Here is a 54,729-nt window from a genome sequence, read left to right as displayed (position 1 = left end):
CCCGGACGGCGGGGCTCCGGTGATCAGGGAGAATGGGGCGCATGAATGCCCCTTCCTCCTCGTACCGCTCCGGGTTCGCGTGCTTCGTCGGCCGTCCCAACGCGGGCAAGTCGACCCTGACCAACGCCCTGGTGGGGACGAAGGTCGCGATCACCTCCGACCGCCCGCAGACCACCCGCCACACCGTGCGCGGCATCGTGCACCGCCCGGACGCCCAGCTCGTGCTGGTCGACACCCCCGGCCTGCACAAGCCCCGCACCCTGCTCGGCGAGCGCCTCAACGACCTGGTCCGCACCACCTGGGCCGAGGTCGACGTGATCGGCTTCTGCCTGCCCGCCGACCAGAAGCTCGGCCCCGGCGACAAGTTCATCGCCAAGGAGATCGCCGGGATCAAGAAGACCCCCAAGGTCGCCATCGTCACCAAGACCGACCTGGTCGACTCCAAGCGCCTGGCCGAGCAGCTGATCGCCATCCACCAGCTCGGCATCGAGCTGGGCTTCGAGTGGGCCGAGATCATCCCGGTCTCGGCGGTCGGCGACCAGCAGGTCGACCTGGTCGCCGACCTCCTCACCAAGCTGCTGCCCGAGGGCGACCAGCTCTACCCGGAGGGCGACCTCACCGACGAGCCCGAGCAGATCATGGTCGCCGAGCTGATCCGCGAGGCCGCCCTGGAGGGCGTGCGGGACGAACTGCCGCACTCGCTCGCCGTCGTGGTCGAGGAGATGCTGCCGCGCGAGGGCCGCCCGGCGGACCGCCCGCTGCTGGACATCCACGCCAACGTCTACATCGAGCGGCAGAGCCAGAAGGCGATCGTGATCGGCGCCAAGGGCTCCCGGCTCAAGCACGTCGGCACCACCGCCCGCAAGCACATCGAGGCGCTGCTCGGCACGCCGGTCTACCTGGACCTGCACGTCAAGGTGGCCAAGGACTGGCAGCGCGACCCCAAGCAGCTGCGCAAGCTCGGCTTCTGACCGGGGAGTTCGGCGAAGGGCGGCGAGCCGCCCCGGGCCCGTCCGGACGCCGCGCGCGTCCGGGCGGGCCCGTGCCGCACCGGGCCCGGGAGGGGCCTACGCCCCCTCGCGGAGCACCAGCGAGACCAGCTCCCGCTGGGAGTCGGTGAGTTTGGGGTCGGCGCAGTACACCGTCCGCCCGTCGACGGTGATCTCGTAGTGGAAGCCGTCCGGCACCCCGTACGAGGGCGCGCGCAGCCCGCCCGCGACGGCCTCGCGGGCGAGCGCGTGGACGTGCGGGGCGTCCGTGCGGTCGACGGTTTCGAGCTCCGCGTGGCGGAGGATTCCGGCGAGTCCGCCGGTCCGGGTCACCTGGATACGCATGGTGTCCATGGTGCTACGCAGGGAAGGCTTTTTGCGGCTCTTTTCCCCGACCGTGACCTTAAGGCGGTCTCAAACCGCTCCGGACCGGTGGTGAACCGGTCGTCCGCGGTCACCCCGGGCTGACGCCGACCTGGGCCCAGGAGGCCGTCACGGTGTCGGCGATCGGGGGCCTGTCGGGGTAACGGGCCTTGGCGGCGGCCACGGTGGCCCGGGCGAAGGCGGTGAAGTCGGCGGTGGCGGGCAGCCCGCCGCCGGTCAGGGCGTCGTACCAGATCCGCCCGGCCTGCTCCCAGGACGATCCCCCGAGGGCGGTGGCCAGCAGGTAGAACGCGTGGTTGGGGATGCCGGAGTTGATGTGCACCCCGCCGTTGTCGTCGGTGGTGTCCACGTAGTCCCGCATGTGGGCGGGTTGCGGGTCCTTGCCGAGCCGGGGGTCGTCGTAGGCGGTGCCGGGCGCCTTCATCGAGCGCAGCGCCACGCCCTGGATGCCGGGGGCGAGCAGTCCGGCGCCGATCAACCAGTCGGCGGAGGCGGCGTCCTGGTGCAGGGCGTACTGCTTGACCAGCGAGCCGAAGACGTCGGAGACCGACTCGTTGAGCGCGCCGGGCTGGTCCTGGTAGTCCAGTCCGGCGGTGAACTGGGTGACGCCGTGGGTGAGTTCGTGGCCGATGACGTCGATGCAGGCGGTGAAGTCGCCGAAGACCTGGCCGTCGCCGTCGCCGAAGACCATCTGCGAGCCGTTCCAGAAGGCGTTGTCGTAGTTGCGGCCGTAGTGGACGCTGGCGTCCATCCGCAGGCCGCGGCCGTCGATCGAGTCGCGGCCGAAGACGTCGGAGTAGAGCGCGAAGGTGGCGCCCAGGCCGTCGTAGGCGTGGTTGACGGAGGCGTCGGCGACCGGGGCGTGGCCCTCGGTGCGGACGGTGCGCCCGGGCAGCCGCTGGCCGTGCCCGGCGTCGTAGACCAGCCGGCTGAGGCCGGGGGCGCCGGTGGTCGGCGGGGGAGCGGCGAGGCGGGCCGCGCGGTGCGCGGCGTCCAGGGCGAGGGAGTGGACGGCGGGCTGGTGACCGGCCTCGGCGAGGCGGTCCAGGACGTACGGCGGGACGATCGCGCAGCGCGGGACTCCTGCAGTCATGCGGCCCAGGGTGAGGCCTCGATGACCGGATGTCACCACCTGCGGCAGGACCGGTCCACGTCTCAAGGGGTGGAACGGAAGCCCGGATCACTTCGGGGGCGCGCGGGCCTGGGTTACGCTGGGCCACATCATGCGCAACGGGCTGCTTCTTCTTAGCTGCCGCGTCGAGGGCCTGTAGTCCACCGGGCCGGCTCCCTCGCCGCGGGGAACGAGCTGTGCGCGGAAACGGCGATGCGACGGCGTATCGCGGGGCGCAGCAGCGGCCGGCCAGTCGGTGTCGATCCCTCCCGACCGCCCGCACCACGCATCCACAGGAAGCCGAGAGTCCCCTCCATGACCGAGCAGACCTCCGCCGCGTCCGTCCCCGCCGCTCGCGCCTTCGTCGACCGGCCGACCCCGATCACCGCCGCCTCCGTGCGCCAGCGGCCCTCGGGCATGCGCCACGGGCGCTACCTGCCGTTCGGCACCGTCGACCTGCCGGACCGCACCTGGCCGCACCAGGTGATCACCAAGGCGCCGCGCTGGCTCTCCACCGACCTGCGGGACGGCAACCAGGCGCTGATCGACCCGATGTCCCCGGCCCGCAAGCGGAAGATGTTCGACCTGCTGGTGGCCATGGGCTACAAGGAGATCGAGGTCGGCTTCCCGTCCTCCGGCGCCACCGACCACGCCTTCGTGCGGTCGCTGATCGAGGAGGGGGCGATCCCGGAGGACGTCACCATCTCGGTGCTGACCCAGGCCCGCGAGGAGCTGATCGAGAAGACCGTCGAGGCGCTGGTCGGCGCCCCGCGGGCGACCGTCCACCTGTACAACGCGACCGCGCCGCTGTTCCGCCGGGTGGTGTTCCGCAACGACGAGGCGGCCACCAAGGCGATCGCGGTGGACGGCACCCGGCTGGTGATGGAGTACGCGGAGAAGCTGCTGGGCGACGACACCGTCTTCGGCTACCAGTACTCGCCGGAGATCTTCGTGGACACCGAGCTGGACTTCGCGCTGGAGGTCTGCGAGGCGGTGATGGACGTCTGGCAGCCCGGTGCGGGCCGCGAGATCATCCTGAACCTGCCGGCCACCGTCGAGCGGGCCACCCCGAACGTCCAGGCCGACCAGTTCGAGTGGATGTCGCGCAACCTGTCGCGCCGCGAGTTCGTCTGCCTGTCGGTGCACCCCCACAACGACCGCGGCACCGCCGTGGCCTCCGCCGAGCTGGCCTACATGGCGGGCGCGGACCGGATCGAGGGCTGCCTGTTCGGGCAGGGCGAGCGGACCGGCAACGTCGACCTGGTGACGCTGGGGATGAACCTGTTCTCGCAGGGCATCGACCCGCAGATCGACTTCTCCGACATCGACGAGGTGCGCCGCACCGCCGAGTACTGCAACCAGATGGAGGTGCACCCGCGCCACCCGTACGCCGGGGACCTGGTGTACACCTCCTTCTCCGGTTCGCACCAGGACGCCATCAAGAAGGGCTTCGACGTCCTGGAGGCGGACGCGAAGGCGGCCGGGGTGCCGGTGGCGGAGCACACCTGGGGCGTGCCGTACCTGCCGATCGACCCGAAGGACGTCGGCCGCACCTACGAGGCGGTCATCCGGGTCAACAGCCAGTCCGGCAAGGGCGGGGTGGCGTACGTCCTCAAGAACGACCACAAGCTGGACCTGCCGCGCCGGATGCAGATCGAGTTCTCCCGGATCATCCAGGCCAAGACCGACGCCGAGGGCGGCGAGGTCAGCCCGGCGGAGATCTGGCGGGTCTTCGAGGACGAGTACCTGCCGACCACCGGCAACCCGTGGGGCCGGCTGTCGCTGGCGGGTTCGCGCACCCTGACCACCGAGGACGGCCGGGACGCGCTGACCGCCGAGGCCGTGGTGGACGGTGCGCCGGTGACCCTGACCGGTACCGGCAACGGCCCGGTCTCGGCCTTCGCGGACGCGCTGGCCCGGATCGGCGTGGACGTACGGGTGCTGGACTACGCCGAGCACGCGCTGAGCGAGGGCGGCGACGCCCAGGCGGCCGCGTACGTGGAGTGCGCGGTGGACGGCAAGGTGCTGTGGGGCGTGGGCATCGACGGCAACACCGTGCTGGCCTCGCTGAAGGCGATGATCAGTGCCGTCAACCGCTCGCAGCGCGGCTAACTCCCGCGGGTGGTACGCGAAGGGCCGTCCCGCGGGACGGCCCTTCGCCGTGTCCGTCGGGCGTCCCGGGCGGGCTGTGGCCTGCGCCACATTTTTTCGGATCGGAAGCCGTTCGAGGTACTGACACGTGCCGGTAACCGTGGCAACATCGATCCACCGGCAAGCCGGGTCGGTGGGACGGCCTCGGCGTCCGGTCGCGTGACCTGTCCATAGTTGTGCAGGCCGCCTGCCATGTCTGGGGAGTGGCGCCGTGACCAGGTTGTGGGGTGTTCGCCCGAGGTGGCGGACCGATGTTCTCGGTGATTTCTTCTGTCCGGGCTGCGGCGGGGACCGCAACTACCGCCGGCAGCACGGCCGGCGGTGGCTGCGGTTGCTGGGGACGCCGGTCGCGCCGCTCGGGCCGGTGATCGGCAGCGTGCAGTGCACCAGCTGCCACGGGCGCTACGGCGTCGAGTCCCTGGAGCAGCCCACCAGCGTGCGCCTCGGCGCGATGCTGCGGGACGCCCAGTACACCATCGCCCTGGCCCTGCTCGCGGCCGGCGGCACCGCCCACCGGGCGGCCCGTGAGGCGGCCTGCACGGCGGTGCGCGAGGCCGGGTTCGAGGACTGCGGCGAGGCCCAGGTGCTGGCCGCGCTCGCCGCGCTGTCCGGGCTCGGCGGCGAACTCCACGACGCCCACGGGATGGCCGGCGGCCTGACCGTGGAACTGCACGCGGTGCTCGAACCGCTCGCCCCGCACCTGGCCCAGCAGGGCCGGGAGCGGCTGCTGCTGCTGGGCGCGGCGATCGCCCTGGCGGACGGGCGCTACCTGCCGCAGGAGCGCGAGGCGCTGGCCGCGGTCGGCAGCTGCCTGGACCTGCCGCAGAGCCAGGTGCCGGCGCTGCTGGAGGCGGCGACCCGGGCACCGTACGAGAACCTGTAGGGCCTCGGCCCCGCCCCTCCGGACCTTCCGTATCCCCCACAAACGGGCCCGCCCCCCCTCCGGGCCCGCCGTGACCCGCACCGCAGTGGTCCTCCCCCACGGCCCCCGGTGCGGGCAACACGGCTGTCCACGGCTGTCAGAGCCCTGGGGGACAATGGGGGGCATGAGTCTTTTCCGGGACGACGGCGTCGTGTTGCGGGCGCAGAAGCTCGGCGAGGCCGATCGGATCATCACCCTGCTGACCCGCCACCACGGCAAGGTGCGGGCGGTGGCGCGCGGGGTGCGCAAGACCAAGTCCAAGTTCGGCGCCCGGCTGGAGCCGTTCTCGCACGTGGACGTGCAGTTCTTCAGCCGGGGGAGCGAGCTGATCGGGCGCGGGCTGCCGCTGTGCACCCAGGTGGAGACCATCGCCCCGTACGGCGGATCGATCGTCACCGACTACGGCCGCTACACCGCCGGCACGGCGATGCTGGAGACGGCCGAGCGCTTCGCCGAGAACGAGGGCGAGCCGGCCGTCCAGCAGTATCTGCTGCTGGTGGGCGGGCTGCGCGTGCTGGCGGCCGGGACGCACGAGTCGCACCTGGTGCTGGACGCCTTCCTGCTGCGCTCGCTCGCGGTGAACGGGTACGGCGCGAGCTTCACGGACTGCGCCAAATGCGGCCTGGACGGGCCGAACCGTTTCTTCTCCCTCCCCGCAGGGGGGGTGCTCTGCGCGGACTGCCGAGTGCCCGGATGTGCCGTACCCTCCCCTGAGACACTGGTACTGCTCGGGGCGCTGCTGTCAGGGGACTGGCGGACGGCCGACGCCTGCGAGCCGCGGTACTGGCGGGAGGGCAGCGGCCTGGTCGCGGCCTATCTGCAGTGGCACCTGGAGCGGGGCATCCGCTCGATGAGATACGTGGAGAAGTGAGCACATGGCAGCGCGACGGCTCTTCGGCGGCGGCAAGCAGCGGGTCTACGAACCCCCGACCCCGCACCCCAGCGGCGCCAAGCCCCCGAAGCTCCCCGGCGAGCTGGTCCCGGACCACGTCGCCATCGTGATGGACGGCAACGGCCGCTGGGCCAAGGAGCGCGGGCTGCCCCGCACCGAGGGCCACAAGATCGGCGAGTCCGTGGTGCTGGACGTGCTCAAGGGCGCGATCGAGCTCGGCGTCAAGAACATCTCGCTGTACGCGTTCTCCACCGAGAACTGGAAGCGCTCGCCCGACGAGGTGAAGTTCCTGATGAACTTCAACCGGGACGTCATCCGCCGCCGCCGTGACGAGATGGACGCGATGGGCGTGCGGATCCGCTGGGCCGGCCGGATGCCCAAGCTGTGGAAGAGCGTCGTCCAGGAGCTCCAGGTCGCCGAGGAGCAGACCAAGGGCAACGACGCGGTGACGCTCTACATGTGCGTCAACTACGGCGGCCGGGCCGAACTCGCCGACGCCGCGCAGGCGATCGCGCTGGACGTGGCGGCCGGCCGGCTGGACCCGAAGAAGGTCAACGAGAAGACCATCGCCAAGTACATGTACCACCCGGACATGCCGGACGTGGATCTCTTCCTGCGCCCCAGCGGCGAGCAGCGCACCTCCAACTTCCTGCTCTGGCAGTCCGCGTACGCCGAGTTCGTGTTCCAGGACGTGCTCTGGCCGGACTTCGACCGCCGCGACCTGTGGCGCGCCTGCGAGCAGTTCGCGATGCGCGACCGCCGCTTCGGCGGGGCGATCCCGAACGAGGTCGCCGCGCCGCTGGAGCTGCCCACCCAGCGCTGACGCCGACCGGTGCGCGCGTGCCGAAGGGCCCGCGGGAACGGTTCGTTCCCGCGGGCCCTTCGGCCGTCGTCCGCGCGGGCTGCCCCCGTACGGACGGCCGTTCAGCCCTTCTTCGCGCAGTCCGCGCAGGTGCCGAAGATCTCCAGGGTGTGCGCGATGTCGCTGAACCCGTGCTCGGCGGCGACCGAGTTGGCCCAGCGCTCGACCGCGGGGCCCTCGACCTCGACGGTGGCGCCGCAGTGCCGGCAGACCAGGTGGTGGTGGTGCCCGCTGCTGCACCGGCGGTAGACGGCCTCGCCGTCGGCGGTGCGCAGCACGTCCACCTCACCGGCGTCGGCGAGCGACTGGAGGGTGCGGTAGACCGTGGTCAGACCGACGGAGTCCCCGCGGTGCTTGAGCAGGTCGTGGAGCTCCTGGGCGCTGCGGAAGTCCGCGATCTCGTCCAGGGCCGCCGAGACGGCGGCTCGCTGCCGGGTCGAGCGGGCGCGCGGCGACGGGCCTGCGGTGGTCACCGTGGGTCCTCCTGGGGTCGTGGGCGTCACGCACCTCATTGTGCCAGCCCGGCCCGCCGCTCCGGAGTGGTCGCGTCGGAGGAAGTCGTTCCCGGGTCCTGGCCGGGGATCCGGCCGGGGCCGCGGCCGGGGATCGGGTCGGGGAACGCGTCGGCGATTCCGTCGGGGAACGCGTCGGGGATTCCGTCCGGGAGCCGGACGTCGCAGACCTGGGGGGCCGGGTCGGCGTCGCCGCGGCGCCGGTGGCGGCGGCGGGCGAGCGGGGCGGCGATCGCGCTGAACACCGCGAACACCGCGATGGCGAGCAGCACGATGGCCGGGCCGGAGGGCACGTCGAGCTGGTAGGAACCGGTGACGCCGGCCAGCGCGACCACCACGCCGAGCGCGATCGAGGCGGCCTGGGTGGCGGCGAAGGAGCGGGTCAACTGCTGGGCGGCGACCACCGGGACCACCATCAGCGCGCTGACCAGCAGCAGGCCGACCACCCGCATGGCGACCGTGACGGTCACCGCGGCCATCACCGCGAGCAGCAGGTTGAGGGTGCGCACCGGAACGCCGGTGACCCGGGCGAAGTCCTCGTCCTGGCAGATCGCGAAGAGCTGGCGGCGCAGGCCGACGGTGACCGCGATCACCACGGCCCCGAGCACCGCGATGGTGGCCAGGTCGGCGGGGGCGACGGTGAGGATCGAGCCCCACAGGTAGCTCTCCAGCGAGCCGGCCCCGGCCTGGGCGGACATCGAGACGAGCAGCTTGCCGCAGGCCATGCCGCCGTAGAAGAGCATCGCCAGGGCGATGTCGCCGCGCTGGTTGCCGCGCGAGCGGACCAGCTCCATGGTGACGGCGCCGAGCACGCAGACCAGCACGGCCATCCAGACCGGGCTGGTCTGGAAGATGAAGCCGAGGCCGACGCCGGTCATCGCGACGTGGCCCATGCCGTCGCCCATCAGGGCCTGGCGGCGTTGCACCAGGTAGATCCCGACGGCGGGGGCGGTGATCCCGACCAGTACGGCGGCCAGCAGGGCGCGCTGCATGAAGTCGTAGGAGAGCATCTCGGTCATGCGAGCAGCCTCGGCGGGGTGAGGTCGGCGTGCGGGTGGACGTGGTCGTGGCCGGGCAGCGCGTGCAGGCCGGTGTTGGGAACCGGCGGGCCGTCGTGCGCGACGCAGCCGTCCCGCAGCACCACGGCGCGGTCGATCAGCGGCTCCAGCGGCCCGAGTTCGTGCAGCACCAGGAGCACCGAGGCGCCGCGGCCGACCTCGGCACGCAGGGTGTCGGCGAGCACCTGCTGGCTGGCGGCGTCGACGCCGGCCATCGGCTCGTCCATGATCAGCAGGTCGGGGGTGCCGACCAGGGCGCGGGCGATCAGCACCCGCTGCTGCTGGCCGCCGGAGAGGTCGGCGACGCCGTCCCCGGCCCGGTCCAGCATGCCGACAGCGGCCAGCGCGCCGTCCACCGCGGCGCGGTCCCGGCGACGGAACGGCAGCAGCCGGTGCTGCGCCAGCCGCCCGGTGGAGACCACCTCGCGCACGGTGGCGGGGACGCCGGAGGCGGCGGTGGTGCGCTGCGGGACGTACCCGATCCGGTGCCAGGCGCGGAAGGAGCCGTACGGGGTGCCGAACAGCTCCAGGGTGCCCTGCTCCAGCGGCACGGAGCCGATCACGGCCTTGACGGTGGTCGACTTGCCGGAGCCGTTGGCGCCGAGCAGGGCGACGACCTCGCCGGGTCGGACGGTGAGGTCGACGCCGCGCAGCACCGGCCGGCCGCCGCGCGAGGCGACGGCGTCGAGGAGGCGGACGGCCGGGGGTATCGGGTGGGTCATGGTGGTGCGTCCCGTCAGCTCGCGGGGGTGGGGGCGGCGGTCGCCGTGGGCGCGCCGAGGGCGGCCCGGAGGTTGGCCAGGTTCTGCTTCATGACGGTCAGGTAGTCGTCCTTGGCGGGGTCCTTGACGCCCTCCAGCGGGTCCAGCACGGCGGTCTTGAGGCCGAGGTCCTTGGCGACGGTGTCGGCGAGCTTGGGGCTGACCAGGGTCTCGAAGAAGATCGTGGTGACGCCGTTGTCCTTGGCGGCCTTCTGTACCTCGGCGAGGCGGGCCGGGGTGGGCTCGGACTCCGGGTCGACGCCGTTGATGGCGACCTGGGTGAGGCCGTAGTGGTCGGCGAGGTAGCCGAAGGCGGCGTGGCTGGTGACGAAGGTCTTGGTCTTGACGTCCTGCAGCCCGGTCCGGAACTCCTGGTCCAGGGCGGTGAGCCGGGTGACCAGGTCGTCGGTGTTCTTCCGGTAGTCGGCGGCGTGGGCGGGGTCGGCCTTGGCGAACTCGGCGCCGACGCTCTTGGCGATCGCGGCGTAGCGGCTCGGGTCGAGCCAGACGTGCGGGTCGCCGGCCGGGCCCTCGTGCTTGTGGCCGTCGCCCTCGGCGGTGCCCTCGTCGAGGTGGTGGTCGACCAGCGGGCTGGCGGCGGTGGCGTCGATCTTGTGCTTGCTGCCCGACTGGTCGACGGCCTGGTCGACGGTGGGCTGGAGGCCCTTGAGGTAGAGGATCGCGTCGGCCTTCTGGACGCCGGCGACCTGCTTGGCGGTGAGTTCCAGGTCGTGCGGCTCGACGCCGGGCGCGGTGAGGTCGGTGACCGAGACGTGCTCCTTGCCGATCTGCTGGGCCAGGAACTCCATCGGGTAGAAGGAGGCGACGACGTTCAGCTTGCCGTCCGTGCCCTGGGCGCTGCTGCTGCCGCCGCAGGCCGTGAGGGCCAGTGAGGAGGCGAGGGCGGCGACGGCGAGGGCGGCGGTCTTGCGGGTCCGGCGGCTGAGCAGTCCGATCATCATGACAATCATTCTCATCTCAAGTGGAAATGATTGTCAACTCACTCGGACGGGTGAACGACAGGTGGCGGTGGACGGGGGGAGCCGGACCCTATCGATTTGAACCCCGTACCCGTCCGGCCGGTAACCTTGGGTATTCGGGTACGAGCAACCAGCCGTGCCCTGACCGTGCCGTACGTACTGAAGAGAGCACTGTGGCCGCCGACAAGATCGACACGATCGTCAGCCTGAGCAAGCGCCGAGGCTTCGTCTACCCCTGCAGCGAGATCTACGGCGGCACGCGTGCCGCCTGGGACTACGGGCCGCTGGGCGTCGAACTCAAGGAGAACATCAAGCGCCAGTGGTGGCGCACGATGGTCCAGGCCCGCGAGGACGTCGTCGGACTCGACTCGTCGGTGATCCTGGCCCGCGAGGTCTGGGAGGCCTCCGGCCACGTCGCCACCTTCAACGACCCGCTGACCGAGTGCCTCTCCTGCCACAAGCGCCACCGGGCCGACCACCTGGAGGAGAAGTACGAGGCCAAGCACGGCTTCCCGCCGCCGAACGGCCTCAAGGACGTCAACTGCCCCGACTGCGGTACCAAGGGCCAGTTCACCGAGCCCAAGGACTTCTCGGGCATGCTGAAGACCCACCTCGGCGTCACCGAGGAGGCGAGCGGCCTGGCGTTCCTGCGCCCCGAGACCGCCCAGGGCATCTTCACCAACTTCAGCTCCGTCCAGACCACGTCGCGCAAGAAGCCGCCGTTCGGCATCGCCCAGACCGGCAAGAGCTTCCGCAACGAGATCACCCCCGGCAACTTCATCTTCCGCACCCGCGAGTTCGAGCAGATGGAGATGGAGTTCTTCGTCAAGCCGGGCGAGGACGAGCAGTGGCACGAGTACTGGCTCCAGCAGCGCTGGGACTGGTACGTCGACCTCGGCATGCGCACCGAGAACATGCGCTTCTTCGAGCACCCGAAGGAGAAGCTCTCCCACTACGCCAAGCGCACCGTGGACATCGAGTACCGCTTCAACTTCGGCGGCTCCGAGTTCTCCGAGCTGGAGGGCGTCGCCAACCGCACGGACTACGACCTGCGGGTGCACAGCGAGGCCTCCGGCAAGGACCTCCGGTACTTCGACCAGGAGAGCGGCGAGCGGTACTTCCCGTACGTCATCGAGCCGGCGGCCGGCCTCAACCGCGCCATGCTGGCCTTCCTGATCGACGCCTACTTCGAGGACGAGGCGCCGAACGCCAAGGGCGTCATGGAGAAGCGCGTCGGCATGCGGCTCGACCCGCGCCTGGCCCCGGTCAAGGTCGCCGTGCTGCCGCTGTCGCGCAACGCCGAGCTCTCCCCGAAGGCCCGCGGCCTGGCCGCCGACCTGCGCACCGCGTGGAACGTCGAGTTCGACGACGCGGGCGCGATCGGCAAGCGCTACCGCCGCCAGGACGAGATCGGCACGCCGTTCTGCGTCACGGTCGACTTCGACACCCTCGAGGACAACGCCGTGACCGTGCGCGACCGCGACACCATGTCGCAGGAGCGCGTGTCGCTCGACCAGGTGAAGGGCTACCTGGCGGCGCGGCTGATCGGCTGCTGAGTCCGGTGCTTCGGTAGTCCGGTACTGCGGTACTTCGGGGAGCCCCCGGTCGTCCTCCTTCGTGGAGGCGGGCCGGGGGCTCCCTGCGTTCCTGTTGTTCCGGGGGCGGGGGCCTACCGCCGGCCCCAGCGGGAGCGCGCGGCGGCCGGCGCGGCGGTCGGCAGGCCGGCCGTGCGCAGGGCGGCCAGGGTGGTGCGGTGGCGGGTGTCGTCGGCGAGCAGGGCGGCCAGCAGCTGCCCGTAGAGGTCCCGGCGGTTCTCCAACGCGGCGGCCAGGCGCACCAGTTCGACCGGCGGGCGCAGGGCCGCCAGCTCCTGGAGCAGGAGGGTGGCGAGCGCGGGCGGCAGTTCGGTCGCGAGTCCGGCCAGGTCCGCGGTCGGGCGGCCGGCCGCCTGGCGCAGCAGCATGCGGACGTCGGCGGGGCGGCCGTGCTGCTGGAGGCCGGCGGCCAGCGAGGTCAGCTCCGGGGTCGGTGCCGAGCCCCACTCCCAGAGCAGCGTGGCGCTGTCGGCGTGCTGCCCGGCCCGCTCCAGCGCGGCGAGCAGGGCCGGGACCGCGGCGGCCGGGTAGGCCCGGAAGGCGTGGAACAGTTCGGCGGCCTCCTCGGCCAGGCCCAGCTCCCGCAGCTCCGCCAGCACCGTGACGGCGTGCTCGGGGGCGCCCCGGGCGGCCGTCCGGGCCAGTTGGAGCGAGGCGCCGGTCGGGCCGCGCCGGGAGAGCATCCCGACCAGCAGGGCGGCGTCGGCGGGGGCGAGGTGGGCGGCGGCCCGGTCCAGCAGCTCCCCGGCCTCGGGGAGGGCGCCGCTGCGGTGGAGTCCGGTGATCCGCTCGGTGAGGGCGCCGAGGTCGGGGCGGACGGGTGGAGCGGGAGACGGCGCCGCAGCGGGGGTCGGCGCCGCTGCCGGGATCGGGGCCGGGGGTGGGGTCGGCGCCGGGGGTGGGGTCGGCGCCGGGGGTGGGGGCGGTGGGGGCTGGTGGGGAGAGCGGGGCGGGTGATCCGCCTGCTCCGGGGTGGGCCGGGGGTGCGGCCGCTGTCTCAGGTGGATCTCCAATTCCCGTAACTGATCGCTCAGTTGCAGGCAGCGCGCACCCAGGCCCTCGCGCAGGGTGCGGGCCTGGGCGAGCTGCCGCAGCAGGTCGTCGTCCGGGCGCCGGCGGCCCGGGGCCGCCCGTATCGCCTCGTTCAACCGGCGTTCGCGTTGGCCCGCGTAGCGGCTCGCGCGGAGCAACTCGTCCAGTTCCGACCGGAGTTCGGCGGCCCGTTGCTCGCCCTCCGGTTGCTGGCCTGCGGATTCTTCCGTCGACCGCATGCGCATGATCGCCCCAACCTGTCCATCTGTTCCCTGACTGCGGGACATCCTGGCGTCGGAATGTGGCGATGGAGTTACGAGAGCGCGACCAGTCGTGCCCGAGTGGTGTCAAGGAGCGCGCAGAGGGCGGCCGTTGCGAGAAGTGCGCCGGTCGCGCTCCGTGGCGGGGCCGCCCCGTCCGGCGGGGGAGTGACCGGCCTCATCCGGCCAGTCGCGCCCGCGCCTCCATCAGTGCGAACCCGAGCAGGTTCAACCCCCGCCACTCCAGCGGGCGTTCGGCCCGGATGTCGTCCGCGCCGAGACCGATGCCCCAGATCCGGTCCAGCGGGCTGGCCTCGACCAGGACGCGGCCTCCCGTGCCGAGCAGGTACTCCCGCAGGGCCTCGTCCTGGCCGAACTTCGCGACGTTCCCCTCGACCACCAGGTCGAACCGGCCCGCCGTCCAGGTCTCGTCGTCGAAGTCCTGGACCAGTCGGCCCAGCTTCTTCGCCTCGGCGGGCGTCCGGGCCTTCAGTACCTGCTGCTCGATCGCCCGGTCGCCGAACATCCGGGCCTTGCCGGCCATCATCCAGTGCTCGGCGGAGGCGTACGTCACCCCGTCGACGGTGAACTGCCCGGGCCACCACTGGCTCAGGCACTCCTGTCGCGCCCCGCCGCCCTTGCGGGCGGTGTGCCCCCAGAACATCACCCACTTCGGCCGCGCCCCGGTGGCCATCAGGCCCGCCAGCTGCTCGCGGCTGCGGACGTCGGCGAAGTCTCCGGCCTGCTGCTTGCTCATAATCGTCATTCTGACACGAAGGGTCGGGAGCCCGCCATCCGTTTGACGGCGGGCTCCGTCGGAGGGCCGGCCCTCCCGGGGGTCAGTCCCGTTCGGCGGCGGCGACCAGCTCCAGGAAGCGCAGCCCGAGTTCGGTGACCTCCTGCGCCGTCCAGTCCTGGGCCGAGCCCGCCAGCCGGACCTCGGCCATGGCGAGGCCGGGGGCGGCGTCGGTCCAGTCCAGGAACCAGGTCCCCTCCCGCTCGGCGAGGGCGAGGGTGGCGGCGTTCAGGACGCGCGCCGGGTGGGGGAGCCAGAGCTGGAAGTCGTGGGTGGGCGGCGCCTCCGGGAGGATCCGCGCACCGGGAAGGGCGGCCAGGGCGGGGACGAGGGTCGCCGCGTGGCGGGTGTAGCCGGGGATCCGGGGGAGCTCGGTGTCCAGGCCGGCGAGCGCGGCGAGGGCGGCCGGCCACTGCTGGTAGAGCTGGCCGCCGTAACGGTGGCGCCAGGTGCGGGCGTAGGCGGTGAAGGCCTTGTCCCCGGCGAGGGCGGCCCCGCTGATGCCGCCGAGGTCCTTGTAGAAGGAGACGTAGACGCTGTCGGCCAGGGCGGCGATCTCGTCCAGCGGCCGGCCGAAGTGGGTCGTGGTGTTCCAGAGGCGGGCGCCGTCGAAGTGCACCCGGGCACCGGCCTCGCGGGCGACGGCGACCAGCTCGGTGAGCTCGCCCCAGCTGGGCAGGAGGAAGCCCGGGTCGCGGAGCGGGAGTTCCACCACCAGGGTGCCGAACGGCTCGCCGAGGCCGCGCAGGTCGTCGGCGGTCGGCTGCCGCGCCTCGGTGGTGGGCCAGAGGCTGCGCAGGCCGGTGAGCTGGATGTGGGCGTGGCGTTCGTGCCGTTCGAGGTGGCTCTGCGGGTGGAGCGCGACGGCCGGGTTGCCGGTCCGCTCGGCGTGGTGGCGCAGGGCGACCTGCTGGGCCATCGTCCCGCTGGGGAAGAACACCGCGTCCTCCGTGCCGAGGAGCGCGGCGGTGCGCTCCTCCAGCTCCCCGACCGGCCCGCCGTTCCCATAGACGTCGGGGTGGGCGTCCGGCTCGACCGCCTCGGCGAGCGCGGTGAGGCGCTCGCGCATGGTGAGCGGGCGGGCGCCGGAGAGGAAGCGGGTACAGGCCCGGCGGGCGGCGCGCAGGCGGGCCGGGTCGATCTGGTCATCGGTCATCCGGCGATTGTCGGAGCGGCGGGGACGCCGGGCCAACTGCTTTTCCCTGCGCTCAGGCCTTTTCTGCCCCGGGCGGGTCGAAGGCGCGGAAGAGGGACAGGTCGGGGGCCCGGCGCCGGATCGCCGCCCACCGCTCCCGGAAGTCGTGGCGCAGTCGTGCGGGCGGCCAGGGGACGGGCCGCAGTTCGGGCGGCAGCAGTGGGTCGTGCTCCAGTGCCCGGCCGAACGCGTCGGCCAACCCCAGGGCGGTGGCGACGAGTGCGGTGGAGCCGTGGTCGGTGGAGCCGTGGTCGGTGCCGATGGGTTCGGGGGAGTCGTGGTCGGTGGCGACCGGTTCCGCGGCGAGCGCCTCCGCGAGCGCCTCGGCGAGCGGCCGGTAGGCGGCGAGGGTGTCGGCCGCGGGCCACAGGCGCTCCGCGACGGAGGCCGGGTCGGTGAACCCGGGGCCGGTCAGCCGGGTGGCCTCCGCGGTGATCAGGTAGCTGCCGACGGTGGACTCCGAGGTCTCGTCGACGAGTTCGGCCAGCAGGTCGTGCGGGCTGAGGTAGGCGCCGGGGGCGAGCGGGGCGGCGCCGAGGCGGGTCAGCGCGGTGCGGAGGGCGTCGCGTTCGGGGCGGTGCTGTTCCGGTACGGAGAAGGTGTGGAGCCGCCAGAGCCCGTCCCAGGGGGCGAGTCCGGCGTCCTGGGCGTAGGCGAGCCGGACGAGGCGGACGTCCGTGTCGGAGCGGAGCCGGCCCGCGTCGGTCAGCAGGAGGCGGCCCTTGCGGCCGCGGCCCTCCTGCCGGAGGACGCCCGCGGCCTCCAGCCGGCGGATCGCCAGCCGGACCGGCTGGTCGGCGAGTCCGGCCGCGGCGGCGAGGTCGTAGACGTAGGCGAGGGACGCGGTGCCCTGCGGGTCGAAGCAGGCCTCGACGACCGTCCGCGGCGCGGGCTGGTACTCGGACAAGGGGAGACCTCGGTTCTCGATCGCGCCCCGGCTCCGGCGCCGCCCCCAGGGTAGCCGCGGCGGGAGAAGCGACGCGGGTCACCGGAGCAGGGCGGCGCCGGACTGTCGCACCGGGCCGTGAGGCTCCGCCGACCCCCCTACGCGGGGGCGCCGAAGCGGGCGAGGTAGTGCCACACCCTCTTGAGGTCCTGGGGGTCGTGGCGGCCGGTCGCGGCGGCGGCGCCGATGATCCGGGGGTCGAGGGCGCCGTCCTCGGCGATCCGGGCGCCGAGGTCGACGAACTCCTGGCCGCGGTAGTCGGGGTGGCGGCGGAGCTCCTCGACGGTGAGCCGGAAGCCGGGGTGCCACTCCAGGGGGCAGGGGAGGCGGCGGGCGGCGTCCTCGACCGGGGTGTTCCGGTAGCAGGGGTCCAGCACCAGGGCCTCGACGTCCCCGGCCAGCCGGACCGGGCCGTGGACGTGCGCCTCGATGCAGTCGTCGAGGGCGTCCCGGTCGTCGGCCAGGGCGAGCGGGATGAGCCCCATGTGGGCCGCGGTGCCGAAGTCCGTGGGCTCCAGGAAGCTGTCCGGGTAGCAGAAGGTGGTGCGCTCCAGGGCGGGGGCGGTGAGCCGGAAGTGCGCGGACCCGAAGCGGGGTGCGGCGCCGACGGGATTGCGGCGGTGGTCGAGGGCGCCGTAGACGGGGCGTTCGCAGGGGGCCGCGTCGTCGTAGGCGCCGTTGAAGATCCTGCTCTCCCAGCGCCAGCGGTCCCCGCCCGGGTGGGCGGTCAGGCCGCCGTTGCTGGTGCCGGTGGCGAACTGGGAGAGGTAGACGCCGTCCTCGGCCAGGGCGTCCAGGACGGCCCGGCCGCGGGAGACCCGGTCCGGGTGGAAGTTGAGGGTCACCCGCAGGGCCGGGTCGACCGGCGGGCCGGCGGCGAGCGAGGCCACGTGGTCGAGGGCCCGGACCTGCGGGGTCGGGACGGCGTCGGAGCTCATGGGGGGTAGTGTCGCGCGGCCGGGCCGGTGGGTGCACCCGGGTTTCCGTCCGCCCGGGCGCTGCTGCGTCCGCCCCGGGGCCGCCCCGTCAGACGTAGTGCGTCTGGAGGTCGTCGGGGAACAGGGTGGTGCCGGCGACGACGGCCGCCGGGGCGGCCAGGAACGCGAGAACGAAGCTCATGAGCTCCCCCTTCCTTCGGACTCGATCACTGTGCGAACCAAGTATCGCGGACCGGGGTGCCCGTCCGCCATGGCTGAAGTAGCTTGGGGCGCATGGCAGATGATGGCGCAGGACGTCCCCCCGCGGCCGGTTCGCCGGTCGCTCCGCGGGCCTCGCGGCACGCCGTACCGGCCCTGATGTTCTCGCAGGGCGTCAGCGTGGCGGGCACCCAGGTCACGGCGCTGGCCCTGCCCGCGCTGGCGATCCTGCTGCTGGACGCCGGGCCGCTGGCGGCCTCGCTGCTGTTCGCCCTGGAGTACGGGGTGCAGGGGCTGACCGGCCCGTTCGCCGGGGTGCTGGTGGACCGGGTCGCCTCCCGGCGGCGGCTGCTGGTCGCGGTGGACCTCGCCCAGCTGCTGCTGATCGCCACCGTCCCGCTGGCGCACGCCGCCGGTGCGCTGACGCTGGCCCACCTCTGCGCGGTCGCGGCGGTCTCCGGGGCGCTGGGCGGGATCTCCGCCATCGCGGTGCCGACCGTGGTGGCGGACTTCGTGCCGAAGGACGGCCTGGTGGCGGTCAACGCCAAGCTGGCCGGGGCCCGTTCGGTCGGCCAGATCGCCGGGCCGGGGCTGGCCGCCGCGCTGGTGCAGGCGGTCGGGGCGGCCACCGCGATGGTCGCGGACGCGGTCAGTTACGGGCTGTCCGCCCTCGCCATGAGCCTGCCCCGGCTCCGCCGGGACGAGGAGCCGCCGCAGGCCGCCGCCCGCCCGGGGATCGCGGCCTCGCTGCGGGAGGGCGTCGACGTCCTGCGCGGCCGGCCGCTGCTGGCCCGGCTCGCCGTCGCCGCGGCGGCGCTCAACCTGGGCGGGGCCGGACTGGCCGGGCTGTTCGCCTACTTCGCCTACCAGGTCGTGGACTTGAGCCCCGGGGAGCTCGGTCTGACCCAGGACGTCTACAGCATCGCCGCGGTGACGGCGGTGCTCACCGCGAAGCGGGTGATCCGGCGGGTCGGGCTGACCAGGGTGATCCCGCTCTTCGGCCCGCTGGCCGCGGCCGCCCTCTTCCTGATCCCGCTGGCCTCGCTCGGAGCGGCTCTTCCGGTGCTGGTCGTCTACCAGGCGGTGTTCGGCTTCTGTGCGACGGTCTGGGGCGTCAGTTGGGTGACCCTGCAGCAACAGCTGTCCCCGCCGGAGCAGTTGGGGCGGGTGCTCGGCCTGTCCCGCTCGATCGGCCAACTCGTCATGCCGGTGGGCGCGTTGCTGGGCGGCACGCTGGCCGGCGCGGTCGGCGTCACCGGGGCGCTGGCCGTCTTCGCCGCGATCGCCGTGGCCGGCACCCTCGCGGTGGTCAGCACCCGGCCCCAGGCCTTCCTCCCGGAGGGGAGCCGGGCCTGACCGGCACCCGCCGGAACGGACGGCAGTAGCCTGCGGGCATGTCCGCCTCCCCCGCACCGAGCCTCCCCACCCGCATCGACGGCGACCCGGACCGGGTCGCGCTGGTCCTCCCCGGCGTCGGCTACTCGCCCGCCCGTCCACTGCTGCACTTCGCCTCCTCGGTCCTGGCCCGGCACGGCTGGACGGTCCAGGAGCTGTGGTGGCGGATCCCGGACGCATTCGCCGAGTTCACGACGGAGCAGCGGATCGCCTGGGTCGAGCGGCAGGTCGGCGCGGCCGTCGACGCGGAGGGTGGTGCCTGCCGCCTGCTGGTCGGCAAGTCGCTGGGCTCCCTGGCCGCCGGCCTCGCCGCGGACCGCGCCCTCCCGGCCGCCTGGCTCACCCCGGTGCTCACCCTCGACCACGTGGCCCACGCCCTCGGCCGGGCCACCGCGCCGACCCTCCTGATCGGCGGCAGCGCCGACAGGCTGTGGGACCGGAGCGTCGCCGACGCCACCGGCCACCAGGTCCTGGAACTCCCCGCCGCCGACCACGGCCTCGAACTCCCGCACGACCCGACCGGATCCATCGACCTGCTCCGCACCGCCGTCGCCCGCCTGGACACCTTCATCGGCGGACTGCCCCCGGGTGGGGGGACCGCCGCCTAGGCAAGGGAGCCGCCGGTGGCCCGGGGGATCGGAGCGGGCAGGAGTCGAGGCCGATCAACGACCTTCCTCGTCGCGCATCCCGTGGAGGGCCTCGGTGGCCGACGGGAGCCGGACGGCGATCGAGGACGGGGTCCAGTCGGCCACTCCCCGGGCCGTGGCGGCGTTCTCCGGGTCGAGGGTGCCGTCGCGTACGAGACCCTCCAGCACCCGCTGCTCCGGGTCCGGCGGTGCGAGTACGGCGATCAGCCGTCCCTCGCGGGTGATTCCGATCAACTCCCCGGCCGCCACCCGGTCGAGCAATTCTGCCGCTCGTAGCTGTAGTTGGCGGACGGTGACCCTTGCTGTCATGCGGCTCACGGTAGGGCGCCCCGGGCGCCCTCCGGGGCCCGGGGCGGCCGGTTCACCCGGACGGGCGTCACCCCTTGCCCGGGAACCCGTGTCGGCGGGCGGCCGCCGTGACGGCCAGGGCGAGGGCCAGCAGGGTGAGGGCCGACCAGGGGAGGGACTGCGGTCCGGCGTGGTCGAGGAGGAGGCCGCCGGCGGACGCGGCGGCGGCGATGCCGAGGTTCCAGCAGGTGACCAGCAGGGACTGGGCGAGGTCGGCGGCCGTGTCGGCGGCGTCGGCGACGGCGGTCTGCAGCAGGGTGGCGACGCCGCCGAAGCCGAGGCCCCAGATCGCGGCGGCGGCGTAGACGGGCCAGGGCGACGAGCCGAGCAGGGCGCCGGCGAGGGTCAGGGTCGCGGCGCCGACGAGGAGGCAGGCGGTGAGGGTCAGGGTGCGCAGGTGCCGGTCGATCAGGGCTCCGGTGGCGGCGATGCTCACCAGCGAGGCCAGGCCGAGGACGAGCAGCACGGTGTCGGTCCGTCCGCCGAGGTGCAGCGGTTCGAGCAGCGCCGCGACGTAGGTGTAGAGGACGTTGTGGGCGAGTACGAAGGTCGCCGTGACGGCCAGGACGGCCGCCACGCCGGGGATCCGCACCACCTGCCGGAGCGGCAGCCGGTCGTGTTCGGCCCGGCCGGGGACCGGGGGGACGGCTGCGGCGATCCAGCCGACGAGGGCGAGCGCGAGGACGCTCATCAGCCCGAAGGCGACCCGCCACCCGGCGGCCCCGGCGAGCAGGGTACCGGCCGGGACCCCGACGGACAGGGCGACCGTGGCGCCGCCCATCGCGACGGCCATGGCCCGTCCGCGCTGTTCGGGCGCGACGATGCTGCGGGCGTACCCGGCCAGCAGGGCTCACAGCATTCCGGCGACCAGGCCCGCCGCGAAGCGGGCCGCCATGGTGAGCGGGTAGTCGCCGGAGACCGCGGTGACGGCGTTGGCGACGGTGAAGCCGCCGACGGCGAGGAGCAGCAGCCGCTTGCGCGGCCAGCCGGCGGTGGCGGCGGTCAGCGGGATGGCGGCCGCGATGGAGCCGACCGCGTAGAGGGTGACGGACTGTCCGGCGCCGGACTGGCTGACGCCGAGGTCCCTGCTCATCGCGGGCAGGACGCCGGCGGGCAGCGCCTCGGTCATCAGGGTGATGAACCCGCCGGTGCTCAGGGCGAGCAGCGCCGGCCAGGGCAGTCCGGCCGGTGGCGCCTCTCTCGCCGGGCCGAGCGGAAGCCCCGGGTCGGGCGAGGGGGTAGAGGCGGCGCCGCCGGCCGTGGCCGGGGTCGTCATCGGGCAGGAGGGGGAGGGGAGTTCGTGGGTCGGCATGTGACCGATCGTCTATCGTTGACACGGATGTCAAGGTCCAGCCGGAACGACCCGGCCCCGACGTGAGGGTGGTCACATGCGGATCGGCGAACTGGCCCGGCGCACGGAGACCTCGCCGCGCCTGCTGCGCTACTACGAGAAGCAGGGCCTGATCTTCCCGCGCCGCGAGGCGAACGGGTACCGGGACTACGACGAGTACCTGGTCGACCGGGTGATCCAGATCCGCGGACTGCTGGACGCGGGGCTGCCGACCCGGATCATCAAGCAGATCCTGCCCTGCCTGGACGCCCCGCGGAAGATCCACTTCGCGGACGCCACCCCGGAGATGCTCGACACCCTGGAGTCCGAGACCGAGCGGATGACCCGCCGCATCCATTGCCTGACCCGCAACCGCGACGCCATCCAGGAGTACCTGTCCGTGGTCAGGGAACTCGCCTGACCGTACGGGCGGTTGCGGCCCCGCGACGGCCCCGCGACGGCCCCGCGACGGCCCCGCGACGGCCCCGCGACGGCCCCGCGACGGCCCCGCGACGGCCCCGCGACCGCAGCGCGACGGCCCCGCGACCGGCGGGAACCGGTCGCGGGGCCGTTCGTCGTCGCCCGGGCCCGTGGGCCCGCGGGGCTCAGCCGATGGAGCGGGGCAGGCGGGTGGTCAGGTACAGCACGGTGAAGGAGCCCAGCAGCTGGACGCCGAGGCACAGGGCGAGCGCGCGCCCCATGCCGAGGCTGGGGGAGAGGGACAGGTAGAGGGTGCCGAGGGTGGCCACGCCGAGGGCGAGGCTGGACTGCTGGCCGGTGGCGAGGACGCCGCTGCCGACGCCGGCCCGGGCGGCGGGCACCTTGGCGAGCACGACCCGGAACAGCGGGGTGCCGATCAGGCCCTGCCCGATGCCCGCGAGGGCGACACCGGGGGCCATCCGCAGCGGGGAGAAGTGGTCCGCGTCGGCGAGGACGGTCAGCGCGATGGTGATGAGGCCGAGGGCCTGGACGACGGCACCGGCGCTGAGCACCCGGCTGCCCCAGCGGCCGATCAGCCGCGGGCCGGAGAGCGAGGCGGTGAAGTAGCCGACGGCCATCGGGACGAGCGCCCAGCCGGCGGCGACCACGCCGAGCCGCAGGCCCTGCTGGAGGGCGACGGCGATGACGAACATGAAGCCGCCGAAGCCGGCGAAGTAGGGCAGCGCGATGCCGAGGCCGCGCCGCATCTCGGGGATCCGCAGCAGGCTGGGCGGCACCAGCGGGGTGGCGCCGCGCCGTTCCGCGCGGCGCTCGACCAGGGCGAAGGCGGTGGCGATCACCGGGAAGAGGGCGAGCAGCACCCAGGACCAGAGCGGCCAGCCGGCCGCGCGGCCCTCCATCAGCGGGACGAGCAGGGAGAGCAGGGAGGCGGTGAGCAGCACGGTGCCGGGTACGTCGACGGCGGCGGCCCGGGTGGCCCGGCTCTCCGGCACGTACCGGACGGCGAGGAGGACGGCGAGCAGCGCGAACGGGACGTTCAGCAGGAAGACCGAGCGCCAGCCGGTGCCGAACAGGTCGGCGGCGACGAGCATCCCGCCGAGCACCTGGCCGATCACCACGGAGATGCCGCCGACCGCGCCGTAGACGCTGAGCGCGCGGCCGCGCCGGGCGCCGTCGGTGGCGGCGGTGATGGTGCCGAGCACCTGCGGGATCAGCAGCGCGGCCGAGGCGCCCTGGGCGGCCCGGGCGGCGACCAGGGACCACGCGTCGGGGGCGAGGCCGCAGGCCAGCGAGGTGACGGCGAAGGCGGTGGCCCCGGCGACGAAGAGCCGGCGGCGGCCGAAGGTGTCGCCGAGCCGCCCGCCGAGGACGAGCAGGACGGCGAAGGCGATGCCGTAGCCGGCGGCGACGAGTTCCAGCACCGCCGGTCCGGCGGCCAGGTCCTGGTCGATGGTGGGCAGGGCGACGTTCACGATGAAGAAGTCGAGCATCGGCAGGAAGGCCCCGAGCAGGACGGTGACCAGCCCGGCGGTGCCGAGGGCGGGGGTGTGCGGGGCGGCGGCCTGCGGGGCGGTGCTCGGGGTGGTGGTGCGCGGAGCGGCGGTGCGGGCGGTGCTGGGCGGGGCCGGGGCGACGGCGAGTCGTTGAGTCACGGGTCATACGATCCGCCACCTCCCAGCCTGGTACCAGAGTGTGGTTATCCAGGTATGAGAAGTACCTGGCAACAGGCTGCGGCGTGCCGCATGCTGGGGAGCATGAGCCTGATGACCCCGGCCGCGCAAGCCCGCCCCGGCAACGCCGCGCCGCACCGCCCCGGCAACGCCGCGCCGCACCGCGCCACACCCGGCGAAGCCCGTCGGCACGACCTGGCGGCGTTCCTGCGCAGCCGCCGCGAGCGGATCGCGCCCGAGCAGGTGGGCCTGCCGCTGACCGGCCGCCGCCGCACCCCGGGGCTGCGCCGGGAGGAGGTGGCGCAGCTGGCCGCGGTGGGGGTGACCTGGTACACGTGGTTGGAGCAGGGGAGGGACATCCAGGTGTCCGCCCAGGTGCTGGACGCGGTGGCGCGGGCGCTGCTGCTGGACCCGAGCGAGCGGGCGCACCTGTTCACCCTGGCCGGTGCGGACGATCCGGCGCCGGTGAAGGAGTGCCCGTCGGTGACGCCGAGCGTGCGGTTGGTGCTGGACCAGCTGGCGCCGTACCCGGCCGCCGCGGTCAACTCCCGTTACGACATCCTGGCGCACAACGTGCCGTACACCGCCGTCGTCGGCGACCTCGGGGAGCTGCCCCCGGAGGAGCGGAACCTGATGTGGCTGGCGTTCACCCCCTCCCGCTTCCGCGACGTGCTGATCGACTACCGGACGGAGCGCCTCGGCATGGTGGCCCGGTTCCGCGCCGCGATGGCCGACCACTCCGCCGAGCCCGCCTGGAAGGCGCTGCTGGCCCGGCTGCGCAAGGCCTCGCCGGACTTCGAGGAGGCGTGGCAGCGGCACGAGGTGATGCGGCCGGGCAACGGGATCAAGCGCTTCCAGGTGCCGGGCGTGGGCCTGCTGCGCTGCGAGTACACCAACTTCTGGCTCGGCCCCCGGCTCGGGACGCGGCTGATCAGCTACACCCCGCTGGACGAGGAGACCCGCCTCCTGATGGACCGGCTGCCGACACGGCGCTAGCCGCGCGGAGCTAGCGGCTCACCGCCGCTCCACGTACGACCCCGCGCCCGGCCGCCCCGGGTATCGCCTCGCGCCCGAGCAGCAGGCACACCGCCGCCAACGGCAGTTCGACGCAGCAGGCCATCACCAACGCGGCGAGCACCGCGTGCCCCGGCCCGGCGCAGGCGATGTCGGCCAGGGCGTCCCCGGCGAGCAGCAGCGCCACCACCGCGCCCGCCCACAGGGCGGCGGGGCTGCGCCGGCGCAGCAGCGCGTCCAGCGAGAGCAGCGCGGCGAACTCCGCGAGGTCCAGTACCACCCACGGGGTCTCGTGGTTGACGGCCAGGACCATCAGCCAGGGCAGCAGCCCGAAGGCGGCCAGCCGCGGCAGCCGCTGGAACCGCTCCGGCAGCACGTACGCCGGAGCGCCCGAGGAGACGAGGGCGATACTCATGCGCCGACCTCGCTCCGCACCCGCTCCAGGGGGAGCCGCTCGGCGGGCCCGCCCGCCGGGTGGCGGACGAGCACCGCGTCGAACGGCCCCTCGGCCAGGGCGAGCCAGAACTGCCCGGCCACCGTGACCACTTCGCCCGCCGCCGCCCGGACGGTGCCGAACAGCCGCCGCCCGCCGGTGAACACCACCGAGGGCACCCGGCCGTCGGAGGGCAGCCGCCCCCAGGCGAGCACGTGCGAGCCCCGACCGGCGGACGGGCTGCGCCGCGCGCCGCGGACGAGTTGCGGGGCGAGCCGGGCGGCGACCAGGACGTCGGCCAGCTCGCCGTGCTGGTACAGCTCCAACGCGGCCCGGCCGCGGCCGGACCCGACGCTGCGGACCGACCAGGGCCCGGCCCCGGCGGGCAGCGTCCCCTCCGGCCCCGGTGCCGGGCGGAGCGCGCCCCCGGGAACACCCCCGTGGTTCCCGGGGACGGGCCGCCCGTGCGGCGGGGTGGCGGAGTGCGATGCGGTGCTCGTCATGTCCCCAAGCCTCTCGTCGCGAGGGGGGTCCTGTCGGTGGTGCCCCACACCGAATCGGGGGTGTATCTAGCTACACCCCCGGCGGGTACCCCCCTTCATGGCGGCCGTTGATCACCGGGCCCTACGCTGTCCGGCATGCCCTCCACCACGTTGCGCCGAGCGCTCGTCAGGAGCCTTCGGCGACCACCGTGGTCGGCCGGGACCTGGCGGGACGCCCGCTTCATCGCCGCCGGAATACCCGTGGCCGTGCCGGTCTGGCTGGCGCTGACCGAGTCCAGCCTGCTCTTCCCGGTCCTCGGGGCCGTGGTGGTCTGCTCCCGCTGGCTCACCGCCCTCCAGCGCGGACGGCTGCGCGCCCTCCGCGGCGTGGAGGTGCCGCCGCCCGGCGCGCCCGCGGGCCGGCGGCTGGGCCGGCTGCGGATCGGTCTCACCTGGCGCCAGGTCGGCTACCACCTGCTGATCGGCCCGGTGCTGGCGCTCTGCGCGCTGGCCGCCGTCTACCTCTGGGGCATCGCCCTGGTGCTGACCACCCTGTACGCCTGGGTGTGGCTGCTGCCGCCCGAGGCGGGGCTGCGCGGTGAGCTGGCCGGTCTGGACGTGGCGCTCACGGTGTTCGGGGTGCTGCTGCTGGCGGCGGCGCCCTGGGCGACGGCGCTGGCCGCCCGGCTGGAGGTCCGCGCGGCGCAGCTCCTGCTCGGGCCCAACCGGGCGGAGAAGCTGGAGCGCCGGGTCGAGGAGATCGCCGAGTCCCGGGCCGGCCTGGTGGACGCGGTGGACGCCGAGCGCCGCCGGATCGAGCGGGACCTGCACGACGGCGCCCAGCAGCGCCTCACCTCCCTCGCGATGAACCTGGGCCTGGCCCGGCGCACCCTCAAGGAGTGCCCGCCCGACGCCATGCAGGTGATCGTCGCGGCGCACGAGGAGGCGCAGGCGGCCATCGACGAGCTGCGCGACCTGGTCCGCGGCCTGCACCCGGCGGTCCTGGAGGACCGCGGGCTGGACGCGGCGCTGTCCGGCGTCGCCGCCCGGGCCCCGCTGCCGGTGCGGCTGGACGTCGAGCTGTCCGAGCGGATCGCCCCGACCGTCGAGGCGGTCGCCTACTTCACCGTCTCCGAGGCGCTCACCAACGTGGCCAAGCACGCCCGGGCCGAGCGGGCCGACGTCTCGGTGCGGACGATCGGCGGCCGGCTGCGCCTGGTCGTCAGCGACGACGGCGTGGGCGGCGCGGACGCCTCGCGCGGCACCGGGCTCACCGGTCTGCGCCAGCGCGCCGCCTCGGTCGACGGGACGCTGTCCGTTCTCAGCCCCCTCGGGGGCCCCACCACCATCACCGTGGAGTTGCCGTGCGTGCTGTGATCGCCGAGGACTCGGTCCTGCTGAGGGTCGGCCTGGTCAAGGTCCTGGAGGCGGTGGGCTTCGAGGTGGTGGCCGCCGTCGGGGACGCCGTCGAACTGCTGGCCGCGGTCGAGGAGCACCGCCCGGGCGTGGTGGTCGCGGACGTGCGGATGCCCCCGGGCTTCCACGACGAGGGCGTCAAGGCGGCGATGGTGATCAGGCAGCAGTGGCCGGAGACCGCGGTGCTGCTGCTCTCCCAGTTCGTGGAGGAGCGGTACGCCGCGGATCTGCTGTCGACCAACACCAGCGGCGTCGGCTACCTGCTCAAGCAGCGGGTGGCCAATGTGGACGACTTCGTGGACGCGCTCCAGCGGGTCGCCGAGGGCGGCACCGCGCTGGACCCGGAGGTGGTGGCCCAGCTGCTGGTGCGCCGCCACCGGGACCCGTTGGAGAAGCTGACCCCGCGCGAGCGGGACGTGCTCTCGCTGATGGCGGAGGGCCGTTCCAACGCGGCGATCGCGGGTGCCCTGGTGGTCAGCGACAGCGCGGTGGCCAAGCACATCAACTCGATCTTCACCAAGCTGGACCTCCCGCCGGCCGACGACAGCCACCGCCGGGTGATGGCGGTGCTGCGCTTCCTGGAGATCACGTGAGCGCGCGGTCCACCAGGGCGTGGCGGATCACCGGCGTGCTCTCCGTGGTGTTCGTGGTGGTCATGGGCGGGGCGCAGACCCTGGCCCTGGTGGCCCGGCAGTCGCGGACCGAGCAGCAGACGTTCGTCACCGCCGTCCACAAGCTGCAGCTGGCCACGAGCAGCGCCTCCGTGCGGGTCAGGCCGGGGGTGGAGGGCCGGGTCGTGGTGAGCAAGAACCTCGACTGGACGGTCTCCGAGCCCCGGGTGCGCGCCGATGTGGTCGGCGACACGATGACCGTCGGCGTGGAGTGCCGGCGTTCCCTGCCCTTCTACAACTGCGGCGCCTCGATCGAGCTGGAGGTGCCCGCGGGGACGGAGGTCGCCGGCACGGTGACCTCGGGGGCGGTCGAGGTGTCGGACCTCAGCGGCGCCGTCCGGCTGGACGGGACCTCCGGCTCGATCCTCCTGCACGGGCTGTCCGGCCCGGTCCGCGCCCGCACCACCTCCGGGATGACCCAGGGCAGGGACCTCTCCTCGGCGCAGGCGGAGGTGTCCAGCACCTCCGGGTCGGTGGACCTGACCTTCCGGTCGGCGCCGCAGGACGTCAAGGTGAGCACCGGCTCCGGCTCGGTGACCGTGCGGGTGCCGAAGGACAGCCGCTACCGGATCAACGGCGGGACGGGTTCGGGCAGCAGCTCCATCGATCCGGCCCTGGGCGACGCCGCCAGCGGCAGGAGCCTGGAGGCCGACGTCGGCTCGGGCTCCCTGGAGATCGGGTACCGCCAGGATCCGGAGTAGGTGGGGCGGCTCACCCGGGTGGGGGACAATGGAGAGTCCCGTCCCCTTCGCCCCGAGGTCAGCCGCGCATGACAGCCACGCCCGCACCCACCGCGCCCGAGACGGCGACCGCGACCGAGACCGGGTTCGCGCCGCTGGACATCGGCCCGATCCGGGTGTGGCCGCCCGTCGTGCTGGCGCCGATGGCCGGCATCACCAACGCCCCGTTCCGCACCCTGTGCCGCGAGCAGAGCGGCGGCAAGGGCCTGTACGTGTCGGAGATGATCACCACCCGGGCGCTGGTCGAGCGCAACGCCAAGACCATGCAGCTGATCAAGTTCGACCCGAGCGAGAAGCCTCGCTCGATCCAGCTGTACGGGGTGGACCCGGTGACCGTCGGCAAGGCGGCCCGGATGATCTCGGACGAGGGCCTGGCCGACCACATCGACCTCAACTTCGGCTGCCCCGTCCCCAAGGTGACCCGCAAGGGCGGCGGCTCGGCACTGCCGTACAAGCGCAACCTGCTGCGCGAGATCCTGCGCGAGGCCGTCGCCAACGCCGGGGACCTGCCGGTGACCATGAAGATGCGCAAGGGCATCGACGACGACCACCTGACCTTCCTGGACGCCGGCCGGATCGGTGCCGAGGAGGGCGTGGCCGCGATCGCCCTGCACGGGCGCACCGCCGCCCAGCACTACGGCGGTACGGCCGACTGGTCGGCGATCGCCCGGCTGCGCGAGTCCGTCCCGGCGCACGTCCCGGTGCTGGGCAACGGGGACATCTGGTCCGCCGAGGACGCGCTGCGGATGATGCGGGAGACCGGCTGCGACGGCGTGGTGGTGGGCCGCGGCTGCCTGGGCCGCCCGTGGCTGTTCAAGGACCTGGTCTCGATCTTCGAGGGCGACGTCGACCACGCCCGCCCCGACTTCGGCTACGTGGCCCGGGCGATGGTGCGCCACGCCCAGCTGCTCGGCGAGTGGCTGGGGGACGAGGCGCGCGGTGTGGTCGACTTCCGCAAGCACGTCGCCTGGTACACCAAGGGCTTCTCGGTCGGCTCCGAGCTGCGGGTGAGGCTGGCGAACTCCTCCTCGCTGGCCGAACTGGCCGGGACCCTCGCCCAGGTGGAGCAGACCCAGACCTGGCCGATCGGCGCGGACGGCCCGCGCGGGCGCACCAGCGGCAACGGCCGGGTGGTCCTGCCGGAGGGCTGGTTGGACGATCCGTACGACTGCGCCCGACCGGGCGAGGACGCCGAATCGGACACCTCCGGCGGATGATCTAGCCGATCCGTCTAATTAGGCCCCTCGGGGCCGCTGGCCACCCGGTCCCAGCCCTCTTGTCCATTCTGGACAGGAGGGCTCCTTTTCGGCGTCCCGATGTCACGGAACGAGCACGTTCCTGGACGCAGTGCGACGATTGGCGCAGGCGTCCTACGTTCGAGCCGTGAGACGGACTGGTGACGCTTGCCACACGCCGGAGCGGGTGACGGTCGGTCAGTGGACGGAATGGACAGGTCGAGCGTGAAACGCTTCCCGAAGCCGGTTCGACGCCGATCGGCCGATCCGGGTGCAGGAAATCAAGCCGGGGCAACGCGACCGACCCGCGGTCGCTACCCAGCGTCCGAATCGGGCGATCTTCCTGTTTCCCCGCCTTCAAGACTTGAACGCTTACTCGCGTCAAGGGGACGATTTCGCCAACAGAGGTGAACACCTTTATGCACATTCGATCTATCGGGTTACCGCTGGGTACCGGCCTCGTGTGGCCTATTCAGGGCAGAGAAGTGCCTTCGAAATGGGTATGTTCTCCGGCGTCAGGGCAACCGCGTACGAGGAGACCGACCCGTGCCGTCCCAGCAGAAGTTTGTTTACTCCTTCACCGAAGGAAACAAGGACCTCAAGGATCTTCTTGGCGGCAAGGGCGCGAACCTGGCCGAGATGACCAATCTGGGGCTCCCCGTCCCTCCGGGGTTCACCATCACCACCGAGGCCTGCAAGGTCTTCCTGGAGACCGGTAGCGAGCCGTCCTCCCTGCACGAGGAGATCAGCGCCCACCTGGACGCCCTCGAGCAGGAGATGGGCAAGAAGCTCGGCCAGGCCGACAACCCGCTGCTGGTCTCCGTCCGTTCCGGTGCCAAGTTCTCCATGCCCGGCATGATGGACACCGTCCTGAACATCGGCCTCTCCGACGCCTCGGTGGTCGGCCTGGTCGCCCAGTCCGGCAACGAGCGCTTCGCCTGGGACTCCTACCGCCGCCTGGTCCAGATGTTCGGCAAGACCGTGCTGGGCGTCGAGGGCGAGCTGTTCGAGGAGGCCCTGGACGAGGCCAAGCACGCCAAGGGCACCGTCAACGACCTGGACCTGGACGCTTCCGACCTCCGGGAACTGGTCGAGGTGTTCAAGGGCATCGTCGAGCGCGAGACCGGCCGGGCCTTCCCGCAGGACCCGCGGGAGCAGATGGACCTCGCCGTCCATGCCGTCTTCCACTCCTGGAACGGCGACCGCGCCCGGCTGTACCGCCGCCAGGAGCGCATCCCGAACGACCTGGGCACCGCGGTCAACGTCTGCAGCATGGTCTTCGGCAACCTCGGCGAGGACTCCGGCACCGGCGTCGCCTTCACCCGCGACCCCTCCACCGGCGCCCAGGGCGTCTACGGCGACTACCTGTCCAACGCCCAGGGTGAGGACGTCGTCGCCGGCATCCGCAACACGCTGCAGCTGTCCGAGCTGGAGAAGCTCGACAAGAAGTCGTACGACGAGCTGATGGCGATCATGCACAAGCTCGAGAACCACTACCGCGACCTCTGCGACATCGAGTTCACCATCGAGCGCGGCAAGCTCTGGATGCTCCAGACCCGGGTCGGCAAGCGCACCGCCGCGGCCGCCTTCCGGATCGCCGTCCAGCTGGTCGACCAGGGCCTGATCGACCTGGACGAGGCCCTGATGCGGGTCACCGGCGGCCAGCTGGCCCAGCTGATGTTCCCGCGCTTCGCCCCGACCGGTGAGTCCAAGCAGATCGGCTGGGGCCTGGCGGCCTCGCCCGGCGCCGCGATCGGCAAGGTCGTCTTCGACTCGTACACCGCCGTCAAGTGGTCCCGCTCCGGCGAGAAGGTCATCCTGGTCCGCCGCGAGACCAACCCGGACGACCTGGACGGCATGATCGCCGCCGAGGGCATCCTCACCTCGCGCGGCGGCAAGACCTCGCACGCCGCCGTCGTCGCCCGCGGCATGGGCAAGACCTGTGTCTGCGGCGCCGAGGAGCTGGAGGTCGACACCAAGGCCCGCAAGTTCACCACCGCCGACGGCCTGGTGGTGCACGAGGGCGACGTGGTCTCGATCGACGGCGCCAGCGGCAAGGTCTACCTCGGCGAGGTGCCCGTCCTGCCGTCCCCCGTGGTCGAGTACTTCGAGGGCACCCTGCACGCCGGCGCCGACGTCCAGGGCGGACTGGTCCAGGCCGTCCACCGGCTGATGTCGCACGCCGACGGCCGCCGCCGGCTCGCCGTGCGGGCCAACGCGGACAACGCCGAGGACGGCGGGCGCGCCCGCCGCTACGGCGCCCAGGGCATCGGCCTGTGCCGCACCGAGCACATGTTCCTCGGTGAGGAGCGCCGCAAGGAGGTCGAGCACCTGATCCTCGCGGACAACGACAAGGACCGCGAGCTCGCCCTCTCCACCCTGCTGCCGCTGCAGAAGGGCGACTTCCTGGAGCTCTTCCAGGCGATGGACGGGCTGCCCGTCACCGTGCGCCTGCTCGACCCGCCGCTGCACGAGTTCCTGCCGGACATCACCGAGCTGTCGGTGCGCGTCGCCCTCGCCGAGGCCCGCAAGGACCCGAACGAGAACGACCTGCGCCTGCTCCAGGCGGTGCACAAGCTGCACGAGCAGAACCCGATGCTCGGCCTGCGCGGCGTCCGCCTCGGCCTGGTCATCCCCGGCCTGTTCGGCATGCAGGTCCGGGCCATCGCCGAGGCCGCCGCCGAGCGCAGGCTGGCCGGCGGGGACCCGCGCCCCGAGGTGATGATCCCGCTGGTCGGCACCGTCCAGGAGCTGGAGCTGGTCCGCGACGAGTGCGAGCGGGTGCTCGCCGAGGTCGTCCAGTCCACCGGCGTCCCGCTGGACATCAAGCTCGGCACCATGATCGAGCTGCCGCGCGCCGCGGTGACCGCCGGTCAGATCGCCGAGGCCGCCGAGTTCTTCTCCTTCGGCACCAACGACCTCACCCAGACGGTCTGGGGCTTCTCCCGGGACGACGTGGAGGCCTCCTTCTTCACCGCCTACCTGGAGAAGGGCATCTTCGGGGTCTCCCCGTTCGAGACCATCGACCGGGACGGCGTCGGCTCGCTGGTCAAGCACGCCGTCGAGGCCGGCCGGGCCACCCGCCCCGACCTCAAGCTCGGCGTCTGCGGCGAGCACGGCGGCGACCCGGAGTCGGTGCACTTCTTCCACGAGGTGGGGCTGGACTACGTCTCCTGCTCCCCCTTCCGGATCCCGGTGGCGCGCCTGGAGGCAGGCCGCGCCGCCATCGAGACGGCGGGCAGCGACTCGCGCTGAGAGGGTAGGCATCCCCTACTCACGCGCGGGTACGACTGACCGCTCACCCTCCCGTCGGGAGGGCGTACACCGGAGCTCGGCGCAGGAGAACCGGCGTACGTGACACGGCCGCGTGGACGCCGCCGCCTGCCAAGCTGGACCGCATGACCAGAAGCAAGAGCCCGCTCGTCGTCGTGGCCGTCCTGATCCTGGCCGTGCTCGCCGGAGTCGGCTACCTGCTCGCCGGCAAGGGCGGCAGCAGCCACCCCAAGGCCGCCGCGAGCGCCACCACCACCGCGGGCGCCACGGCCCCCAAGCCCTCGGCGCCCAAGCCGTCCCCGCCGGCCGGCGGCGCCCCCTCCGCGGCCGGCACCTGGGTGCCCGCCGACCCGGCGCTGGCCGACGTCTGCCGCACCAAGCTCCCCAGCCAGGCCCAGGACACCATCGGCCTGATCGCCAAGGGCGGCCCCTACCCGTACAACCGGGACGGCATCGTCTTCGAGAACCGCGAGAGCCGGCTGCCGAAGAAGGGCAACGGCTACTACCACGAGTTCACCGTGGTCACCCCGGGCTCCAACGACCGCGGCACCCGACGGGTCGTCACCGGCGGCGCGGGCGAGCAGTACTGGTCCGCCGACCACTACGCGACCTTCCAGGAGATCGACCCGCGCTGCTGAGCGGCGATTTCTCGGAAAGTACTTTCCAACTCGGAAAGATGGTGGCAGAGTGGAGCCACCGTCACTTCCGAGGGGGAAGCATGAGTGACTCCGTTCCCACCCCGCCGCTGTCCGCCGCCGAGGCGCTGCGCCTGGCCGACCGGGCCGGCGCGGCCGCCCGGCGACCGGGCGAGGTGCCCCGCTGGTACGGGCCGGCCTTCGCCTTCGCGTTCTCCGCCTACGGCCTGGGGATCGGCCAGGTCATCGAGACCGGGCAGTTCGTCCTGATCGCCGTGCTCGCGGGCGGCTTCGCCGCCCTGACCGGTGTCCTCGCCCGGGTCGCCGTGCGCAGCGACGGCATCGTCCGCCGGGGCGTGCCGGACGGCATCGGCGGCCCGATCGCCCTCGCGGTCCTCGCGGTCTGCGCCGCGTCGGCGGCCGGGATGCTGCTCGCCTGGCAGGCCGGCGGCGGCCCGCGCTGGATCGGCGGGGCCGCCGGGCTCGCGGCGGGCCTGACCTTCTGGGTGGGCACCGACCGGCTCAACCGCCGGGTCCGGCGCTCCCAGGAGGCCGGCTGATGCCCGCCGCCCTCGACCCGCTGCTCCAGCACGCCACCCGGCTGACCGTGCTCGCCTTCCTCGGCGCCTGCCGCGAGGCCGAGTTCGGCGCCGTCCGGGACCACTGCGAGGTCTCCGACTCCGTCCTCAGCAAGGCCGCCACCGCCCTGGAGGAAGCCGGCTACCTCACGGTGAAGAAGGGGTACGTCGGCAAGCGCCCGCGCACCTGGCTCGCCGCCACCGCCGCCGGTCGCGCCGCCCTCGCCGCCCACCTCGCCGAGCTCCAGCGGCTGGTCGCCGCCGCCGAGGCGGCCGGCGCCCGACACGCCTGAGGCACCGCCGGGTTCACCTGGCCCGCCGCCAGCTGACCCGGCCGTGCGGGCCGTGCGGGCCGGTGGTGACCAGGGCGGTCAGCTCGTGCAGCACCGGCGCCGGGTCGCGGCGGAGCTGGACCGGGGTGGTGCGCACCACCGGCAGGCCGGCGCCGGCCAGCCGGTTGGCGCGGGCCAGCCCGCGTTCGTGGTCGGCCGGGCGCAGGTGGTAGGCGCGGGAGTCGATCTCCAGCGCCACGCAGGCGTGCGGCCAGTAGGCGTCCGGCACGGCCAGGAAACGACCGTCCAGGAACAGCACCGGATTCCACAACGGCTCCGGCAGCCCCGCGTGGGCGAGCAGCTCGCGCGCCTCGCCCTCCACCACCGAGCGCACCCCGGCGGTGAGGTCCTCCACCACCCGGGCCACCTGCGGCAGTGCCAGCGCCCCCGGCCGGGCGAGCAACTGGTCCAGCAGCTCGCCGAGTTCGCAGTGCCGCCGCTGCACCGCCTCGGCGCACAGCGCCCGGAACCGGCGCTGCCCGGTCTCCCTCGGCGCCAGATCCGCCAGCGCCCGCGCGACCGGGGCGCTCCACAGCCCGTCGTCCCGCTCGAAGCCGCCCGGCATCACCCCGGACGACCGGTGGATCCGGACGAACTCCCGCTCCCTGACCCGGCGTTGGCCGGGGATCAGGACGTCGACCTCGGTCAGGTCGGCCGGGTGCCCGGCGCTCGGCAGCCCGGCGTCCGCCAGGACCGCGAACCCGGTCAGCAACACCTCGCCGGGCTGCTCCTGCCGGCCCTTCGGACTCGCGTACGCCAGGGCCGCCCGGAGCTTCTGATGGCTCGTCAACCTCCCGTTCTGCAGGCAGATCACCCGCGGCAGCACCTGCTGCCAGGGCCCGCCCGGCCGCAGCCGGTGGGCGATCGTGCCGGAGGGCACGCCGAGCCGGCGCAGCTGCGCCCGGGTGGCGATGTGCTGCTGGTCGGCGCCGAGCAGGGCGACGGGGTCGAGCGGATGCGCGCGGGTCATACCCCGGTGCTGCCCGCCCGGATCGGAGGTATGCGAAACATCCCTCGTCAGGGGCGTTCCGGTAACGGTGTTGACGAATCGGAGGCGATCCGCTGTGCTGGGAGGCACATGATGACCGAACCCAACGGCCCGGCGCTGGACGCGCTCAACGGCCTCTCCGTCGGTGACGCTCTCGGCGCCCAGTTCTTCGTCCCGGAAACCGCCCGGGCCCACTTCGCCTCCCGCACCGAACCGCCCGGCCCCTGGCCGTGGACCGACGACACCGAGATGGCCTGCTCGGTGTACGCCGCCCAGCGCGAACGCGGCGCGATCGACACCTTCGACCTCACCCACGCCTTCGCCCACCGCCACGACTTCGACCGCGGCTACGGCCCGGCCGCCAACCGGCTGCTCCGGCTGGTCCGCGAGGGCGGCGACGCCAGGGCCCTGGCCGCCGAACTCTTCGACGGCCAGGGCTCGTACGGCAACGGCGCCGCGATGCGGGTCGCCCCGCTGGGGGCGGCGTACGCGGACGACCCCGCCGCGGTGGTCCGGCCCGCCGCCGACACCGCGGTGATCACCCACACCCACCCCCAGGCGGTGGACGGCACGATCGCGGTCGCGGTGGCCGCCGCGTACGCGGTGCGGGCGCGGACCGGGCCGATGGCGCCGGAGGCCTTCCTGGAGGCGGTGGTCGAGCTCACCCCGGACGGCGTCCTGCGCGACGCGCTCGCCGAAGCCGTCCGACTGCTCGCCGAACCGGATGCCCGGGCCGTTGCCCGACTGCTCGGCAACGGCAGCCGGACCTCGGCCGCCGACACCGTCCCGTACGCCCTGTGGTGCGCGGCCCGCAACCTCACCGACTACCGGGCCGCCGTGTGGGAGGCGATCGCGGCCGGCGGCGACATGGACACCGTGGCCGCGATCACCGGGGGAGTGGTGGCCGCGCACACCGGCACCCGCGGCATCCCGGCCGCCTGGCTGGCCGCCCGCGAACCGCTGCCCGGCTGGGCGTTCCCCGAGCCGGGCAGCGTCCGGGCGGGTTCCGCGGACGCCTCGCACCTCGAGCCGCTGTGACTGCCCGGGCCCCGGCTCAGGCGGTGATCATCAGCTGCCCGGCGCCACTGCCGCCCTGTCTAAGACACTCCTGGTTGATCGCCGGATCCGGGGCGCTCGGCGAGGTGGCGGCGGCGATCCGCAGCTCGATGATGTCGCGCACGGCCGGCCACTCGTCGTCCAGGATCGAGTAGAACGCGGTCGAGCGCACCACCCCGTCCAGCCCGCGCGAGTGCGCCCGGCGGACGCCCTCCGAGGTCGCGCCGAGCCGTTCGATGGCGGCCCGGGAGCGCAGGTTGCGGGCGTCCGCGCGCAGCGAGATCCGCTGCACGCCCCAGGTCTCGAAGGCGTACCGGAGCATGAGCAGCTTGGCCTCGGTGTTGATGCCGGTGCCCTGGGCGCGCGGGGAGAGCCAGGTGTTGCCGATCTCGGCGGCGTCCGGGACGGCCGTGGCCGGATCACCGAACGGCACGCCGGGCACCGGCGGCCACACCATGGGGCCCTGCCAGTAGTCGAGTTCCAGGAACCGGGTGGAGCCGACCACCCGGCCGTCGGCGACGTTCACCGTCGCGAACGGCAGCGACCGGCCCGCGGCCTGGTCGGCGAGGGCGCGCGCGATGTAGTCGCGGGCCGCTTCCGGACCGTGCGGGACGGGGGTGAAGGCATAGGTCGTACGGTCCTCGGCGCCGGCCGCGGCGATGGCCTCGGCGTGGTGGGCGGCGAGGGGCTCCAACCGAACGGTGCGGCCGGTGAGGAAGACAGGTGCTGGCACGGAACCTTGGTCCTTCATCGGTCGTAGGGCGCATCCGGCGCCGGGGTGCGGCACGGGCTGCGGTGGACGAGGGGTTCGCCCCGGCCCGGTTTCCGGCTCCGGGTACCCGTGTGCGCCGGAGGATTCCGGTCGGATGGGGCGGAGCGGCGGCCCGGAACGGGCGGCGAGGGTGCCGGAACGGACACGGATCCTCGGACCGGGCCGGCGGGAAGAGCGAGCGGGACAGTGTGCGTCCGCGAAATGGCCGAAGAGGTAACGAGTGCGCGAAGGGAAGCAGGCGGCCAGGTGAAGGCAAGATGCGTCGTGGGTGTCTGCCCGAGCAGCGATCCGGGTCGTGATCGACGGCGTTACGGACGACGTGACGACGACGCGACGATGCGAGGCAGCGAGAGGACGATACCCGCCAGAAGGCGGTGCGTCACTTCGCGGCACCCGAATGTCGGCGCGGGCCGCCACCGCGCGCCCCGGACGGGGCTGTTGAACGCCCGTGAACAGGGGTTTTACCCCCGGGTGCGATCATGGTCCGGAGCGGTCGGCGACGGCCCCCGAGCGTGTTGCCGGGCGGGTCGCGGGGCGGGCCGTCCGGGAGAGCGGTCGGCCGGAACGGGAATTCCCGCGCGTCCCGGCACGCTGGACAAGGCGAGAGCCGGTCGGAGCGGGACGAGCAGAGAACGGGGAAGGGTGCGCGGTGCGAGACTTCCAGGCGCTGTACGAGCTGGATGAGCGGGGCGTGGCCGCCGTGGCCGAGGCCAACGCGGAGCTGCGCGACACCGGCGCCGGCCTGGTGCTGCTCCAGCACTTCGAGGGCTTCATGGACGCCGGCGAGGCGGGCGCCCAGGTGGTGGCCCACCTGCTGGAGACGGGCTCCCCCCAGGTGGTGGCCCGCTTCGACCACGACCGCCTGGTCGACTACCGGGCCCGCCGCCCCGCGATGGTCTTCGACCACGACCACTGGTCCTCCTACGACCCGCCGGAGATCCTGCTCCAGCTGGTCCGCGACGCCGCCGGCGCCCCGTTCCTGCTGCTCACCGGCCCCGAGCCGGACGTCGAGTGGGAGCGCTTCGCGCGCGCCGTCCGGGAGCTGGTGGAGCGCTTCGAGGTCCGGCTCAGCCTGGACTTCCACGGCATCCCGATGGGCGTGCCGCACACCCGCCCGGTCGGCCTGACGCCGCACGGCAACCGGCTCGACCTCGCGCCGGGGTACCCGCAGTGGTTCGAGCAGGCGCAGGTCCCGGGCAGCGCCCAGGCCCTGCTGGAGTACCGCCTGGCCGAGGCCGGGCACGACGTGCTGGGCTTCGCCGTGCACGTCCCCCACTACGTGGCCCGTTCGGCCTACCCGGCGGCCGCCGTGCTGATCCTGGAGGCGGTGCAGTCCGCCACCGGCCTGGTGCTGCCCGGCACCCGGCTGCGCGAGCGGACGGGCGAGGTGTACGCCGACATCGAGGAGCAGCTGGCCCAGGGCGACGGCGAGTTGCGCTCCGCCATCCGTGGCATGGAGGGCCAGTACGACGCGGTCGCGGGCGCCGAGGGCCGGGAGAGCCTGCTGGCCGAGCCGGTCGACCTGCCGTCCGCGGACGAGCTGGGGCGGCGCTTCGAGCAGTTCCTCGCCGAGCACGAACGCGGCGCGGAGTAGCGGGAACGGGGCAACGGGAGCCGGGGCAACGGGAACGGAGTGACGGGCGCTGGGTGACGGGTGCGGAGTCGCCGGAACGGCGTAACGCCGACGCCGTGGCGGGAGTCATCGGCGCCGCCCGTACGTTGAGCCGTGCGGTGCCCGGGGGGACCGGCCGCCACGTACGGAGCTGCCCGTGACCCGCACCCCCAGGGGGGACGCCATGCCCAGGACCACCCGCCCGACGACCGTCGCGACGGCCCTCTCGGCCGCCCTGCTGCTGGCCGCCCTGGCCGGGTGCGGCGGCGGGTCGGACGGACCGGACGGCTCCGACCGGGGCTTCGCGGGCGCCCTGCCCGGTCGCGCCCCGGCCGGTGCGACCCCGACCCCCACCCCGACGCCGACCCCCACCCCGCCGCCCGCCGCCCCGTACGTGGCGCTCGGCGACTCGTACACCGCCGGGCCCCGGATCGCCCCGCAGGTCGGCGACCCGGCCGGCTGCGCCCGCTCCGGGGTCAACTACCCCTCCCTGCTGGCGAAGGCGCTCGGGGTGGCGCCCGGGCAGTTCCGGGACGTCAGCTGCAGCGGTGCCCGCACCGGGGACCTCAGGAGCCCGCAGAAGACCGCCGACGGCCCCAACCCGGCCCAGCTGGACGCGCTGACCCCGGACACCCGGCTGGTCACCGTGGGCATCGGCGGCAACGACGCCGGTTTCATGGAGGTCGTCACCGAGTGCGCCAAGGCCACCCTGGCGGACGCGGTGAAGGACCTGGTCGGCGAGGACCGCGCGGCCGCGCCCTGCCGGGAGCACTACGCCTCCGGCGGCACCGACGAGGTGCGGGCCCGGGTCGACGCGGCCGGCGAGAGGCTCGGCGAGGTCCTCCGGGAGATCGGGCGCCGCTCCCCGCGGGCCCGGGTGTACGTGGTCGGCTACCCGGCCCTGCTCCCGGCCGACCCGGCGGGCTGCCGGGCGACCCTGGGCACCACGGTCGCGGCGGCCGACCTCGGTTTCCTGACCGAGAAGGAGCAGCAGCTCAACGGCATGCTCAAGCAGCGCGCGGAGGCCGCCGGGGCGGTGTTCGTGGACACCGCCGGGCCCTCGGCCGGGCACGACATGTGTGCGGGGGAGGACGCCCGCTGGATCGAGCCGCCGTTCCCGGCCCACGGCCTCACCCCGGTCCACCCCAACGCCAAGGGGGAGGAGGGGGTGGCCGCCGCGCTGCTCAAGGCCGTCCGGGGCTGAGGCTGCCGCAGACCGTGCCGCCGACCGCGTTGGTCGGCGGCACGTGGTGATGGATCTACGGATCCGCACTCTGCGCCTCACGAGGGGCACGCCTCCCGCGTCAGTGGGACGGCGTACCGTGAGTGCCATGTGACTCCGCCTCTCCGCGATGACGGAGCGGCTTCTCACTCGGCTCTGGGAGCCTCATGACGGTCAAGCCCTGACCGCTGCCCGAGGACAGGTGGCCGAGTATATGTCACTCCGCGCGCCCGGACGACTACGCAAGGAAGTGGATGGACGACACCACGCACCGCCTCGCCGCCCCGCTCCCGTACGACCACGCCGCCGAGGCCCGCTGGGTCCCCGAACCGGACAAGCGTCCCGGCCGCACCGCCTTCCAGCGCGACCGCGCCCGGGTGCTGCACTCCGCCGCACTGCGCCGGCTGGCCGGCATCACCCAGGTGGTGGCCCCGATGCGCAGCGACTTCCCGCGCACCCGGCTCACCCACTCGCTCGAATGCGCCCAGGTCGGCCGGGAACTGGGCGCCGCCCTCGGCTGCGACCCGGACCTGGTGGAGACCGGCTGCCTGGCCCACGACATCGGCCACCCGCCCTTCGGCCACACCGGCGAGGAGGCCCTCGACCAGGCCGCCGAGGCCTGCGGCGGCTTCGAGGGCAACGCCCAGTCGCTGCGCATCCTGACCCGGCTCGAACCCAAGCGGTTCGCGCTGGCGGAGGAGCAGCCGGCCTCCCGGCTCGCCCCCTGGCCCGGGCGCAGCGTCGGCCTCAACCTGAGCCGGGCCGCCCTGGACGCGGCCACCAAGTACCCGTGGACCAAGGGCGCCCACCCGACCGACCCGGCCTCGCCCAAGTACGGCGTCTACGCCGACGACCTGCCGGTCTTCCGCTGGCTGCGGGCCGGCTCCCCGGCCGGGCGCAAGTGCTTCGAGGCCACCGTCATGGACTGGTCCGACGACGTCGCCTACTCCACCCACGACGTCGAGGACGGCCTCCAGGCCGGCCACATCGACCCGGCCGCGCTGCGCGCCCCCGGCGAGCGCGCCGACCTGTTCAAGGTCGCCGAGCGCTACGCCCCGGACGCCGAGCCGGAGGAGCTCTCCGCCGCCCTGGACCGGCTGCTGGCCCAGGACTTCTGGCCGCAGGGCTACGACGGCACCGCGCGTGCCCGGGCCGGGCTCAAGGACCTCACCAGCCAGCTGATCGGCCGCTTCTGCCTGGCCGCCGAGCAGGCCACCCGCGCCCGCTACGGCCCCGGCCGGCTGACCCGCTACACCGCCGAGCTGGTGGTGCCGCGGGAGGTCCGGCTGGAGGTCGCGGTGCTCAAGGCCGTCGCCGTCCTCTACGTGATGATGCGCGACGAGCAGGCCCAGCTGCGGGCCCGCCAGCGGATCGTGATCGCCGAGCTGGCGTACGTGCTGAACCAGCGCGCCCCCGAGGGGCTGGACCCGGTCTTCACCGCGATGTACCACGAGGCCGAGGACGACCGCGCCGCCCTGCGCACGGTGATCGACCAGATCGCCACCCTCACGGACGCCTCGGCGCTGGCCCTGCACGGCAGGCTGGTCGGGGCCTCCTGGACCTGACGCCCACGCCACGCCCACGTCCCGCCCACCCGGTGCGGCCCGGACCCGGACCCGGGCCGCGGCCCCGGCCGGAACCCGGGCCGTAGCCCCGGCTCGAAACCCCGGCCGCCCCAGTAGACTTCCGGGGTGGCCGGGCGGATCAGGGACGAAGACGTACAAGCGGTGCGCAGCGCACTGCCGATCGACGCCGTGGTCGGCGACTACGTACAGCTGACCAACGGTGGCGGTGGCGAGTACAAGGGCGTCTGCCCCTTCCACGACGAGAAGTCCGCCTCCTTCTACGTCAACCCCGCCAAGGGCGTCTTCCACTGCTTCGGCTGCCAGGAGAACGGCGACACCATCGCCTTCCTGATGAAGATCGAGCACTTCACCTTCGCCGAGGCCGTCGAGCGGATGGCCGCCCAGGCCGGCATCACGCTGCGCTACGAGGAGGGCGGCTACAGCCCCCGCCACCAGCAGGGCGAGCGGACCCGGCTGGTCGAGGCGCACAAGGTGGCCTCGGCCTGGTACCAGGAGCAGCTGGCCTCGGCGGAGGCGGAGATCGGCCGCCGCTTCCTGGCCGAGCGCGGCTTCGACGAGGAGGCCGCGAAGACCTTCGGGGTGGGCTACGCCCCGGCGGGGTGGGAGCACCTGGTCCGCTACCTGCGCGGTAAGGGGTTCAGCGACAAGGAGATCCTCCAGGGCGGCCTGGCCTCGCAGGGGCAGCGCGGCGGTCTGATCGACCGCTTCCGGGGCCGGCTGGTGTGGCCGATCCGGGACATCGCGGGCGAGGTGGTCGGGTTCGGCGCCCGCCGGCTGCGCGAGGACGACAACGGTCCGAAGTACCTGAACACCCCCGAGACGCCGATCTACAAGAAGTCCCACGTGCTGTACGGCATCGACCTGGCGAAGAAGGAGATCGCCAAGTCGGGCCGCGCGGTGGTGGTCGAGGGCTACACCGACGTGATGGCCTGCCACCTGGCCGGGGTCACCTCGGCGGTGGCGACCTGCGGCACGGCGTTCGCCGAGGACCACATCAAGATCATCCGCCGGCTGCTGATGGACACCTCCCAGTACCGCGGCGAGACGGTCTTCACCTTCGACGGCGACGCGGCCGGCCAGAAGGCCGCGCTGCGCGCCTTCGAGGACGACCAGAAGTTCGCCGCCAAGACCTCCATCGCGGTCAGCCCGGGCGGCATGGACCCCTGCGACCTGCGGCTGGCCCAGGGCGACGAGGCGGTCCGGCAGCTGATCGACCACCCCGTCCCGCTGTTCGAGTTCGCGCTGAACACGGCGGTCGCCAAGCACCGGGTCGAGACCCCCGAGGGGCAGGCCGCCGCGATGGAGGAGGCCGCCCTGATCGTCGCGAAGATCAAGGACCCGTCGATCCGGCACGGCTACGCGATCCGGCTGGCCGGCATGGTCGGGGTGAACCCGGGCGACGAGCAGTTCGTGGTCCGCCGGATCTCCCAGCTGGCCCGCTGGGAGCGGGAGAAGCAGCAGAACCCCCGCGCCAACGGCCAGCAGCGGCGCACCGAGCAGCCCGTCGCGGTGCCGGGCCCGGCCAGGCCCGCGTTCCGGCTCAACCCGCGGGACCCGGCCCAGTTCGTCGAGCGGGAGCTGCTCAAGCTGGCGCTCCAGCACCCGGAGCTGGTCTGCCCGGCCTTCGACCAGTACGGCGAGGACGAGTTCCCGACCCCGCCGTACACCGCCGTCCGGCAGGCCATCGCCAAGGCCGGCGGCACCGGGTACGGGGCGGCCGCGCCCGACTTCACCGGAGCGGTGCGCGAGGCCTCCCCGGACGACCAGGTGCGCTCGCTGGTGACCGAGCTGACCGTCGAACCGGTGCGCTCGCTGCGCAAGGCGGACGCGATCTACGCGGGGGAGTTCCTGGTCAAGCTGCGCCTGCTGGCCGTCGACCGGCGGATCGCCGAGGTCCGCGGCTACCTCCAGCGGCTGGGCCACCGGGCGGACGCCGAGCAGCTGCACGCGGTGCAGACCGAGCTGTGGCAGCTCCAGCAGTACGGCGACCAGCTCAAGAGCCGGGGCGCCGCGGCGTTGTAGCGGGTTCTCCGGCGCGAACGGGCCCGGGAAGTCCCGCCCAGAAAGTCGGCGCACGAGTCTCGGCCACGGAGCGTGGCGTACCCCACACTGGAGGGCGTCCCACCTCCGTACAGCGCGGGTCCGCCAGAGTCGCGCCCGCCCCGAGGGATGCCCGTGGACCAAGGCCTTGCCGCAGCGACCACCGCCACCAGACGAGCCGAGCCGACCGGACGGGCCGAGCCCACCGGACGAGCCGAACCCACCGGACGAGCCGAACCCACCGGACGAGCCGAACCGACCGGACGGGCCGAGCCCACCGGGCCGCCGACCGGGGAGCAGGAGACGGACCACGGCCGGGCCGGGGCCGCGCCCCCGGGCCCGCGGGTCCCCGCCCAGGAGCGCCCGGAGGGCCACCCCGACAGCCCGGAGGCGGAGGCCGAGCCGGACCTCGACGACGAGGGCCCCGCCGAGCGCTCCGAGGGCGGCGGTCCGGCCGCCGACCTGCTGCGCCAGTACCTGCGCGAGATCGGCCGGATCCGGCTCCTCACCGCCGCCGAGGAGGTCGAACTGGCCCGCCGGATCGAGGCCGGACTGTTCGCCGAGGAGCAGCTGAACGGGGACCCGCCGCCGCCCGACCCGCTGGCCGGCGAACTGGACTCCCTGGTGGTCCTCGGCCGGATCGCCAAGCGCCGCCTGATCGAGGCGAACCTGCGCCTGGTGGTGTCCGTCGCCAAGCGCTACGTCGGCCGCGGACTGACCCTGCTGGACCTGGTCCAGGAGGGCAACCTGGGCCTGATCCGGGCGGTGGAGAAGTTCGACTACGCCCGCGGCTACAAGTTCTCGACGTACGCGACCTGGTGGATCCGGCAGGCGATGAGCCGGGCGCTGGCGGACCAGGCCCGGACGATCCGGGTGCCGGTGCACGTGGTGGAGCTGATCAACCGGGTGGTCCGGGTGCAGCGCGCGCTGCTGCAGGAGCGCGGTCTGGAGCCGAGCCCGGCCGACATCGGCACCGCCCTGGAGCTCACCGAGGTGCGGGTCCGCGAGCTGCTCCGGCTGGCCCAGGAGCCGATCTCGCTGCACACCCCGGTCGGGGAGGAGGACGACGTCGCGCTCGGTGACCTGATCGAGGACGCCGACGCCGCCTCACCCGCCGAGTCGGCGACCTTCCTGCTGCTGCGCCAGCACCTGGACGCCGTGCTGGCGACCCTGGGCGAACGGGAACGCCAGGTCGTCCAGCTCCGCTACGGCCTGGATGACGGCCGCCCGCGCACGCTGGAGGAGATCGGCTCGGTGTTCGGCGTGACGCGGGAGCGGATCCGGCAGATCGAGTCCAAGACGCTGGTCAAGCTCCGCGACCACGCCTTCGCCGAGCAGCTGCGCGGCTACCTCGACTGACCGGGCGGGGACGCGGCCGGGCTCGGCGAGACCTGCGCGGTCGGCGGTGCCTGGGTCGCGCCCTGCGCCGGGTCGGCCGAGGCCGAAGCAGGTGTCGAGGCCGGTGCCGAGGCCGAAGCCGAGTCGCTCGGCGTGGCCCCGGCGCCCGGAGGCGGTGAGGCGGGGCCGATCGGGATCGGGGTGGAGGCCACCACCTTGGCCAGGTCGGTGACGGTCCCGGTGCAGTCGTGCCCGGCCGGCTGGGTGCCGCAGACCTGGAAGCCGATCGAGGGGTCGGCCGCGTTCAGCATCGGCGAGTAGTTGTCGTAGCCCCAGTGGATCATCGCGGTCTCGCTGTCACCGGTGCTGTCGGTGATCACCGCGAAGTCCTTGGGCTCGCCCTCGGAGATCGCCGCCCAGGCGGCCTGGCAGGTCTGGCTGTAGCGGAGGTAGACGACGACCTTGCCGACGACCTGGGTCTGCAGCGTGCGCGCGTCCCTGCCGCAGCCGGTGGTCTTGGGGTCCTTGTGGGCGCAGCCGAGGGCCCGGCAGTCGGGGGCGCCCGCCACGGCCGCCGTGGTCGGGGCGGTCCTGCCGGTGGCCGAGGCGCTCGGGGCCGGCCCGTCGGCGGCCGAGGCCTGGTCGTCGTGCCGACTGAGGTGCAGCCCGGCCAGCACCAGCAGCAGTGCCAGCACGGCCGCACCGGCGACCAGGGCCGCCGGACGGCGCCACCAGGCGACGGCGGGTTCGTCGGTGGTCTCGTCGGTGGGCCCGTCGGCGGCTTCGGCGGCCGGTCCGGCGGTCGGGTCGTCGCTGGGCTCGGCGGGTTCGGTGGCCGGTTCGGCCGGTCCGGACGGGTCGCTCCCGGGGGTCGACCCGGCGTCGGTCGGTGCCGGGTCCGCGCTCCGGTCCCCGGGCTCCCCGCCACGGTCCTCGGTCTTCGGGGCCACGGTCTCCTGGGTCACGGTCCCCGGGGCCACGGGGTCGGCCGCCCGCTGTCGGAGCCGGCGCAGCACCACCGGGTCGCAGTCGACCGCCCTGATCAGCGCCTCCAGCGCCTGCTCGGTGACCACCCGCTTGCCGTTCAGCCAGCGCTCCCAGGAGGCCCGGCTGTAGTGGGTCCGGGTGGCGAGGTCGGACAGTGACAGTCCGGCGTCGTCCTTGAGCTTGCGGAGCTCCTCGGCCAGCAGGCGGGCGGGCTCGGAAAGCTCCTCGGGCAGGTCCTTCCAGACGGAAGCCAACGCGGTCCTCCATGAGTCGCGGGACGGGACGACGGTGGGACGGGGTGGGAGGTGCGCGCCCGGTCCGGCCGTTCGGCGTCTCCTCGTTCTCCAACCTCAGCGGCCCGGTGTCCCAAACTCCAGGTCATGGCGTTGAGACGGACGGAAGTGTCTCACAACCCCCCGGAACCATCGAACAGTCATGTGTTCGTCGTGCAGAGTTCTCCCTGCCGGTGCGTTCCACCGCCCGGCCGTTTCGTTCGGGCCCCGGCCGGTCGGCCGTGGTCGGCCCGATACGGAGTCCCGGATCCCCCACCGGTCGTGGCAGCCTCACGGGGGGAGGCTGCCCCGACCGACCGGGACCACCCGGTGGGAGGGCGCTTCCCCTGCGCCCTCCCACCGCGGCGTTTCCGGGGCGCCGAGCCGCCCCGCGCACGCGTCAGTGGTGGAAGCCCTCGCGGACCGGCACGCCCAGGTCCTGCAGCGGGACGGGCTGGCGGCGCAGCTCCGGCAGCAGCCGGTTGAGGTCGGCCAGCAGCAGGTCGGCGAGGTCCCGGGAGAAGCCGTTGCGACAGACCACCCGGAGCACCGACAGGTCCTGCCGGTTCGCCGGGAAGGTGTACGCGGGGACCTGCCAGCCGCGCTCGCGCAGCCGCCGTGAGACGTCGAAGACGTCGAAGGTGACGTCCTCGGTGGTGGTGAAGGCGAACACCGGGACCTGGTCGCCGCGGGTCAGCAGCCGGAAGCAGTCGAGCTTCCCGATCTCCCCGGCCAGGTAGCCGGCGACCTCCCGGCAGGCGCCCTGGACCGCCCGGAAACCGGCCTGGCCGAGCCGCAGGAAGACGTAGTACTGCGCCGCGACCTGCGCGCCGGGCCGGGAGAAGTTGAGCGCGAAGGTCGGCATCTCGCCGCCCAGGTAGTTGACCCGGAAGACCAGTTCCTCGGGCAGGGCCTCCTTGTCCCGCCACAGGGCCCAGCCGACGCCGGGGTAGACCAGGCCGTACTTGTGGCCGGAGGTGTTGATCGACTGCACCCGGGGGAGCCGGAAGTCCCAGACCAGCTCCGGGTCGAGGAAGGGCGCCACCATGCCGCCGGAGGCGCCGTCCACGTGCACCGGGACGTCCAGGCCGGTGCGCGCCTGGAGCTCGTCCAGGGCCGCGCAGATCTCCGCGACCGGCTCGTACGAGCCGTCGAAGGTCGAGCCGAGGACGCCGACCACGCCGATGGTGTTCTCGTCGCACAGCGCGACGGCCTGCTCGGGGCCGAGGTGGAAGCGCTCGCCCTCCATCGGCGCGGTGCGGGCCTCGATCTCCCAGAAGGTGCAGAACTTCTCCCAGCACACCTGGACGTTGACGCCCATCACGAGGTTGGGCCGGGCCCCGGCCGCGTAGCGCTCGGGGTTGCGGCGCATCCAGCGGCGCTTGAGCGCCATGCCGGCCAGCATGCAGGCCTCGCTGGAGCCGGTGGTGGAGCAGCCGACCGCGGCGTCCGGGTCGGGGGCGTGCCAGAGGTCGGCGAGGATGGCCACGCAGCGCCGCTCCAGTTCGGCGGTCTGCGGGTACTCGTCCTTGTCGATCATGTTCTTGTCCAGGCACTCGGTCATCAGCCGGGTCGCCTGCACCTCCATCGAGGTGGTGACGAAGGTCGCCAGGTTGAGCTTGGCGCTGCCGTCCAGCATCAGCTCGTCGTGGATCAGCTGGTACGCGGTGTCGGCCGCGACCGGGCCCTCGCCGAGCCGGTGCACCGGCGGGGCGAGTTCCATCGCGCCCAGCGGGTCGGTGATGCCGAGGAACGGACTGACGCTCAGCCGGCGGTCGTCGCCGGTCCCCTTGTGCAGGGCCATGGGTGGCTGTCGCCCTTCGCCTCGGTTGCCGTGTCCCGACCCACGCTGCCACCGGGCGCCGGGTGACGCATCCTCACCGGCGGACTCCGGCCGGTCGGGATCGACCCGGACGGCAGGGGTCAGGCCGAGGGGCCGGCGGCGGCCTCCGGGTGGATCTGGTCCCGGGCGGCCCGGTACTGCTGGCGCACCGCCGACCCGATCGCCAGGTCCTGTTCGCCCTCGGGCTCGACCGTCTCGGCGTCCGGCAGCGCCCACTCCGGCGGCTCGGAGGTGCCGGCCAGTGCCCAGGCGGCCTGCCGGGCGGCGCCGCGGGCGGCGTGCGCGCCCGGCGGGGGCACCACGACCGGGACGCCGAACAGCATCGGGGCGATGTGCCGGACGGCGGGCAGCCGGCCGGCCGCGCCGAGCAGGAACACCCGCTTGATGCCGACGCCCTGGGCGCGCAGCACGTCCAGGGCGTCGGCGGTGTTGCACAGCATGCCCTCGACGGCGGCCCGGGCCAGGTGCTGAGGGGTCATCGCCTCGGCCCGCAGGCCGGTCAGGGTGCCGGCGGCGTGCGGCAGCGCGGGGGTGCGCTCGCCGTCCAGGTAGGGCAGCAGCACCAGGCCGTAGGCGCCGGGGGAGGAGTGCAGGGCGAGGTCGCTCAGCCCCTCCAGGTCCCGGCCGAGTACGGCGGCGGTCGAGCGCAGCACCTGGGCGGCGTTGAGGGTGGCGACCATCGGCAGGTGGCGGCCGCTGGCGTCGGCGAAGGAGGAGACCAGGCCGGTGGCGTCCACCACGGCCTCCTCGTGCACCGCGAAGATCGTCCCGGCGCTGCCGAGCGAGACCACCGCGTCGCCCGGGCCGAGGCCGAGGCCCAGGGCGGCGGCCATGTTGTCGCCGGTGCCGGCCGAGATCAGCAGGCCCTCGGGGGTGTGCCCGGCGGGTTCGGCGGGGCCGAGCACGTCGGGCAGCCGGAGTTCGTGGCCGAGCGCCAGCTCGACCAGGTCCTGCCGGTACTCGCCGGTGATCGGGGACCAGTAGCCGGTGCCGGAGGCGTCGCCGCGGTCGGTGGTGCGGCGCTTGGGGTGGCCGAGCAGCTGCCAGACCAGCCAGTCGTGCGGCAGCAGCACCTCGGCGACCCGGCGGGCGTTGGCCGGCTCGAACTCGGCCAGCCAGCGCAGCTTGGCGATGGTGTACGTGGGGCCGGGGACGGCGCCGATCGCGGCGGTCCAGGCGGCCGGGCCGCCGAGGGCGTCCAGCAGCTTGGCGGCGGCGCCGCTGGAGCGCGGGTCGTTCCACAGGATCGCGGGCCGCACCTGCACCCCGCCCGCGTCCAGGCCGATCATGCCGTGCTGCTGGGCGCTGACGCCGATCGCCCGGACGCCCTCCAGCAGGCCGCCGGCCGCGGCGTCGCCGAGGGAGTGCAGCCAGACCTGCGGGTCGGCCTCGCCGGGGCGCAGGTCCTGGTCCTCGGGGACGGGGTGGGGCGCCTTGCCGGAGCGCAGGACGGTGCCGGTGTCGGCGTCGCACGCGACGATCCTGGTGCGGCTGGTCGAGCTGTCTATCCCCGCGACGATGGCCATGTCGAGATCATGCCTCAGCCCGGCCCGGGACGCGTCCGGGCCGGGTGAGCCGTTGCCGGTTCGGGACCGGGCGTTGGGATCTCCTTTGCCGGGGGATCACCGCCCCGTCACGGACGGTGGCTACCGCCCGGTCACGGGCGGACGGTGCCCCAGCCGTCGTCCTCCGCCCGGGAGCGGGTGAAGTACGGCACGCGGTCGGTGACGGCGTTCGGCAGCTTGTCCCCGACCCGGTCCGCGACGGCACCGGCCGCCTTCCCGGCCACCGCCCCGGCCTGCTGCCGCGCCCGGTCGGTGGCCCCCTGCACGGTCGGGTTCCGGGCGATCCGCCGGGTGACCTCGGTGATCTGTTCGTAGCGCCGGCGCCCGGCCCGCGAGCCGAGGACGTAGCCGGCCGCGAAACCCGCGGCCAACGACAGCTTCCACATGATCGGACCCACCCTCTCCTGGCGGCCTTCTGCCGCATTGCCCTACCCGTTGCCCGGGACGGCGAACCGTCCGCGCCCCCAGCATCCCCGGGTGCCGTCGGGGGCGCGCGCGGGGCACGCCGGACCGGCGGTTCGGGGCGGCCGGGGAAACGATTGGCGGACCACCCCCCCGAGTGCGCTAATGTATGTCCCGCAGCGAGCGCCGAGGAGCCCGGGTCACGGGAGCCGAAGCGGAAGCCGATCCCCCATAGCTCAATTGGCAGAGCAGCCGACTGTTAATCGGCAGGTTATTGGTTCGAGTCCAATTGGGGGAGCTCGGGAGTAGTGCTCCTCGGAGTCCGATTCCCGCCCGTGGTACAGAAGTTGAGTACCGCGATCCCGCATAGCTCAATTGGCAGAGCAGCCGACTGTTAATCGGCAGGTTATTGGTTCGAGTCCAATTGCGGGAGCTGCACCGGGTCCGCCCGGTGACTGCTCAGAGCGAAGGCCCCTCGGACGACCGGGGGGCCTTCGTGTTGTCCGCCCCGGTGTCGTGTGCGTCACCCCGCCGTGCCCGCCCCGGCGCCGAGGACGGGCCGGGGTGAGGGCGGCGGGGATCAGGTGGTCGCCCGCCGGTACAGGTCGGCGATCCGCTGGTCGAAGGCCACGCTGTACGAGGTGCCCGGGGTGTCCCCGCCCTCCTGGTAGCCGCCGATCACGCCGACCACCGTGCCGTCGCCGGTCACCCACGGGCTGCCGCTGGTGCCGTCGGTGTAGCCGCCGCAGTCGAAGCGCTCCTGGGTGGCGCTCTGCGAGCTGGTCCGGACCGCGCAGGTGATCGGTTCGTCGCTCTCGTTCGGGTAGCCGGTCACCGAGACCGCCAGTCCGACGCCCCGGCCGGTGCCGAGCGGGTTGCCGCCGACCGCCTCCTCGACCTGCCGGCCGTCGGCCGGGCGGACGGTGACGAAGGCCACGTCGTAGTCCGGGTCGTCGTCGGAGGCCCAGCGGGGATCGACGGTGATCGACTGCACCTGCCAACTCCCGTACGGGGAGTACCCGTTGCGGTAGCCGGGGGTGAACACCAGGCCGTCCAGCAGGCCGACCCGCTGGTTCTGCACGCAGTGCGCGGCGGTGACCAGCAGGTTGCGCGCGGGGCTGCGCACCACGCTCGCCGTGCAGGACCGGGGGCCCTGGGCGCTGTGGACGGACAGCGTGCCGATCCGGTCGCGGGCCGCGCTCTGCTGGGCGACCTCGGCGTTCGGCGCCGCGTCCGGCCCGCTGCCGCACGCGGTGCCGGCGGTCAGCAGCAGGGCGGCCAGCGCGGTCGCTCCGGCCGCGCGCGCGGGCGGCACCGGGCGGGGGGCCATCGGGGCTCCGTCTCGTTCTTCGGGGCGGGCATCCGGGCCGTGCGTTCCGCCGTTCGAGAGGAAGATCTACCAGGCCGTGCCCGGCGGCGCCACTGCCGGGTGTTCGAATCGGCCCGGGGCCGGCCCGGTCAGCCGGTGGCCCGGTCGTAGAGCGCCTGGACCCGGTCGCCGAAGTAGCTGCTGTACGAGGTGTCCGGGCTGTTCCCGCCCTCCTGGTAGCCGCCGATCACGCCGACCACGGTGCCGGTCCTGGTGGACGGGTCGAAGTCGGTGACCCAGGGACTGCCGCTGGTGCCGCCGGTGTAGTCCGGGCAGTCGATCCGCAGCTGGGTGGCGCTCTGTTCGGTGGTGGTGTTGGAGCAGGTGATCGGGACGTCGCTGCTGCCCGGGTAGCCGGTCACCCGCACCGGGACCTGGTAGCCGCGGTTGACGCCCAGTTTGTTGGCGCCGAGCACCTGTTGCACCTGCTGCCCGTTCTGCGCCTGGACGACGGCGAAGGCGACGTCCATGTCCGGGTCGGCGTGGTCCTTCCAGCCGTCGTCCACGCTGACCGCCAGCAGCGGCCAGACCCCGCTCGGGGTGTCGCCGTTGCGGTAGCCGGGGACGAAGACCAGGTCGCTGCGCTGGCCGATCCTCGGGTCCCAGACGCAGTGGGCGGCGGTGACGATCAGGTTGAGCCCGGCGCTGTCGACCACGCTGGCGGTGCAGAAGTGGTCGCCGTCCGCGTTGCGCGTGAACACCGCGCCGACCAGGCCGTTGAGCACGGTGGGCTTGGCGGTGCGGGTGACCCCGGTGTGCTTGCCGATCGCCCCCTTGAAGCGCTGCTTGCTCCAGCCGTGGGCGTCGGCGGCACCGGGCGGGGCCGAGGTGACCGTCGGGGCGACGGTGCCGGGCCGCGCCGCGGTGGTGCACCCCGCCAGCGCGAAGGCCAGCACCAGTCCTCCGGCCGCCGCTCCCGCCCCACGCATCGTCATCAGCCCAGGCTGCCCTGTCCGGACCCTCCACCGCCACCCGGAGCCCGCCACCGGGGAGGGCGCGCGCCCTCCCGCACCCAGCTGCGCCCCCGGCGCGCACCACGGGTGATCGACCGGCTATGCTGCCCGGGACGGCCTCGCGGGGCCGTCTGCTGCTGCCGTGGCCGACGACCGGCACGCGCGGCGAACCGGGGCGGTAGCTCAGCCGGTTAGAGCAGGGGACTCATAATCCCTTGGTCGTGGGTTCGAGTCCCACCCGCCCCACTTCTCCCACCCCCGTGCGGCCCGTCGGCCGACGGGGCTCCAGGCGCAGCGAGAACAGACTGTACGCGCGCAAACATCCTCCGTGGCGATTACACGCCGAGGTTCACCCTCCCTGGGGACCCGGGGACCGGTCCGGCCCGTGGCCTTCCGGGGTCGCGTGGGACCCGTACATCCCGCCTGCCGCGCAGCCGTGCACGCGGTGGCCGATTCCTACGGGCGCCGGGTTCTTTCCCGGGACCATCGACGACAACGGGACCGCGGAGCGCCTGGCCGCGTCGGCCCGCGTCCACCCCTGGTGCGGTGCCGCCAAAAAGTGATATCACTTTGACAGCTGCAGCGGACGTCCGCGCGGCGCACATCGCACAAGGGGGGAGTCGGTCCCATGACCGCACCGCACGTCTCCGTCGAGGACGGCCCCGTCCTCGACCTCCCGGCCCCGAGGGTCACCGAGCGGGTCATCACCGGAGCTCCGGGGCTGCCGGTGCTCGGCGGCGCCCTGCTGGGCGTGCTCGCCGGGCTCGCCGGACTGATCACCGGCGGGGTCCAACTCGCCGGTGGCGACAAGGGCCTGGGCGTTCCGCTGGTGGTCCTCGGACCGCTGCTGCTGCTCGGCTCGCTGGTCCTGCTCTGCGGGCTGACGGTCGTCTCGCCCGGCTCGGCCCGGGTGGTCCAGCTGCTCGGCACCTACCGGGGGACGATCCGCGCCGAGGGGATCAGCTGGCTGAACCCCTTCACCAGCCGCCGGCACATCTCGCTGCGGATCCGCAACCACGAGACCGAGACCGCCAAGGTCAACGACGCGGACGGCAACCCGATCGAGATCGCCGCCGTGGTGGTCTGGCAGGTCGAGGACTCCGCGATGGCGGTGTTCGAGGTGGACGACTACGTCGACTTCGTCGCCATCCAGACCGAGACGGCCGTCCGGCACATCGCCACCAGCTACCCGTACGACGCCCACCACGAGGGGCAGTTGTCCCTGCGCGACGGCGCGGACGAGATCGCCCGCAAGCTGTCCGCCGAGATCGCCGCCCGGGTCGCCTCGGCCGGTGTGCGGGTCGTCGAGTCCCGGATCACCCGGCTCGCCTACGCGCCCGAGGTCGCCCAGGTCATGCTCCAGCGGCAGCAGGCCGGGGCCGTGGTGGCCGCCCGGCGGCTGATCGTCGAGGGCGCCGTCGGTATGGTCGAGGAGGCCTTGGACCGGCTCGCCGAGCGGGACGTGGTGGAGTTGGACGAGGAGCGCAAGGCCGCCATGGTGAGCAACCTCCTGGTGGTGCTCTGCGGCGACCGGGGCACCCAGCCCGTCGTGAACACGGGCTCCCTCTACCAGTAAGGGCGCGGCGTTGGCGACGGAACGGAAGAAGCTCCTGTTGCGACTGGATCCTTCGGTTCACGACGCACTGGCGAGGTGGGCCGCGGACGAACTGCGCAGCACCAACGCCCAGATCGAGTTCGTGCTCCGCCGCGCCCTCGGCGAGGCCGGCCGGATGCCCAGCGGCGCGGCCCGGCTTCCCCGGCGCGGCCGACCGCCCAAGGAGAGCCCGGAGGACGGCGGTCCCGCCGAGGACTGACCGCAGCGGCCGGGCGCTCCGCAGATCGTCCCTGATCCTTCGGAGACCGAGATGGACCTTCCCGTCAATCTGCCCGAGAAGCTCTACCTGCTCGCCTACGACCCCGAGCGCGGGCGGCTCACCCGCACGACCGACCTGGACCTGGCCCTGCGGGCGGCGGCGCTCACCGAGCTCCTCCGCCGCGGGCTGATCCGTGACGACGGCCGCCACCCGGCCGCCGTCGACGGCCCGACCGGCGGGCTCGACCCGCTCTCCGCCGCGCTGCTGGAGCAGATCCGCCAGGGGCGGCGGCGCACCTGGTGGAGCTGGATCGGGCGCCGGGGGAGGTCGGCGCGGGTGGTCCGCGACGGGCTCGCGGCCGCCGGGCGGATCCGGGTCGAGGAGCACCGGGTGCTCGGGATCTTCCCGGTCGCCCGGGTCACCCTGACGGAGCCCCGGGTGCGCAAGGCGCTGGCGGCGAGCGTCACCTCGGCGCTGAGCGGCCCGTTCAGCCGGGTCGACCCGGCGGACGCGGCGCTGGTCGCCCTGGTCGACGCGGCCCGGCTGAGTACGGCCCTGACCTGGCGCCACCGGCGCGAGTTCCGGGCCCGGATCGACAAGCTGGCCCCGGCGGCCGGCCCGGTCCCGCGCGCCCTGCGCCGGGCCGTCAACGCGAAGCACGCGGACGCCGGGACGGGCTGACCCGCCC

At 73.7% G+C, this 54,729-nt stretch carries 50 protein-coding genes, 3 tRNA genes and 1 pseudogene; 30 read left to right on the top strand and 24 right to left on the bottom strand.

Features of this window, described 5'->3' with window-relative positions:
* Positions 1-41: 41 nt before the first annotated feature.
* Positions 42-971, top strand: a complete 930-nt coding sequence (gene era / locus ACFV8H_RS20495; protein ID WP_375892474.1) for a GTPase Era — start codon at positions 42-44, stop codon at positions 969-971.
* Positions 972-1,067: 96 nt separating this feature from the next.
* Here the strand turns inward: era and ACFV8H_RS20490 are convergent, their stop codons facing one another.
* Both ACFV8H_RS20490 and ACFV8H_RS20485 read right to left on the bottom strand, forming a co-directional pair.
* The gene (locus ACFV8H_RS20490; RefSeq protein ID WP_375892475.1) at positions 1,068-1,334 is read right to left on the bottom strand and encodes a protealysin inhibitor emfourin; all 267 of its coding nucleotides are present in this window, start codon (positions 1,332-1,334) and stop codon (positions 1,068-1,070) included.
* A 109-nt stretch (positions 1,335-1,443) separates the two neighbouring features.
* Positions 1,444-2,466, bottom strand: a complete 1,023-nt coding sequence (locus tag ACFV8H_RS20485) for a M4 family metallopeptidase (protein ID WP_380401726.1) — start codon at positions 2,464-2,466, stop codon at positions 1,444-1,446.
* A gap of 333 nt (positions 2,467-2,799) precedes the next feature.
* Between ACFV8H_RS20485 and leuA the strand changes: the two genes are divergently transcribed.
* From leuA to ACFV8H_RS20465, 4 genes are all read left to right on the top strand, one after another.
* Positions 2,800-4,596, top strand: coding sequence for a 2-isopropylmalate synthase (leuA, locus tag ACFV8H_RS20480; RefSeq protein ID WP_380401723.1), 1,797 nt, complete (start codon positions 2,800-2,802; stop codon positions 4,594-4,596).
* Positions 4,597-4,966: 370 nt separating this feature from the next.
* Positions 4,967-5,518 carry a TerB family tellurite resistance protein gene (locus ACFV8H_RS20475; protein WP_375892480.1) on the top strand — a complete coding sequence of 184 codons (552 nt, stop codon included), beginning with the start codon at positions 4,967-4,969 and terminating at the stop codon, positions 5,516-5,518.
* A 163-nt stretch (positions 5,519-5,681) separates the two neighbouring features.
* The gene (gene recO / locus ACFV8H_RS20470) at positions 5,682-6,428 is read left to right on the top strand and encodes a DNA repair protein RecO (RefSeq protein ID WP_380401719.1); all 747 of its coding nucleotides are present in this window, start codon (positions 5,682-5,684) and stop codon (positions 6,426-6,428) included.
* Between the two features lie 4 nt (positions 6,429-6,432).
* Positions 6,433-7,272 (top strand): isoprenyl transferase, encoded by an 840-nt coding sequence (locus tag ACFV8H_RS20465; RefSeq protein WP_375892484.1) that lies wholly within the window; start codon positions 6,433-6,435, stop codon positions 7,270-7,272.
* A gap of 101 nt (positions 7,273-7,373) precedes the next feature.
* Here the strand turns inward: ACFV8H_RS20465 and ACFV8H_RS20460 are convergent, their stop codons facing one another.
* Genes ACFV8H_RS20460 through ACFV8H_RS20445 form a run of 4 tightly spaced genes read right to left on the bottom strand, consistent with a single transcriptional unit; the run spans position 7,374 to position 10,604 of the window.
* A complete protein-coding gene (locus ACFV8H_RS20460) occupies positions 7,374-7,784 on the bottom strand; it encodes a Fur family transcriptional regulator (RefSeq protein WP_360228723.1) in 411 nt (136 codons plus the stop codon).
* A gap of 35 nt (positions 7,785-7,819) precedes the next feature.
* Positions 7,820-8,842: a metal ABC transporter permease gene (locus tag ACFV8H_RS20455; protein ID WP_380401715.1), complete on the bottom strand. Its 1,023-nt coding sequence runs from the start codon at positions 8,840-8,842 to the stop codon at positions 7,820-7,822.
* Positions 8,839-9,603 carry a metal ABC transporter ATP-binding protein gene (locus ACFV8H_RS20450; protein ID WP_375892487.1) on the bottom strand — a complete coding sequence of 255 codons (765 nt, stop codon included), beginning with the start codon at positions 9,601-9,603 and terminating at the stop codon, positions 8,839-8,841. Before ACFV8H_RS20450 ends, ACFV8H_RS20455 begins: the two co-directional genes overlap by 4 nt.
* 14 nt (positions 9,604-9,617) lie before the next feature.
* Positions 9,618-10,604 (bottom strand): metal ABC transporter substrate-binding protein, encoded by a 987-nt coding sequence (locus tag ACFV8H_RS20445; protein ID WP_380401712.1) that lies wholly within the window; start codon positions 10,602-10,604, stop codon positions 9,618-9,620.
* 191 nt (positions 10,605-10,795) lie between these two features.
* On the opposite strand from ACFV8H_RS20445, the gene ACFV8H_RS20440 reads away from it, so the two are divergent.
* On the top strand, positions 10,796-12,178 hold the full coding sequence (locus ACFV8H_RS20440) for a glycine--tRNA ligase (protein WP_380401709.1): 1,383 nt from the start codon (positions 10,796-10,798) through the stop codon (positions 12,176-12,178).
* Between the two features lie 113 nt (positions 12,179-12,291).
* Here ACFV8H_RS20440 and ACFV8H_RS20435 read toward each other — a convergent pair whose 3' ends face one another.
* The 5 genes from ACFV8H_RS20435 to ACFV8H_RS20415 form a co-directional block, all read right to left on the bottom strand.
* Entirely contained in the window at positions 12,292-13,488 is a 1,197-nt protein-coding gene (locus ACFV8H_RS20435) for a hypothetical protein (RefSeq protein WP_380401706.1), read from the bottom strand.
* A gap of 199 nt (positions 13,489-13,687) precedes the next feature.
* Positions 13,688-14,266 (bottom strand): NADAR family protein, encoded by a 579-nt coding sequence (locus tag ACFV8H_RS20430; RefSeq protein ID WP_380401703.1) that lies wholly within the window; start codon positions 14,264-14,266, stop codon positions 13,688-13,690.
* 82 nt (positions 14,267-14,348) lie between these two features.
* Complete coding sequence (locus ACFV8H_RS20425) at positions 14,349-15,461, bottom strand: threonine aldolase family protein (protein ID WP_380401700.1); 1,113 nt, start codon at positions 15,459-15,461, stop codon at positions 14,349-14,351.
* Between the two features lie 52 nt (positions 15,462-15,513).
* A complete protein-coding gene (locus ACFV8H_RS20420) occupies positions 15,514-16,407 on the bottom strand; it encodes a transcriptional regulator (RefSeq protein ID WP_380401697.1) in 894 nt (297 codons plus the stop codon).
* A gap of 137 nt (positions 16,408-16,544) precedes the next feature.
* Positions 16,545-17,384 carry a DUF3626 domain-containing protein gene (locus ACFV8H_RS20415; RefSeq protein WP_380401694.1) on the bottom strand — a complete coding sequence of 280 codons (840 nt, stop codon included), beginning with the start codon at positions 17,382-17,384 and terminating at the stop codon, positions 16,545-16,547.
* 273 nt (positions 17,385-17,657) lie between these two features.
* On the opposite strand from ACFV8H_RS20415, the gene ACFV8H_RS20410 reads away from it, so the two are divergent.
* Positions 17,658-18,938, top strand: coding sequence for an MFS transporter (locus tag ACFV8H_RS20410; RefSeq protein ID WP_380401691.1), 1,281 nt, complete (start codon positions 17,658-17,660; stop codon positions 18,936-18,938).
* Positions 18,939-18,976: 38 nt separating this feature from the next.
* Positions 18,977-19,585, top strand: coding sequence for an alpha/beta hydrolase (locus ACFV8H_RS20405; protein ID WP_380401689.1), 609 nt, complete (start codon positions 18,977-18,979; stop codon positions 19,583-19,585).
* A gap of 54 nt (positions 19,586-19,639) precedes the next feature.
* Here the strand turns inward: ACFV8H_RS20405 and ACFV8H_RS20400 are convergent, their stop codons facing one another.
* Both ACFV8H_RS20400 and ACFV8H_RS20395 read right to left on the bottom strand, forming a co-directional pair.
* A complete protein-coding gene (locus ACFV8H_RS20400) occupies positions 19,640-19,933 on the bottom strand; it encodes a type II toxin-antitoxin system Phd/YefM family antitoxin (RefSeq protein WP_380401686.1) in 294 nt (97 codons plus the stop codon).
* Positions 19,934-20,000: 67 nt separating this feature from the next.
* A pseudogene (locus ACFV8H_RS20395) lies at positions 20,001-21,065 on the bottom strand (MFS transporter).
* 295 nt (positions 21,066-21,360) lie between these two features.
* On the opposite strand from ACFV8H_RS20395, the gene ACFV8H_RS20390 reads away from it, so the two are divergent.
* Positions 21,361-21,723, top strand: a complete 363-nt coding sequence (locus tag ACFV8H_RS20390) for a MerR family transcriptional regulator (RefSeq protein ID WP_375892507.1) — start codon at positions 21,361-21,363, stop codon at positions 21,721-21,723.
* A 184-nt stretch (positions 21,724-21,907) separates the two neighbouring features.
* Here the strand turns inward: ACFV8H_RS20390 and ACFV8H_RS20385 are convergent, their stop codons facing one another.
* Positions 21,908-23,395 carry an MFS transporter gene (locus ACFV8H_RS20385; RefSeq protein ID WP_380401683.1) on the bottom strand — a complete coding sequence of 496 codons (1,488 nt, stop codon included), beginning with the start codon at positions 23,393-23,395 and terminating at the stop codon, positions 21,908-21,910.
* 111 nt (positions 23,396-23,506) lie between these two features.
* On the opposite strand from ACFV8H_RS20385, the gene ACFV8H_RS20380 reads away from it, so the two are divergent.
* Positions 23,507-24,409, top strand: a complete 903-nt coding sequence (locus tag ACFV8H_RS20380; RefSeq protein ID WP_380401787.1) for a helix-turn-helix transcriptional regulator — start codon at positions 23,507-23,509, stop codon at positions 24,407-24,409.
* A 10-nt stretch (positions 24,410-24,419) separates the two neighbouring features.
* On the opposite strand, the gene ACFV8H_RS20375 is transcribed toward ACFV8H_RS20380, so the two are convergent.
* Both ACFV8H_RS20375 and ACFV8H_RS20370 read right to left on the bottom strand, forming a co-directional pair.
* Positions 24,420-24,842 (bottom strand): hypothetical protein, encoded by a 423-nt coding sequence (locus tag ACFV8H_RS20375; RefSeq protein ID WP_380401680.1) that lies wholly within the window; start codon positions 24,840-24,842, stop codon positions 24,420-24,422.
* Entirely contained in the window at positions 24,839-25,363 is a 525-nt protein-coding gene (locus tag ACFV8H_RS20370; RefSeq protein ID WP_380401677.1) for a hypothetical protein, read from the bottom strand. The genes ACFV8H_RS20375 and ACFV8H_RS20370 overlap by 4 nt, the downstream gene beginning before the upstream one ends.
* A gap of 135 nt (positions 25,364-25,498) precedes the next feature.
* Here ACFV8H_RS20370 and ACFV8H_RS20365 point away from each other — a divergent pair, with 135 nt between their 5' ends.
* The 8 genes from ACFV8H_RS20365 to ACFV8H_RS20330 all read left to right on the top strand — a co-directional run bounded on the left by ACFV8H_RS20365 (position 25,499) and on the right by ACFV8H_RS20330 (position 34,183).
* Positions 25,499-26,719, top strand: coding sequence for a histidine kinase (locus ACFV8H_RS20365; RefSeq protein ID WP_380401674.1), 1,221 nt, complete (start codon positions 25,499-25,501; stop codon positions 26,717-26,719).
* The gene (locus ACFV8H_RS20360; protein ID WP_380401671.1) at positions 26,707-27,351 is read left to right on the top strand and encodes a response regulator; all 645 of its coding nucleotides are present in this window, start codon (positions 26,707-26,709) and stop codon (positions 27,349-27,351) included. The genes ACFV8H_RS20365 and ACFV8H_RS20360 overlap by 13 nt, the downstream gene beginning before the upstream one ends.
* Positions 27,348-28,130 carry a DUF4097 family beta strand repeat-containing protein gene (locus ACFV8H_RS20355; RefSeq protein ID WP_380401668.1) on the top strand — a complete coding sequence of 261 codons (783 nt, stop codon included), beginning with the start codon at positions 27,348-27,350 and terminating at the stop codon, positions 28,128-28,130. Before ACFV8H_RS20360 ends, ACFV8H_RS20355 begins: the two co-directional genes overlap by 4 nt.
* 68 nt (positions 28,131-28,198) lie before the next feature.
* Positions 28,199-29,386: a tRNA dihydrouridine synthase DusB gene (dusB, locus tag ACFV8H_RS20350; RefSeq protein ID WP_380401665.1), complete on the top strand. Its 1,188-nt coding sequence runs from the start codon at positions 28,199-28,201 to the stop codon at positions 29,384-29,386.
* 564 nt (positions 29,387-29,950) lie between these two features.
* Positions 29,951-32,659: a pyruvate, phosphate dikinase gene (gene ppdK / locus ACFV8H_RS20345; RefSeq protein WP_380401663.1), complete on the top strand. Its 2,709-nt coding sequence runs from the start codon at positions 29,951-29,953 to the stop codon at positions 32,657-32,659.
* Between the two features lie 143 nt (positions 32,660-32,802).
* Complete coding sequence (locus tag ACFV8H_RS20340) at positions 32,803-33,315, top strand: ribonuclease (protein ID WP_380401661.1); 513 nt, start codon at positions 32,803-32,805, stop codon at positions 33,313-33,315.
* Between the two features lie 80 nt (positions 33,316-33,395).
* A complete protein-coding gene (locus ACFV8H_RS20335) occupies positions 33,396-33,872 on the top strand; it encodes a hypothetical protein (RefSeq protein WP_380401659.1) in 477 nt (158 codons plus the stop codon).
* Positions 33,872-34,183 carry a transcriptional regulator gene (locus tag ACFV8H_RS20330; protein ID WP_375892526.1) on the top strand — a complete coding sequence of 104 codons (312 nt, stop codon included), beginning with the start codon at positions 33,872-33,874 and terminating at the stop codon, positions 34,181-34,183. The genes ACFV8H_RS20335 and ACFV8H_RS20330 overlap by 1 nt, the downstream gene beginning before the upstream one ends.
* Before the next feature lie 13 nt (positions 34,184-34,196).
* Here ACFV8H_RS20330 and ACFV8H_RS20325 read toward each other — a convergent pair whose 3' ends face one another.
* On the bottom strand, positions 34,197-35,192 hold the full coding sequence (locus ACFV8H_RS20325; protein ID WP_380401656.1) for a hypothetical protein: 996 nt from the start codon (positions 35,190-35,192) through the stop codon (positions 34,197-34,199).
* A gap of 111 nt (positions 35,193-35,303) precedes the next feature.
* On the opposite strand from ACFV8H_RS20325, the gene ACFV8H_RS20320 reads away from it, so the two are divergent.
* Positions 35,304-36,248 carry an ADP-ribosylglycohydrolase family protein gene (locus ACFV8H_RS20320; RefSeq protein ID WP_380401654.1) on the top strand — a complete coding sequence of 315 codons (945 nt, stop codon included), beginning with the start codon at positions 35,304-35,306 and terminating at the stop codon, positions 36,246-36,248.
* Between the two features lie 16 nt (positions 36,249-36,264).
* Here ACFV8H_RS20320 and ACFV8H_RS20315 read toward each other — a convergent pair whose 3' ends face one another.
* Entirely contained in the window at positions 36,265-36,999 is a 735-nt protein-coding gene (locus tag ACFV8H_RS20315; RefSeq protein WP_380401651.1) for a GNAT family N-acetyltransferase, read from the bottom strand.
* Positions 37,000-37,687: 688 nt separating this feature from the next.
* On the opposite strand from ACFV8H_RS20315, the gene ACFV8H_RS20310 reads away from it, so the two are divergent.
* The 5 genes from ACFV8H_RS20310 to ACFV8H_RS20290 all read left to right on the top strand — a co-directional run bounded on the left by ACFV8H_RS20310 (position 37,688) and on the right by ACFV8H_RS20290 (position 44,857).
* Positions 37,688-38,632 carry a PAC2 family protein gene (locus ACFV8H_RS20310; RefSeq protein ID WP_360228636.1) on the top strand — a complete coding sequence of 315 codons (945 nt, stop codon included), beginning with the start codon at positions 37,688-37,690 and terminating at the stop codon, positions 38,630-38,632.
* Between the two features lie 202 nt (positions 38,633-38,834).
* Positions 38,835-39,854, top strand: a complete 1,020-nt coding sequence (locus tag ACFV8H_RS20305; RefSeq protein WP_380401648.1) for an SGNH/GDSL hydrolase family protein — start codon at positions 38,835-38,837, stop codon at positions 39,852-39,854.
* A gap of 272 nt (positions 39,855-40,126) precedes the next feature.
* Positions 40,127-41,437 (top strand): deoxyguanosinetriphosphate triphosphohydrolase, encoded by a 1,311-nt coding sequence (locus tag ACFV8H_RS20300; RefSeq protein WP_380401646.1) that lies wholly within the window; start codon positions 40,127-40,129, stop codon positions 41,435-41,437.
* A gap of 126 nt (positions 41,438-41,563) precedes the next feature.
* On the top strand, positions 41,564-43,480 hold the full coding sequence (dnaG, locus tag ACFV8H_RS20295) for a DNA primase (protein ID WP_380401643.1): 1,917 nt from the start codon (positions 41,564-41,566) through the stop codon (positions 43,478-43,480).
* A gap of 147 nt (positions 43,481-43,627) precedes the next feature.
* The gene (locus ACFV8H_RS20290) at positions 43,628-44,857 is read left to right on the top strand and encodes a sigma-70 family RNA polymerase sigma factor (protein ID WP_380401641.1); all 1,230 of its coding nucleotides are present in this window, start codon (positions 43,628-43,630) and stop codon (positions 44,855-44,857) included.
* Here ACFV8H_RS20290 and ACFV8H_RS20285 read toward each other — a convergent pair.
* From ACFV8H_RS20285 to ACFV8H_RS20270, 4 genes are all read right to left on the bottom strand, one after another.
* Entirely contained in the window at positions 44,845-46,077 is a 1,233-nt protein-coding gene (locus ACFV8H_RS20285) for a helix-turn-helix domain-containing protein (RefSeq protein ID WP_380401638.1), read from the bottom strand. The two genes, ACFV8H_RS20290 and ACFV8H_RS20285, sit on opposite strands and share 13 nt — an antisense overlap.
* 418 nt (positions 46,078-46,495) lie before the next feature.
* On the bottom strand, positions 46,496-47,899 hold the full coding sequence (locus ACFV8H_RS20280; RefSeq protein WP_380401635.1) for a glutamate decarboxylase: 1,404 nt from the start codon (positions 47,897-47,899) through the stop codon (positions 46,496-46,498).
* Positions 47,900-48,018: 119 nt separating this feature from the next.
* A complete protein-coding gene (locus ACFV8H_RS20275; protein WP_380401632.1) occupies positions 48,019-49,464 on the bottom strand; it encodes an FGGY family carbohydrate kinase in 1,446 nt (481 codons plus the stop codon).
* A gap of 131 nt (positions 49,465-49,595) precedes the next feature.
* The gene (locus tag ACFV8H_RS20270; protein ID WP_380401630.1) at positions 49,596-49,889 is read right to left on the bottom strand and encodes a hypothetical protein; all 294 of its coding nucleotides are present in this window, start codon (positions 49,887-49,889) and stop codon (positions 49,596-49,598) included.
* A gap of 241 nt (positions 49,890-50,130) precedes the next feature.
* Here ACFV8H_RS20270 and ACFV8H_RS20265 point away from each other — a divergent pair.
* Both ACFV8H_RS20265 and ACFV8H_RS20260 read left to right on the top strand, forming a co-directional pair.
* Positions 50,131-50,203 (top strand) — tRNA-Asn (locus tag ACFV8H_RS20265).
* Between the two features lie 62 nt (positions 50,204-50,265).
* Positions 50,266-50,338, top strand: a tRNA-Asn gene (locus ACFV8H_RS20260).
* A gap of 147 nt (positions 50,339-50,485) precedes the next feature.
* Here ACFV8H_RS20260 and ACFV8H_RS20255 read toward each other — a convergent pair.
* The gene (locus ACFV8H_RS20255) at positions 50,486-51,235 is read right to left on the bottom strand and encodes a trypsin-like serine peptidase (protein WP_380401627.1); all 750 of its coding nucleotides are present in this window, start codon (positions 51,233-51,235) and stop codon (positions 50,486-50,488) included.
* A 128-nt stretch (positions 51,236-51,363) separates the two neighbouring features.
* Positions 51,364-52,209 carry a trypsin-like serine peptidase gene (locus ACFV8H_RS20250; protein ID WP_380401624.1) on the bottom strand — a complete coding sequence of 282 codons (846 nt, stop codon included), beginning with the start codon at positions 52,207-52,209 and terminating at the stop codon, positions 51,364-51,366.
* A 190-nt stretch (positions 52,210-52,399) separates the two neighbouring features.
* On the opposite strand from ACFV8H_RS20250, the gene ACFV8H_RS20245 reads away from it, so the two are divergent.
* The 4 genes from ACFV8H_RS20245 (at position 52,400) to ACFV8H_RS20230 (ending at position 54,722) form a co-directional block, all read left to right on the top strand.
* A tRNA-Ile gene (locus ACFV8H_RS20245) sits at positions 52,400-52,473 on the top strand.
* A gap of 382 nt (positions 52,474-52,855) precedes the next feature.
* Entirely contained in the window at positions 52,856-53,803 is a 948-nt protein-coding gene (locus tag ACFV8H_RS20240; RefSeq protein WP_380401621.1) for an SPFH domain-containing protein, read from the top strand.
* Positions 53,804-53,813: 10 nt separating this feature from the next.
* Positions 53,814-54,041 carry a hypothetical protein gene (locus ACFV8H_RS20235; RefSeq protein WP_380401618.1) on the top strand — a complete coding sequence of 76 codons (228 nt, stop codon included), beginning with the start codon at positions 53,814-53,816 and terminating at the stop codon, positions 54,039-54,041.
* Between the two features lie 51 nt (positions 54,042-54,092).
* Complete coding sequence (locus tag ACFV8H_RS20230; protein WP_380401615.1) at positions 54,093-54,722, top strand: GPP34 family phosphoprotein; 630 nt, start codon at positions 54,093-54,095, stop codon at positions 54,720-54,722.
* Positions 54,723-54,729 lie beyond the last annotated feature (7 nt).

The sequence above is a fragment of the Kitasatospora sp. NPDC059827 genome (genome assembly GCF_042731675.1).
GTDB lineage: Bacteria > Actinomycetota > Actinomycetes > Streptomycetales > Streptomycetaceae > Kitasatospora.
This window is presented reverse-complemented; position numbering and strand designations above follow the sequence as displayed.

Bases quoted from the DNA above. Each gene is read 5' to 3' on its own strand.
- ACFV8H_RS20250 (WP_380401624.1), bottom strand. From the start codon at position 52,209: ATGACGATGCGTGGGGCGGGAGCGGCGGCCGGAGGACTGGTGCTGGCC.
- ACFV8H_RS20465 (WP_375892484.1), top strand. From the start codon at position 6,433: ATGGCAGCGCGACGGCTCTTCGGCGGCGGCAAGCAGCGGGTCTACGAA.
- ACFV8H_RS20365 (WP_380401674.1), top strand. From the start codon at position 25,499: ATGCCCTCCACCACGTTGCGCCGAGCGCTCGTCAGGAGCCTTCGGCGA.
- ACFV8H_RS20255 (WP_380401627.1), bottom strand. From the start codon at position 51,235: ATGGCCCCCCGCCCGGTGCCGCCCGCGCGCGCGGCCGGAGCGACCGCG.
- leuA (WP_380401723.1), top strand. From the start codon at position 2,800: ATGACCGAGCAGACCTCCGCCGCGTCCGTCCCCGCCGCTCGCGCCTTC.
- ACFV8H_RS20380 (WP_380401787.1), top strand. From the start codon at position 23,507: ATGACCCCGGCCGCGCAAGCCCGCCCCGGCAACGCCGCGCCGCACCGC.
- ACFV8H_RS20325 (WP_380401656.1), bottom strand. From the start codon at position 35,192: ATGACCCGCGCGCATCCGCTCGACCCCGTCGCCCTGCTCGGCGCCGAC.
- ACFV8H_RS20410 (WP_380401691.1), top strand. From the start codon at position 17,658: ATGGCAGATGATGGCGCAGGACGTCCCCCCGCGGCCGGTTCGCCGGTC.
- ACFV8H_RS20450 (WP_375892487.1), bottom strand. From the start codon at position 9,603: ATGACCCACCCGATACCCCCGGCCGTCCGCCTCCTCGACGCCGTCGCC.
- ACFV8H_RS20230 (WP_380401615.1), top strand. From the start codon at position 54,093: ATGGACCTTCCCGTCAATCTGCCCGAGAAGCTCTACCTGCTCGCCTAC.
- ACFV8H_RS20415 (WP_380401694.1), bottom strand. From the start codon at position 17,384: ATGAGCTCCGACGCCGTCCCGACCCCGCAGGTCCGGGCCCTCGACCAC.
- ACFV8H_RS20370 (WP_380401677.1), bottom strand. From the start codon at position 25,363: ATGACGAGCACCGCATCGCACTCCGCCACCCCGCCGCACGGGCGGCCC.
- ACFV8H_RS20400 (WP_380401686.1), bottom strand. From the start codon at position 19,933: ATGACAGCAAGGGTCACCGTCCGCCAACTACAGCTACGAGCGGCAGAA.
- ACFV8H_RS20445 (WP_380401712.1), bottom strand. From the start codon at position 10,604: ATGATGATCGGACTGCTCAGCCGCCGGACCCGCAAGACCGCCGCCCTC.
- era (WP_375892474.1), top strand. From the start codon at position 42: ATGAATGCCCCTTCCTCCTCGTACCGCTCCGGGTTCGCGTGCTTCGTC.
- ACFV8H_RS20490 (WP_375892475.1), bottom strand. From the start codon at position 1,334: ATGCGTATCCAGGTGACCCGGACCGGCGGACTCGCCGGAATCCTCCGC.
- ACFV8H_RS20340 (WP_380401661.1), top strand. From the start codon at position 32,803: ATGACCAGAAGCAAGAGCCCGCTCGTCGTCGTGGCCGTCCTGATCCTG.
- ACFV8H_RS20240 (WP_380401621.1), top strand. From the start codon at position 52,856: ATGACCGCACCGCACGTCTCCGTCGAGGACGGCCCCGTCCTCGACCTC.
- ACFV8H_RS20330 (WP_375892526.1), top strand. From the start codon at position 33,872: ATGCCCGCCGCCCTCGACCCGCTGCTCCAGCACGCCACCCGGCTGACC.
- ACFV8H_RS20430 (WP_380401703.1), bottom strand. From the start codon at position 14,266: ATGAGCAAGCAGCAGGCCGGAGACTTCGCCGACGTCCGCAGCCGCGAG.
- ACFV8H_RS20435 (WP_380401706.1), bottom strand. From the start codon at position 13,488: ATGCGGTCGACGGAAGAATCCGCAGGCCAGCAACCGGAGGGCGAGCAA.
- ACFV8H_RS20275 (WP_380401632.1), bottom strand. From the start codon at position 49,464: ATGGCCATCGTCGCGGGGATAGACAGCTCGACCAGCCGCACCAGGATC.
- ACFV8H_RS20390 (WP_375892507.1), top strand. From the start codon at position 21,361: ATGCGGATCGGCGAACTGGCCCGGCGCACGGAGACCTCGCCGCGCCTG.
- ACFV8H_RS20335 (WP_380401659.1), top strand. From the start codon at position 33,396: ATGAGTGACTCCGTTCCCACCCCGCCGCTGTCCGCCGCCGAGGCGCTG.
- ACFV8H_RS20405 (WP_380401689.1), top strand. From the start codon at position 18,977: ATGTCCGCCTCCCCCGCACCGAGCCTCCCCACCCGCATCGACGGCGAC.
- ACFV8H_RS20270 (WP_380401630.1), bottom strand. From the start codon at position 49,889: ATGTGGAAGCTGTCGTTGGCCGCGGGTTTCGCGGCCGGCTACGTCCTC.
- ACFV8H_RS20305 (WP_380401648.1), top strand. From the start codon at position 38,835: ATGCCCAGGACCACCCGCCCGACGACCGTCGCGACGGCCCTCTCGGCC.
- ACFV8H_RS20300 (WP_380401646.1), top strand. From the start codon at position 40,127: ATGGACGACACCACGCACCGCCTCGCCGCCCCGCTCCCGTACGACCAC.
- ACFV8H_RS20485 (WP_380401726.1), bottom strand. From the start codon at position 2,466: ATGACTGCAGGAGTCCCGCGCTGCGCGATCGTCCCGCCGTACGTCCTG.
- dusB (WP_380401665.1), top strand. From the start codon at position 28,199: ATGACAGCCACGCCCGCACCCACCGCGCCCGAGACGGCGACCGCGACC.
- ACFV8H_RS20320 (WP_380401654.1), top strand. From the start codon at position 35,304: ATGACCGAACCCAACGGCCCGGCGCTGGACGCGCTCAACGGCCTCTCC.
- ACFV8H_RS20425 (WP_380401700.1), bottom strand. From the start codon at position 15,461: ATGACCGATGACCAGATCGACCCGGCCCGCCTGCGCGCCGCCCGCCGG.
- recO (WP_380401719.1), top strand. From the start codon at position 5,682: ATGAGTCTTTTCCGGGACGACGGCGTCGTGTTGCGGGCGCAGAAGCTC.
- ACFV8H_RS20455 (WP_380401715.1), bottom strand. From the start codon at position 8,842: ATGACCGAGATGCTCTCCTACGACTTCATGCAGCGCGCCCTGCTGGCC.
- ACFV8H_RS20280 (WP_380401635.1), bottom strand. From the start codon at position 47,899: ATGGCCCTGCACAAGGGGACCGGCGACGACCGCCGGCTGAGCGTCAGT.
- ACFV8H_RS20375 (WP_380401680.1), bottom strand. From the start codon at position 24,842: ATGAGTATCGCCCTCGTCTCCTCGGGCGCTCCGGCGTACGTGCTGCCG.
- ACFV8H_RS20290 (WP_380401641.1), top strand. From the start codon at position 43,628: ATGCCCGTGGACCAAGGCCTTGCCGCAGCGACCACCGCCACCAGACGA.